Source organism: Deinococcus aetherius, from assembly GCF_025997855.1.
Taxonomy (GTDB): domain Bacteria; phylum Deinococcota; class Deinococci; order Deinococcales; family Deinococcaceae; genus Deinococcus; species Deinococcus aetherius.
The window spans coordinates 1837368-1895038 of the sequence record NZ_AP026560.1 but is presented as its reverse complement, the minus strand read 5'-3'; the positions used below and the strand labels follow the sequence as shown (position 1 = coordinate 1895038).

Sequence of the window (57671 nt, the reverse complement as noted above, 5' to 3'; positions counted from 1 at the left end):
CTCGACCTGGGGGCCAGCCACGTGCGGGTGGACCTGCTCGATCTGCGGTGCAAGACGCTCGCCAGCCGCACCGCCGTCCATGACATCGCGTGCGGCCCGGCCCCGACCTACGCGCTCGTGGCGGGGCTGACCCGCGAGGTGCTGGGCGAGTCGGGCGTGGTCCGCGAGGCGGTCGTGGGGGTGGGCGCGGGAGTCCCCGGGCCGGTGGACCACGCGACGGGCGGAGTGGTGCAGCCTCCCAACATGGGCGGCTGGGACGGCGAGAACGTGACGGCCGGGCTGGGGGCGGCGCTGGGGCTCCCCGCCCTGGTGGAGAATGACGCCAACCTCGGGGCGCTCGCAGAGGCCCGCTTCGGCGTGTACCAGGGAGAGCCCGACCTGATCTACGTGAAGGCCGCGACGGGGATCGGGGCGGGCGTGATGCTCGGCGGGAGGCTGCACCGGGGCGTGCGGGGCGGCGCGGGCGAGATCGGCCACATCAGCATCAACGAGCGGGGGCCGGTGGGCCGCAGCGGCAACCCCGGCAGCCTGGAGAGCTACGCCGCCGGGCAGGTGCTCGTGGAGGTGGCCCGTGCCCGCCGCGCCGCCGGGGCGCCGAGCACCCTGCCGGGAGGCCTGACCCTCGCGGACCTGATCGCCGGGGCGAACAGCGACTCCCTCGCCCGCGAGGTCTGGGCCGAGGCGGGTCACCACCTCGGTGTGGCGATCAGCACGGCCCTCAACCTCTTCAACCCCGGCGCGGTCGTGATCGGGGGGCGGCTCACCGGGGCGGGGGAAGTCTTTCTGACCGCCATCCGGGAAAGTGCCCTGAGCCGCACCCTGCGAGTCAACGCCGACCACACCCCCATCGAGTTCAGCTCGCTCGGCGCGGACGCGGGGGTCCTGGGCGCGGGGGCGATGCTCCTCGACCACCTCTTCACGCCCGCCGGGCTGCGCCACCTGTGCCGGATCGCCTCGGTGGGCCGCAGTCCGCCCCCGACTCCCCGACGGTCCACGCCCACCCCACCCCACCCCTTCTTCTCCCTTGGAGGAACCCTATGAAGCGTAGTTCTGTCAAGAAGGCCCTGCTCATCGCCGCCGCCCTCACCGTGACGGGCACGGCCTCCGCCGCCGGGAAGCTCGAAATCTTCTCCTGGTGGTCCGGTGACGAGGGTCCGGCCCTCGAAGCCCTCGTCAAGCTCTACAAGCAGAAGTACCCCTCGGTGACCGTGGACAACGCGACCGTCTCGGGCGGCGCGGGCACGAACGCCAAGGCGGTCCTCAAGACCCGCATGCTGGGCGGCACGCCCCCCGACTCCTTCCAGGTCCACGCCGGGCAGGAACTCATCGGCACCTGGGTCGTCGCCAACCGGATGGAGGATTTGAGCAGCCTCTTTAAGTCCGAGGGCTGGAACAAGGTGTTCCCCCAGGACGTGATCACGCTGCTCTCCGCCAAGGGCGGCATCTGGAGCGTGCCCGTCAACGTCCACCGCTCCAACGTGATGTGGTACAACCCCGCCAAGCTCAAGGCCTGGGGCGTCACCGCGCCCAAGACCTGGGCCGAGTTCCTGACGACCTGCAACACCCTTAAAGCCAAGGGCGTCGCCGCGCCGCTCGTGGTGGGTGAGAACTGGACCCAGCAGCACCTCTGGGAGAGCGTCATGATCGGCACGCTGGGGCCCCAGGGCTGGCAGAACCTGTGGTCGGGCAAGACCAAGTTCACCGACCCCAAGGTCGTGCAGGGCTTCACCACCTTCGGCAAGGTCATGGACTGCGCCAACAAGGACGCTTCCGGCCTGAGCTGGCAGCAGGCCTCCGACCGCATCGCCGACGGCACGAGTGCCTTCAACATCATGGGTGACTGGGCCGCCGGGTACTTCACCACGACCAAGAAGCTCCAGCCCAACGCGGGCTTCGGCTGGGCCGCCAGCCCCGGCACGAACGGCACCTTCGTGATGCTCGCCGATTCCTTCGGCCTGCCCAAGGGCGCCAAGGACCGCGCCGAGTCCCTGAACTGGCTGAGGCTGCTGGGCAGCAAGCAGGGCCAGGACGCCTTCAACCCGCTCAAGGGCTCCATCGCCGCCCGCACCGACTCCGACCTGAGCAAGTACAACACCTACAGCCGCTCGGCCGCCGCCGACTGGAAGCGCAACAAGATCGTGGGCAGCATGGTGCACGGCGCCGTCGCCCCCGAGAGCTTCACGAGCGCCTTCGGCGCGATCATCGACCAGTTCGTCGCCAGCAAGAACGCCCAGGGTGCGGCCGCCGCCGCCCAGCAGCTCGCCACCCGCGCGGGCATCGGCCAGTAACAGCGAGTACGCGGTACGCGGTACGCAGGGCGCGGGAGCTTTCACCGCGTACCGCGTACCGCTTCCTACGGCCCGAAAACGAGGTGAAGTTCGACGTGAAAGGCCTCTCCCGCGACCGTCTGTGGTCCATCGCCGTGCTGCTCCCGAGCGTCGTGCTGCTCGCGGTGTTCGTGTACGGCTTCATCGCGCGCACGGTGTACGTCAGCATGACCGACTGGGGCAATGACCCCGCGCAGGCGCTCGCCGTCAACCCGATCATCCGCTGGGTGGGGTTCGCCAACTACCAGGAACTGTTCACCGGCTTCCTGCAGGGCCGCTTCCGGCAGGAACTCGTCAGCACCATCTTCTTCACCCTGTTCTTCATCCTGGGCTGCCTGGCGCTGGGGCTGGGGCTCGCCTTGGTGCTGGACCGCAATCCCCGGGGCGAAGGGCTGTGGCGCACGATCTTCCTCTTCCCGATGAGCCTGAGCTTTATCGTGACGGGCACGATCTGGCGCTGGATGCTCCAGCCGCAGGGGGGCGTGAACCAGTTCCCACAGGCGCTCGGCCTGCCCGCCGGGAATTTCAGTTGGCTGAGCAGCACCGAGGGCATCTGGAAGTTCGACTGGAACGCGCTGCCGCTCATCACCGCCTCGGTGGTCGGACTGGTCCTCATTCTCCTCGCCGTCCGTGCCGCCCGCGCGGGGGACCGTACCCGGGCCATCGTCTCCGGTGTCTGCGCCGCGCTGCTCCTGGGCTGGGCGCTGCTCGTCGGGCCGAACGTGAGGCTCCTCCCCGCCCCCGAACTCCACGGCTTCAACCTCGCCCTCATCGGCATCATCATCGCCGCCGTGTGGCAGATGAGCGGGTACACGATGGCGCTCTACCTCGCCGGGCTGCGCGGCATTCCCGAGGAGCTGCGCGAGGCCGCCAAGGTGGACGGGGCGAGCGACTTCGGCATGTACCGTCACGTCATCTTCCCGCTGCTGGCCCCCATCACGCTGAGCGCCATGATCATCCTGGGGCACATCAGCCTCAAGATCTTCGACCTGGTGTATGCGATGGCGGGGCCCGACAACACCTACACCTCGGTGCCCGCGCTGAACATGTACCTCACGTCCTTCCGGCAGAACCAGTTCGCGCTGGGTGCGGCCATCGGGACGATTCTGCTTATTCTGGTGGCGTTCGTGATCGTGCCGTATTTGAGCAGTTCGTTCCGAAGTGAGGAGGGCCACGCATGACGACCACCGTTCCCGCCACGAAGGCGGCTCCCACGCCCACCTCCGGCAAGTTGGGGCTGCGCCGGGTTGGGCTCTACGTCCTGTTGGTGATCGCGGCGCTGTTCTTCCTGCTGCCGATCTACCTGCTGATCGCCACGGCGCTCAAGTCGCCCGACGCCATCAACCTCGCGACGACCTGGCAGTGGCCCCGCGCGCTGAACTGGGCCAGCTTCGCCGACGCCTGGGGCAAGATCGGCGGGAACATGCTCAACAGCCTGTTTCTCGCGGTGGTCGCCACGATCCTCTCGGCGCTGCTGGGGAGCCTGAACGGCTACGCGCTGTCGAAGTGGCGGTTCCGGGGCGCGAACACGCTCTTCGCGCTGATGCTCTTCGGCATGTTCATCCCGTACCAGGCGGTGTTGATCCCCCTCTTCCAGTTCGTGAAGTCGCTGGGCCTGTACGGGTCGATCTGGGGCCTGATCCTCGCGCACGTCGTGTACGGCCTGCCCATCACCACCCTGATCTTCCGCAACTACTACGCCGAGGTGCCTGACGCGCTGGTCGAGGCGGCCACCATCGACGGGGCGGGCTTCTGGAGCATCTACCGTCAGGTCATCTTTCCCCTCAGCGTGCCCGGCTTCGTCGTCGTGATCATCTGGGAGTTCACCCAGGTCTGGAACGAGTTCCTGTTCGCGGCGACGCTGACGAACACGAGTTCTCAGCCCGTCACCTACGCCCTCTCGCAGCTCGCGGGCGGGCAGGCGGTGAGCTGGAACCTGCCGATGGCGGGAGCGATCCTGGCCGCCCTGCCCACCCTGCTCGTGTACATCCTGCTGGGGCGCTTCTTCGTGCGCGGCCTGCTGGCTGGGAGCGTGAAGGGGTAACCCACCCGCCGTTTTCCCGTCGGCACGCCTCCTCCGCCTGGAAGGGGCGTGCCTTTCTTTGGGCCGGGTTCATCCTCCTGCGGGGAAGGGGGATTTTCCGGTGTTCGCCCCGAAGCTGACGGGGTAGACTCCCCGGTACGCCATGCCGAGTCCCGATGCCCAGGTCGCCCATTCCCAGGTGGTCTTCGTCGTTTCCCACGACCGCTCGCGGGCGGCCCGGCTCGCGACCGCGCTGGGGCAGGTCCAGATCGTCGAGGTCCCCGACGCCGAGATGCTGCTGCGGGAGGCCCACGTCCGTCCACCCGCCGTCGTGCTCCTGTACGCCGACACGCCCGGCGTGCCCCTCGCCGAGGTGCTCCCGCTGCTGCGCCAGCGGGCCGAACTGGCAGGCACCCGCTGGCTCGCGGTGGGCACACACGGCCTGGGTGCCCTGCTCGCGGCGGGGGCCGACGCCCTGATCAGCGACACGACGGCGCCCGACGCGCTCGCCCTCCAGGTTCGCACCCTGCTCGCCCGCGCCGCCCAGCACCGCGACCTGGAGGGCCGCCTCGGAAGTCTCCAGCGCCGCATCGAGACCTGGGAGCACGAGGAGCGGGTGCGCGACCAACTCGTGCACATGCTCGTCCACGACCTGAAAAATCCCATCGCCGCCGTGATGGGTCTGCTGGAGGTCGTCGAGGAAGACGACCGGGTGCCCGACGACAGCCGCGAACTCGTGAAGATCGCCCACGACGAGACCCAGCACTTGCTGCACCTCGCCGTGAACATGCTCGACGTGCGCAAGATCCAGGCAGGCAAGATGAACCTGCGCCCGGAACTGATGTTCAGCCCGATGTTCGAGGAGGTCATCGAGCAATCTCGCGGCGACGTGGGCACCGGCCTGCGCGACCGCCAGGTCCGGGTCGAGGTCGCCCCCAACCTCAGCCCCGCCCGCGCCGACCCCGAAATCCTGCGCCGGGTGCTGGCGAACCTGCTCAGCAACGCCCTGAAGCACACGGGCACGGGCGGCGTCATTCACATCAGCGTCCGTAAGGACGGCGACGAGACGCTGATCTCCGTCCGCGACGACGGCGAGGGGATTCCCGCCGAGGACCTTCCCAACCTCTTCGCCGCCTTCGAGCAGTCGCGCCTGACGCTGCACGGCCGCTTCGACACCGGCATGGGTCTGGCCTTTTGCAAGCTCGCGGTCGAGGAGCACGGCGGAAGTATCTGGGTCGAGTCCGAGCGCGGCAAAGGCTCCACCTTCACCTTCACCCTGCCCCCCGCCCAGGACGCGGAGGATGACGACTTCGTGGAACTGCTGAGCTAAGGAGTTAACCTACCAAGGCACCGGGCGGCGCGGGCAAGCTGAGCCTGCCTTTGAAGTTTCAATCCTCAGCCCACCCGAAGGCGGGCTGCAACCAGGAACGTAGTCCAGTGCGTGCTCAGCGGCTCCGGGTTTCAATCCTCAGCCCACCCGAAGGCGGGCTGCAACGAGTCCGACCATCCCGCCCCCTCGCCCCCAGACAAGTTTCAATCCTCAGCCCACCCGAAGGCAGGCTGCAACACCGGCCCAATCGGCTGATCAAGGAGCTGCTCAGGGTTTCAATCCTCAGCCCACCCGAAGGCAGGCTGCAACTCGGGCGCTGGACCGGCGAGGTGCGCGTCGAGCAGGTTTCAATCCTCAGCCCACCCGAAGGCAGGCTGCAACTACGCCCCAGCCACCCGGACGGCCATGTCCGGCGAGTTTCAATCCTCAGCCCACCCGAAGGCAGGCTGCAACGCGCGGGGGTCTTCCAGGACGGTGGTGTTGATGTTGTTTCAATCCTCAGCCCACCCGAAGGCAGGCTGCAACTCGTGATGATGAGTGATTGCCCCTCCTCCGGGGTGTTTCAATCCTCAGCCCACCCGAAGGCAGGCTGCAACCGCGCAGATCAGGCTGCCCCTCGGCCCCGTGGTGTTTCAATCCTCAGCCCACCCGAAGGCAGGCTGCAACACCTTTACCCCTGCGGGGGGTCCGCTGACCACAGCAGTTTCAATCCTCAGCCCACCCGAAGGCAGGCTGCAACCATCTCCTCAAGTGCCTCCCGCGTTTCACGTGGTTTCAATCCTCAGCCCACCCGAAGGCAGGCTGCAACAAGGCGACGCCATCGTTCAGGCTCAGCCGATCATGTTTCAATCCTCAGCCCACCCGAAGGCAGGCTGCAACCTGGGGGATCGGCTGAGGGGAGCGCACCGCGAAGTTTCAATCCTCAGCCCACCCGAAGGCAGGCTGCAACCCAGGCCTCCGACCCGCGCGTTTTTGTCTACAAGTTTCAATCCTCAGCCCACCCGAAGGCAGGCTGCAACCAGACCCCCGCGCCGGTCCCGATGCACACGGGCGGTTTCAATCCTCAGCCCACCCGAAGGCAGGCTGCAACCTCCGTGAGCCAGGTGGAGACGAGCTCACACCGGTTTCAATCCTCAGCCCACCCGAAGGCAGGCTGCAACATGACCTCGGCCCACACCCCCGCCGCGTTCTGGCGGTTTCAATCCTCAGCCCACCCGAAGGCAGGCTGCAACTTCCTGCGCTTCCTCAAGTCGGCCATTGACCGGTTTCAATCCTCAGCCCACCCGAAGGCAGGCTGCAACCCACCTCCGCCGCTAAGAGCCTCGCCGAGCAACAGTTTCAATCCTCAGCCCACCCGAAGGCAGGCTGCAACGCCTGGGGCTGTGCCGTGGTGAGAGTCGCGTTACGGTTTCAATCCTCAGCCCACCCGAAGGCAGGCTGCAACCTTGTCGCTGCCCTGCTTCCACTCGTACCCGCTGACGTTTCAATCCTCAGCCCACCCGAAGGCAGGCTGCAACCCCAGTAGGAGCGCTCGCTGGGCGCCACGGAGAGGTTTCAATCCTCAGCCCACCCGAAGGCAGGCTGCAACCACGGGCGTCATCGCCGAGCGTTACCGGACCGAGCAGGTTTCAATCCTCAGCCCACCCGAAGGCAGGCTGCAACGCCCCGACGGCACCGTGGGCTGGGTGAACGCGGCGTTTCAATCCTCAGCCCACCCGAAGGCAGGCTGCAACAGGGAGCAAGACAGTAATTGCCATCCTCTTCTGGAGGTTTCAATCCTCAGCCCACCCGAAGGCAGGCTGCAACCGCCGTCGCGCGTGATGGTGTACTGATTGCTCGGTTTCAATCCTCAGCCCACCCGAAGGCAGGCTGCAACGGGGCCTCTACCTCGACGGGGCGCGGGCGGGCATCTGGACGTTTCAATCCTCAGCCCACCCGAAGGCAGGCTGCAACACTCCGCCCTGCACGCGGAGGTTGTTGCAGCGGTTGTTTCAATCCTCAGCCCACCCGAAGGCAGGCTGCAACCCGTGTTCTGGAGTTCACGGGGCAGGACGGTGTTGAGTTTCAATCCTCAGCCCACCCGAAGGCAGGCTGCAACATGATGACCGTGCGGAGTTCTCCGCCGTCCACGACGTTTCAATCCTCAGCCCACCCGAAGGCAGGCTGCAACGGGTTCTCCTGCGTGGTGGGTGCGGTGGAAGCGTCGTTTCAATCCTCAGCCCACCCGAAGGCAGGCTGCAACATGCGGCTTCCGTGATCGTGGAGAACACCACACAGTTTCAATCCTCAGCCCACCCGAAGGCAGGCTGCAACCTTTCAGCCAGCCCACCTCGGTGATGTAAGAGGGTTTCAATCCTCAGCCCACCCGAAGGCAGGCTGCAACCTGACCGGGTATCTCCACCCCGTCCTTAGCCCGACGTTTCAATCCTCAGCCCACCCGAAGGCAGGCTGCAACACCGTCCTCACCCCCCCGCAGGCCGGGCCGCCCGTTTCAATCCTCAGCCCACCCGAAGGCAGGCTGCAACCAACCGGAGGGGCTGAGCATGGACCCCGCGCGCATGTTTCAATCCTCAGCCCACCCGAAGGCAGGCTGCAACCTCCTGGGGTGGATTGAGGGTCAGCGGAGGGCCGGGTTTCAATCCTCAGCCCACCCGAAGGCAGGCTGCAACGCGAAAACCTCCAGTTCCACGCCGGGCTCCAGATCGTTTCAATCCTCAGCCCACCCGAAGGCAGGCTGCAACAGTTTGATCTCGACGGGGCCGGGGTCGGCGGCGAGTTTCAATCCTCAGCCCACCCGAAGGCAGGCTGCAACCCCGGAAGCGACGCCGGGGCCTCTCTCTGGACGTTGTTTCAATCCTCAGCCCACCCGAAGGCAGGCTGCAACGCGACTACAGGGCGGCGGCGCGCGAGGCCCGGCGAATGTTTCAATCCTCAGCCCACCCGAAGGCAGGCTGCAACTACGAACTGTGGAGGAGCAACTTTCGTCACGCGCGGTTTCAATCCTCAGCCCACCCGAAGGCAGGCTGCAACGGAGGGCTACAGCATCCCCGTCGTGCTCATCAAGGTTTCAATCCTCAGCCCACCCGAAGGCAGGCTGCAACATCAATCAGGATGTCGGTGACTACAAGCGGCAAGTGTTTCAATCCTCAGCCCACCCGAAGGCAGGCTGCAACCTCCCCGCTCTGGACGCGCTTGAGATCGGCCTTGGGGTTTCAATCCTCAGCCCACCCGAAGGCAGGCTGCAACCTCGGCGTGCAGGTTCGGGTTGTCCTGGCCGAACAGTTTCAATCCTCAGCCCACCCGAAGGCAGGCTGCAACGCGACATGCACCACCTGGCCGGTGTGGCCTGAGGTGTTTCAATCCTCAGCCCACCCGAAGGCAGGCTGCAACGCGATCACCAACCCGCAGCCCTTCACCGGGGGCAAGGTTTCAATCCTCAGCCCACCCGAAGGCAGGCTGCAACACGAGCTCCACCCGCTCGCCGTGTTGGTGCTGCACGAGTTTCAATCCTCAGCCCACCCGAAGGCAGGCTGCAACCCAAGGCCTTCCTTGACGAGCTGGACGAGAGCGGGTTTCAATCCTCAGCCCACCCGAAGGCAGGCTGCAACGTGAGCGCGCGCCCCAGACCGTACACCTCGGGCCAGTTTCAATCCTCAGCCCACCCGAAGGCAGGCTGCAACATGACGTACCCGCGAATGTTCACCCGGTCCTGCTTGTTTCAATCCTCAGCCCACCCGAAGGCAGGCTGCAACCCGGGTGAGAACTCCTCCCACGCGCGCTCGTCCAGTTTCAATCCTCAGCCCACCCGAAGGCAGGCTGCAACTGTCGTACCCCTCGGCCTTTTCCACGTTGCCCCGGTTTCAATCCTCAGCCCACCCGAAGGCAGGCTGCAACGTGTTCAAAGGGCGAGCCGTGCCGATGCCTCAGCAGTTTCAATCCTCAGCCCACCCGAAGGCAGGCTGCAACTCAATCGCCACACCGCCTCCCACATCAGCACCAGGTTTCAATCCTCAGCCCACCCGAAGGCAGGCTGCAACTAGAGTGAGGGGAGTAGTCTTATCTCAGGCAAGGGGTTTCAATCCTCAGCCCACCCGAAGGCAGGCTGCAACGCGCGTCCGGGACGCCGTTGCCGATGTGGATGAAGTTTCAATCCTCAGCCCACCCGAAGGCAGGCTGCAACCAGACCGTTGCGCTGGAAGTGTTCGGAGGCGACCGGTTTCAATCCTCAGCCCACCCGAAGGCAGGCTGCAACGGTAGTGTCGCTTTTTTCGTTCTGGCACGCAAGTTCCACGTCCCCTTGCGCGAACCTCTCTGTGACCTGTTCCTGGGTCCAGTCTTGAGGGGACAGGCTGCGCCGTTCTCGGTGTCCTGCCGCCCTATTCCCCGACGCGCGAACCCCCCGTTGTCCAGCCGTCACAGGAGGTTCGCGCACCTTACGGGGCCCGTCGTCGTGCTAAAACTTAAGGCGTACCACAAGCCGTTCGTCGTTCAGGTTCATCAAGCCTCTCTTTTTTTCACAAAGCTCGTGCGTTTTTTCACTAGCTGGGTGCGGGAGGGAGCAGGGCAGAAGGGAGACTCCCATCGAGTACGCGAATTTCGTGATCATGCTGCTTATCGCCCTGGGGATCGGCGTGCTGGCCGTGGTGGTCAGCGCCATACTGGGGCCGAAGAAGGCCAGCCGCACCAAACTCATGGCTTACGAGAGCGGCAACGACCCGGAGCACGGCGGCGTAGGCACCGGCCAACGGTTCCCGGTGCATTTCTACCTCGTCGCCATGCTGTTCATCATCTTCGATATCGAGACGGCGTTTTTCTTCCCGCTGGCAGTAGCCTACCAGAAGCTCGTGCCCTTTGCTTTTTTCGAGGCGATCACGTTCGTGGGCCTGCTGCTCGTCGGGTACTACTACATCCTCAAGAAGGGGGTGCTGGAGTGGGCATGAGGGAATGTCGAGAAGTCGAGGGGTCGGGAGGTCGAGGGGGTCCGGTCAAGCCCCTCGACTCCTTGACCTCTCGACTCCAGACCGAGTTGCACAGCCGGAAAGCAGAGGTGTCAACATGGCCCTGAAAGAACTCTTCAACCGCGATTGGCAGGAACTCGAATCGGAGGGCGTCCTCTTTTCGAGCCTGGAAAAGCTCGTCGCCTGGGGGCGCAGCAACAGCCTGTGGCCCGCGACCTTCGGCCTGGCGTGCTGCGCCATCGAGATGATGAGCAGCACGGACGGGCGCAACGACCTCGCGCGCTTCGGCTCGGAGGTCTTCCGCGCGAGCCCACGGCAGGCGGACGTGATGATCGTCGCCGGGCGGCTGAGCAAGAAGATGGCCCCGATCATGCGCCGGGTCTACGACCAGATGCCCGATCCCAAGTGGGTGATCAGCATGGGCGCCTGTGCCTCCTCGGGCGGCATGTTCAACAACTACGCCATCGTGCAGAACGTGGACCATGTGGTGCCCGTGGACATCTACGTGCCCGGCTGCCCGCCCCGCCCCGAGGCGCTGATCTACGCCGTCATGCAACTTCAGAAGAAGGTGCGCGGCGAGGCGTTCGACGAACTCGGCACCCAGCTCCCGATGGTGGAGGCGTGGACGCGATGACGAGCCAGGAGACACACATCGTCGTCACGACCGGGGGAGTTCAGAGCAACACCCGTGACGTGACCTCCCTCATCGCCGAACTCGGGCTGACCGAGGACGAGGCCGCCGAACCCACTGCCGTCGTTCCCCACGAGCGGCTGCGGGAAGTGGCGTACGCCCTCAAGCAGCGCGGCTTCATGTTGATGGATACGGTGGGCATCGACTACAGCGCCTACCCCGAGCGCCGCCCCGCCCGCTTCGCCGTGCTGCACAACGTCTACCACCCGGAGGACCACCGCCGCCTCTTCCTGCGCGTGTGGGTGGACGAGGGGGAGCCCGTGGACAGCCTCTACCCCGTCTGGAAGGCCGCGAACTACCTGGAGCGCGAGGTCTATGACCTGATGGGCGTGGAGTTCGTGGACCACCCCGACCTGCGCAAGGTGCTCACGCCGGATGACCTCGAAGGGCATCCTCTCCGCAAGGACTTCCCCATCGGTGAGACACCCACGATGTTCCGGGAAGGCCGCTTCCTCGATCCCGGCGCCTTCCGCGCGGGCCTGACGGGGCGTGAGGCGGGGCTCAGCAAGTACCGGGGCGAGCTGCGGCGCGGCCAGGGCGAGGACCGTCTGCCGCCCGTCATGCCGGATGGAGGGCCGAAATGACCATCAAGGACCGTGACGTGAACTCCGGCACCCTCCCCCGCACCCAGATGACGCAGGGGCACCAGGAATCCACGGGCGCGGAGCGGCTGGAAGGGCAGACGGGCGCGCTGCTGCACACGCAGGTCATGAGCCTGAACGTGGGGCCGCAGCACCCCTCCACGCACGGGGTGCTGCGCCTCGTGGTGGACATGGACGGTGAGTACGTGGTCAAGGTCACGCCGCACATGGGCTACCTGCACACCGGCTTCGAGAAGACCTTCGAGCACCGCACCTACCAGCAGGGCGTGACCTACGCGCCGCGCACCGACTACCTCCACTGCTTCGGCCACGAACTTGCCTACGTGCTGAGCGCCGAGAAGCTCCTCCAGGCCGAGGTTCCCGAGCGGGCGACCACCGTGCGCGTGATCCTGCACGAGCTGGGGCGCATCCACTCGCACCTCGTCTTCGTGGGGACGGGGCTGCTCGACCTCGGCGCGCTGACGCCCTTCTTCTACGCCTTCCGCGAGAAGGAGGCGCTGGTCGATCTGTTCGAGGCCGCGACCGGCTACCGCATGAACCAGGGGTACTTCCGGGTGGGCGGCCTGAGCCGCGACATCCCCGAGGACTGGCCCGCTCAGGTCGCCAAATTCATCGACGGCTTCGAGCGCGGCGTGGACGAGTACGAGACGCTGTTCGCCCAGAACCCCATCTTCCTCGACCGGGCGAAGGGCGTGGGCGTCATCCCGCGCGACGTGGCGATTGACCTGGGGCTGACCGGGCCGAACCTGCGGGCAAGCGGCGTGGCCCTCGACCACCGCAAGGCGAACCCCTACTGCGGCTACGAGACCTATGATTTCGACGTGCCCGTCAGCCAGGCGGGGGACAGCCTCGCCCGCTTCCAACTGCGGCTGATGGAGTTCCGCGAGAGCGCGAAGATCGTGCGGCAGGCCCTGAAACGCCTTACCCCCGGCCCCGTCAAGGACCCTAACCGCAAGATCAGCCTTCCGCCCCGGCACGAGCTGGAGACGAGCATGGAGGCGGTCATCCACCACTTCAAGCTCGTGACCGAGGGTTTCCACCCCCCGGTCGGCGAGGTGTACGTGCCCACCGAGTCCGCGCGCGGCGAGGTCGGCTACTACATCGTCTCGGACGGCGGCTCGATGCCCTACCGGGTGAAGATTCGCGCGCCGAGCTTCGTGAACCTCCAGGCCCTCGAATACGCCTGCGTGGGCGGCCAGTTCGCCGACCTCATCACCATCCTGGCGACGATTGACCCGGTGCTGGGGGATGTGGACAGGTGAGCCTCTTCAATGGCGCAGGTTCAGGCGTGGTGAGTGACTTTCGGAGCGCAGCGTGATGGCCGTGGCGACTACTCAGCCCCGGCAGGAGAAACGCTTGCGCGGTCTGCTTCCTGATCTCTTCTTGGGGGGCGTGCCCGGGGTGGTGCTTCTCCTTTATTCCATTGCGGTCGTGGTCGGCAGCTTCGCGGTGCTGAAAGAAGCGTCGTTCGACGGCATGGGCCTGAGTGCGCTGATGTTCTTGCTCGGAACGCTGGGCGTATTCGCCTGCCTCTCGCTCCTCGCCGTGCTGCTGCGGTTTGCTCGGGGAACGCAGGCATCGCTCAAGCCCCGAATGGCCGCTTCCCTGCGCTGGGGTTTGGTGACGGGCATAATCCTGACCGCTGCTGTGATCTTCCTGCTCGTGTTTGACCTCTTCCAAAGGGGAACAGGTGTGGACGGCACCACGGGGCTGATCTGCGCGTTGGTTCTGGCTCCCGCCATGGTTGCGGCCAAGTACATCCGGTTACTTCAAAAGGTTGGAGGCTAGGCTTGTCCTACTTCACAGACAAACAATCCCTCGTGGCCGACATCTTCAGCCGCTACCCGGCCTCCCCACAGGGCCGACGCTCGGCGCTGATGCCGTTGCTGCGCGAGGTGCAGAACGCCTTCGGGTACGTGTCGGAGACGCACATGGCGGAGATTGCCGCGCTATGCGGCACGACGGCGACCGAGGTGCGGAGCGTGATGAGCTTCTATTCGACGTACCACACGGTGCCGACCGGCAAGTACCACCTTCAGGTCTGCTCGACGCTGATGTGCGCGCTGGCGGGAAGCGACGAGCTGTGGGACCACCTCGTCTCCACGCTGGACGTGCAGCCGGGCGAGGTCACAGGTGACGGGCGCTTTAGCGTGCAGAAGGTCGAGTGCCTGGGAAGCTGCGGCACCGCGCCCGTCGTGCAGATCGGCGACGAGGGCTACTACGAGAACGTGACCCGCTCCAAATGCGACCGCCTCATTAAAGCGATGCGCGCCGACACGCCGCCCCCGCCCGACAACCCCGTGCCCGTCACCGTGCGGGAGGACGGGCGGCAGATGACGGCGAAGGGCGAGCGCGTCGGGGCCAGCATCCACGACCTCGCCCCACTAGGAGGTGAAGCATGACGATTGCCGAACCCGCCCCCAAACCCATCACCAGCGGCAAGGACCCCCGCTTTGCCCCCACCCTCTACGCGCACGTCGGGCAACAGGGAAGCTGGACGCTCGACTACTACCGGCAGCACGGGGGGTACGAGGCGGTCAAACGCGCCTTCGCCATGGGCCCCGACGCCGTGATCGACGAGGTGAAGAAGTCCGGCCTGCGCGGGCGCGGCGGGGCAGGCTTCGCCACCGGCCTCAAGTGGTCCTTCATGCCCCTCAAGGACGGCAAGCCGCACTACATAATCTGCAACGCGGACGAGTCCGAGCCGGGGAGCTTCAAGGACCGCTACCTGCTGTCGGAGGACCCGCACCAGCTCGTAGAGGGAATGCTGATCGCCGGGTACGCCATGCGTGCTTCCATCGGCTACATCTACATTCGCGGCGAGTACGTCCACGCCGCCGAGCGCGTTCTGGCCGCTATCGAGGAAGCACGGGCAGCGGGACTCCTCGGCAAGAACGTCCTGGGCAGCGGCTTCGACTTCGACCTGCAACTGCACCGGGGGGCCGGGGCGTACATCTGCGGCGAGGAGACGGCCCTGATGAACTCGCTGGAGGGCCTGCGCGCCAACCCGCGCCTCAAGCCGCCCTTTCCCGCCGCCGCCGGGCTGTACGGTCTGCCGACGACCATCAACAACGTCGAGACCTTCTGCGCGGCCACCCAGATTCTCAAGTACGGCGCCGACTGGCACGCGGGCATGGGCACCGAGAAGTCCAAGGGCATGAAGCTCTTCCAGATCAGCGGCCCCGTCGCCCGGCCCGGCGTGTACGAGTTGCCGCTGGGGACCACCTTCCGCGAGCTGATCTACGACTGGGCGGGCGGCCCCCTGGAGGAGATGAAGGCGATCATCCCCGGCGGCTCCTCCTGCCCGATGCTGCCGTGGGACGACAAGACGCTCGACACGCCGATGGACTACGAGAGCGTGGCCGCCGCCGGGTCCATGCTCGGCACGGGCGGCGCGACCCTAATCCCGAAGGCCGACTGCATCGTCAACGTCACGTGGAACCTCGTGCGCTTCTACGCCCACGAGTCCTGCGGCAAATGCACCCCCTGCCGCGAGGGCATCTCGGGCTGGATGGTCCGCATGTACGAGAAGCAGGTGCGCGGGCGCGGCACGCCGAACGACGTGCAACTCATCCTCGACATGAGCGACAACATCGGCGGTCGGAGCTTCTGCGCCCTCGCCGACGCCTGCCTGGGTCCAGTCCTGAGTTCGATCAAGCTCTTCCGCGAGGAGTACGACGTGCTGGCGCAGACCGGGCAGCCGATGTACGCGCCCCGCAGAAGGTGGAAGGACTGATGAGGCGGAGGGCAGATTTCCGTACCCGCAGCAAGGAGCAAGCATGAAAGTCGTTGTAGACGGCCACGAACTCGACCTTCCAGCAGGCACCAGCGCCATCGACGCGGTGTTCGCCGCCGAGCGGGACGTGCCGTATTTCTGCGCGCAGCCGTACCTCTCGCCCGTGGGGGCGTGCCGGATGTGCCTGATCGAGTCGGGCTCGCCTCGCAAGAACCCGGACGGGACGTTCGTGATGGAGGGCGAGGGAGACGCGGCCAAACCCAAAATCTTCTGGTTCCCCAAGCCGATGGCTGCCTGCACGATGCAGGCCACGGAGGGAATGCACATCCGCACGGCGGCCACCTCCGAGGTGGTGGCGAAGTCGCAGGCGGGAATGATGGAGTTCACCCTGCTCAACCACCCGCTCGACTGCCCGACCTGCGACAAGGGCGGTGCCTGTGAATTGCAGGACCGCGCCTTCGAGTACGGCTACGGGGCCAGCCGCTTCGGCTTCGACCGCCGCCACGCGGACAAGCACTATCCGCTGTCGGACTTCGTGATCCTCGACCAGGAGCGGTGCATCCACTGCAAACGCTGCGTGCGCTACTTCGAGGAGGTGCCGGGCCAGGAAGTCCTCGACTTCATCGAGCGCGGCGGGCACACCTTCATCGACACGGAGGAGGGCGGGCTGCCGGTCGGCTTCCAGGGCAACATCACCGACATCTGCCCGGTGGGCGCACTCCTCGACAACGTGGCCCGCTTCCGGGGCCGTAACTGGGAGTACGACCACAACCCGACGACCTGCACCCTCTGCCCGGTGGGCTGCTCGATCACCGTGGACGCGCGCAACGGGCGGCTGGAGCGCATCGTGGCGGGCGAGAACCGCGAGGTGAACGAGGCGTGGATCTGTGACGCGGGCCGCTTCGGGCACGGCTTCGCGTCGGAGGGGAGGCTGACCCAGCCCCTCGTCCGCGTGAACGGCGAACTGCGCGAGGCGACCTGGGACGATGCCATCGCCGCCATGCGTCAGGGGTTGGCTTACACGAACCCCGCCGACCTCGGCCTGTACCTGGGCTCGGACAGCACGCTGGAAGAGGGCGTGTCGCTCGAAGCCTTTGCCGGGCTGATAGACACCCGATCCGTGGACCACTGGCCCCGCTACCCGGTGAGCGTGAACGCCCCCGCCGCGACGATGACGGACGTGGGCACCGCCGATGCCATCGTGGTGCTCGGTGCCGACCTGGGTGAGGAAGCCCCGGTACTCGAACTGCGCGTGCTGGAGGCGTTGCGCGGCGGCATCATCCCGCCCGAGTTCCCGCACGGCACCGCCATTGCAGATTTGCGGCTGGTGGAGCGCCCGACCCGCAAGCCTGAGAAATTGGCCGTGATCGGGCCGGACTCGCGCCTCGCCAAGCACGCAGGAATCCGGGTGACGGTGGAGCGGGCAAGTGGGGGAGACCTGCTGGGCGCCCTTCTGAACCCCAGGACCGACGAGGCGCGGGCGGTGTTGAAGCTCCTCACCGAGGCCAAGCAGCCCGTCGTCATCCTCGGCGCGGACGTGCTCAACAATCCCTCCGGTGCCTTCGCCACCCAGATCAGCGACCTCGCCATGCGGACGGGGGCGAAGGTGCTGGCGATTCCCGCCGGGCCGAACAGCAAGGGGCTCTCGCACCTGGGGCTCGTGCCCCGCATGGGCGGGCTCGGGTACGCGCGGCTCTCCGACGCTCCCGCCGCCTTCATCTCCCGCCTTGACCCGGGCCGGAGGGCGCGCGGCTTCACGGTCGTCCACGACACGCACCTGACCGACACGGCGCGGCTCGCCGACGTGGTGCTCCCCGCCGTCACGAACTACGAGAAGCGCGGGACGACCGTGAACCTCGAAGGCCGCCTCCTCCCCCTGCGGCAGTCGGCGCTGAACGCGGGCGAGGCTGCCGACCTGACTCGCACTCTCGCCGCATTAGCGGAGGCGCTGGGTGTCCGTACCAAGGTGCGCGGTTTGAAGTCGGCTCAAGCCCTCCTGCGTGACCGCCTCGGCGTGAACGTGGAGAACCTGCCCGAGAGCGGCGTCATCCAGTCCCTCGGCCAGCGTCACGAGGCGCCCACCAGCCTCCGTCACACGCCGAACCTGTGGACGGAGCGCATGGTCCCCAAACCTAACCCCAGCTCTGACCCGAGGCACCTGACCATCGACCCGCGCCTCGAACTCCCGATGGCCGCCCAGCCGGGAGGGGATGACTGATGCCCGACTGGCTCGTTCAACTGCTCATCACGCTTGTCAAAGGTCTGGCCCTCGCCTTTGCCCTGCTGACCACCTTCGCGTACATGACCCTCGTGGAGCGGCGTCTCCTCGCGCGGATGCAGATTCGCCTGGGGCCGAACCGGGTGGGGCCGATGGGTTTGCTCCAGCCCCTCGCCGACGCGATCAAGAGCATCTTCAAGGAGGACGTGAACGTCACGCTGGCGGACAAGCTGGTGTACACGCTCGCGCCCATCGTCGCCATCGGCATGGCGCTGACGGCCTTCGGGGGGATTCCCGGGGGCCCGCCGGGCAGCCTGTTCGGGGCGAATCCCTGGGTCTACAACCTCGACGCCGGAATCCTCGCGCTGCTGGCGATCACGAGCATGGGCGTGTACGGCATCTTCCTGGGCGGCTGGGCGTCGGGCTCCAAGTACCCGATCCTGGGCGGCCTGCGGTCGAGCGCGCAGATGATCTCCTACGAACTCGGCATGGGCCTGAGCATCCTGGGCCTGCTGATGCTCGTTGGAAGTACGTCCTTCCTCGGCATCGTGGGGTGGCAGGCGGCGAACGGGTGGATGATCCTCTTCCAGTCGCTCGCCTTCGCCCTCTTCCTGATCAGCTCCTTCGCGGAGACGAACCGCACACCCTTCGACCTGCCGGAGGCCGAGCAGGAGATCGTGGCGGGGTATCTGACCGAGTACAGCGCGATCAAGTGGGCCCTTTTCCAGATGGCCGAGTACGTCAACATGATCACGGCGTCGGCGATCATGGCGACTCTCTTCTTCGGGGGTTACCGGGGGCCGGGGTTCCTGAACGGCATTATCCCCGGCATCGCGGACTGGCCGATTCTATGGCTCGTCGTCAAGATCGCCTTTTTCCTCTTCCTCTTCATCTGGGTGCGCGCCACGCTGCCCCGCTTGCGCTACGACCAACTGATGCGCTTCGGTTGGAAGCTGCTCCTGCCCCTCGCCCTCGCCAACACGGTAATGACGGCGGCGTACCTGGCTTTCGCACGCGGCACGGGCCTGTGGCTCCTCGGCCTGCTCAGCCTCGCCGGGCTGGTGTTGCTGCTGGTGATGAGCGACCGGGTGCGGGTGCTGTGGAACACGCCGACGGTCCGGCGCGAGGGCGACGCTCTCCCCAACACCCGACCCATCGGGGGCGACTGATGCAGGTTCTCCCACACCCTCAGAAAGGAACTACATATGGGCGTTCTTGAAATCGCCAAGGGCATGGGCGTCACGCTCGGGAAGCTCTTTCAGAAGCCGGTGACGGTCAGTTACCCCGAGCAGCGCGCGACCCTCCAGCCCCGCTTTCGCGGGCGGCACGTCCTGACGCGGCACCCGGGCACAGGATTGGAGAAGTGCATCGGCTGTTCTCTCTGCGCCGCCGCCTGCCCCGCCTACGCGATCTATGTGGAGGCCGCTGAGAACGACCCTCTCGACCCCACCAGCCCCGGGGAGCGGTACGCCAAGGTCTACGAGATCAACATGCTGCGCTGCATCTTCTGCGGGATGTGCGAGGAAGCGTGTCCGACGGGCGCGGTGGTTCTGGGCAACGAATTCGAGATGGCGGATTACCGCTACCGCGACCTCGTGTACGGCAAGGAGGACATGCTCGTGGGCGTGGACGGCTCACTGCCGCAGAGGCGGGAGGCGGCGCGCACGGGCAGGCCGGTTCGCCTGGGCTTCCAGGTGCCGCAGGGCGCCCGTCCGGAACTGGAGGGGGTGGAGTACCCGCGATGAGGCCGAGATTTCTGAGGAACTTCGCTTTCTTCCACAAACCACAGGCCACGGGCCACACGCGAGGCCATCCATGATCGCCTTCATGCTTCTCGGCGCCCTGGCCCTCGTCGGCGCCATCATCACCGTGGCGGCGAGGAACGCGGTTCACGCCTCGCTGGGGCTGGTGGGCACCCTGCTCTGTGTGGCGGGGCTCTTTGCCAGCCTGAATGCGTCCTTCCTGGCGGCGACGCAGGTGATCGTGTACGCGGGCGCGGTCATGGTGCTGTTCCTGTTCGTGATCATGCTGCTCAACGCGAACCAGCCCATCACAGGGCGTGACCCGGTGCCGTTCGTGCGGGAACTCGCGGGGATCGGCGGCGTGATCCTGGCGGGGGCCCTGGCGGTGCTCGCCTTTACCTACCGTGATCCCCGGCCTCTGGCGGAGGGCGCCCAGGCACTGCGCGGCGGCGGGGCCGGGCCGGTCGGCGAGGTGCTGCTCACCCGTTTCCTGCTGCCCTTCGAGGCGGTCAGCATCCTGCTCCTCGTGGCGATTGTGGGCGCCGTGGCCCTCGTACAGCGGCCCGTGCCGCAGCCGGACGGGGTGCCGGACAAGGAGCGCGTGGTGTTGCCCGGCCCGACCGAGCCCCTGGTCGAGGCGAGGGAGCCGGTCGTCCTGTCGTCGGAGAGGGGGAGGGTCTGATGGCCCCGACCGGGTATTACGTCGCCCTCTCCGGGCTGCTCTTCGCCATCGGCATGATCGGGGTGCTGACCCGCCGCACGGCGATCATGATCTTCCTGAGCGTCGAGCTGATGCTGAACGCGGCGAACCTCGCCCTGGTGGCCTTCGCCCGGTCGTGGGGGGACCTGACCGGGCAGACGGCGGTGTTCATCGTGATGACGCTCGCCGCCGCCGAGGTCGCCATCGGGCTCGCCATCATCGTCGCCATCTTCCGCAAGCGCGAAACCACCAACGTGGACGCGCTCGCCGGTCTGAAAGGCTGAGTCGGAAGCGTGCCCCTGTATCTGCTGCCGCTGTTTCCCCTGCTGGGTTTTGCGCTGCTGATTCTGTTGCCCCGCCTCTTCCCCGGCAAGGCGGCGGGGTGGCTCGCCTCGGGCGCGGTGCTGGCGAGTTTCGTCGTGGCCGCCTTGCGGTATCTGGGTCAGGGAGACGAGCCCACCCGCGAGGTGCTGTGGACCTGGCTGCCGAACATGGCGCTGAACGCGAACCTGTCGGTCGGCTTCTGGTTCGACCAGCTCTCCGCCGTGATGGCCCTGATCATCACCGGGGTCGGCTTCCTGATCCACGTCTACTCGATCAGCTACATGGGCCACGACCGCCAGTTCACGCGCTTTTTCGCGTTCCTGAATTTCTTCGTGGCGATGATGCTGATCCTCGTCCTCGCCGATTCCTACCCCCTGATGTTCGTGGGCTGGGAGGGCGTGGGGATGGCCTCGTACCTTCTGATCGGCTTCTGGTACTCGGGCCGCGACTCGGAGGCGGAAGGCCGTGAGCTGCGCGAGGCCAGCGACCGCGAAGGGCTCGCCAACTCCAACGCCGCCCGCAAGGCGTTCATCATGAACCGCATCGGCGACGTGGGGTTCATGCTGGGGATGTTCCTGATCTATAAGCTCTACGGCACCCTCGTCATCCCCGAACTGGCCGAGAGGTCGGAGAGCGTGCGGGTGGCGGTGTCCGGCATCGAACTCGCCTGCCTGCTCCTGCTCGTCGGCGCGGTGGGCAAGAGCGGCCAGCTCCCGCTCACGACCTGGCTGCCGGACGCGATGGCGGGCCCCACGCCGGTCTCGGCGCTCATTCACGCGGCCACGATGGTCACGGCGGGCGTGTACCTGATCGCGCGCAGCCACTTCCTGTACGACCTCGCGCCCGTCGCCTCGACGTGGGTGGCCTGGGTCGGGGGACTCACGGCCCTGTACGGGGCGCTCTCGGCCCTCAACCAGCACGACATCAAGAAAATCCTCGCGTACTCCACCGTCTCGCAGCTCGGCTACATGTTCCTGGCGGTCGGCCTGCACGCCTACTCGGCGGGGGTGTTCCACCTGCTGACCCACGCTTTCTTCAAGGCGCTGCTGTTCCTCTCGGCGGGCGCAGTCATTCACGCGCTGCACGAGGAGCAGGACGTGAGGGCGATGGGCGGGCTGCACCGCTTCATGCCCTTCACGCACGTCATGTCGCTCGTCGGCGTGCTCGCCATCGCGGGTATCCCGATCTGGAGCGGCTTTTTCTCCAAGGACGCCATTCTGGCCGCCGCCTTCGAGGCCAGCCCGGGGCTGTACGTGATTGGCCTGGGCGTGGCGCTGCTGACGGCCTTCTACATGGGCCGCTGGTACTTCCTGGTGTGGCGCGGCTCGTACCGGGGCCACGTCGCGCACCCGCACGAGGCCGACGGGCTGATGAAGGTGCCGCTGGGTATTCTCGCCGCCTTCGCCACGCTCGCCGGGTTCCTGAACATCCCGACCTTCCTGGGCGGCGGGCACGCCTTCGACGACTATCTGGGCCGGGCGATTCCCGTCGAGGTGCACGAGATCCCCGCCTCGACCGAGTGGCTCCTGACCATCCTGGCCGTCGCCGCCGGGGTGGGCGGCCTGCTGTGGGCGCTCGCCGAACACCGCCGCCGCAGCCTCGCCAACGGGCCGCTCGGGCAGGTCAGCGCCAACGCCCTGTACCTCGACCGGGTGTACGACGGCCTGTTTAACGCCCCTGGCCGGGCCATCGCGGAGGGGCTGGACGTGGTGGACCGGGGGGTGGACGTGACGTTCGGTGGGATCGCCCGCAACAGCGCCGCGCCGGGCGGCCTCTTTACCCGCTGGCAGAGCGGTTTCGTGCGCGCTTACGCCGTCTCCATGCTGCTCGGGACCGCGCTGATCCTGGGGTACTGGGCGCTGAGGACGATTGGGGGCGGGGCGTGAGGAACTTGTATTTTTGCTCCTCCCTCCCTGTGGGGGAGGTTGGGACTTGTAAAGCTCCGCAGGAGAGGGGGGAAACGCAAGCGGCCGGGCAGCGCCAGTGGAGGAACGCTGGTACGAATAGCCCGTTGAGCTTCCTGGGTGGCCCCCCCTCCCCACCCCTCCCCCACAAGGGGGGAGGGAGCCTTAAGCCCGCCCTTCACCCCTTGCGAGGCTTCCAATGATCCACCTGATGATTTTTCTGCCCCTGCTGGGCAGCCTCCTGCTGTTCGCCGTGCCGCCGCGCTGGCGGGAGGAGGTCGCAGGCTTTTTCGCGGCGCTCACGCTCGGTATTGGACTGCTGATCTGGCGGGGGGGCGGCTCGGAATTGTTCAGCGTGGGGTGGGTCCCGGCGCTCGGGATCACGTACTCGGTGGCGCTCGACGGGGTGAGCCTGGCGCTCGCGCTGGTCACGGCCTTCATGTCTCTGGTGGCGGTGCTGTACGCGGCGCGGCGGGTGAGCAACCCGGGCACGATGCTCTCCCTGGTGCTGGCGATGGAGACGGGGCTGATCGGCATCTTCGCGGCCCGCGACCTCGTGCTGTTCTACGTCTTCTTCGAGGATGCGCTGCTCCCCGCCCTGCTGATGCTGGCGATCTACGGCAAGCCGAACCGGATGCGGGCGCTCGTGAAGTTCGCGGCGTACACACTCTTCGGCAGCCTGCTGATGCTCCTCTCGATCATCGGGGTGAAGTATTACGGCGGGAGCCCGACTTTCGCGCTGGCGGACCTCGTACGAAACCCGGTGACGGGAACGGCGCAGACGTGGCTCTACCTGGGCTTCCTGGCGGCGATGGCGGTGAAGCTGCCCCTGTGGCCGATGCACGCCTGGCTCCCGGACTTCCACGAGCAGAACCACGACAGCGGCGTGCCGGACGTGATGGGGACGCTGTACAAGGTGGGCGGGTACGGCATTTTCCGCTTCGGAGTGACCTTGTTCCCGGACGCCTCCGAAGCCTTGCGCCCGGTCCTGATGGGGCTCGCCGCCTTCACCGCCCTGTACGCGGCGTGGATCGCCTTCCGGCAGACCGACTGGAAGCGGCTGCTCGCCTACGCGGGCCTCTCGCACATGGGCTTCGTGGGGCTCGGCGTGTTCAGCCTGAACGAGACGGCCACCATCGGGGCGATGTACCTGCTCGCCTTTCAGAACGTGTACACCGGGGCGCTGTTTCTGTCGGTGGGAATGCTCCAGGAGCGGATCGGGAGCCTGCACACCCGCGTCGGCGGCGTGATGACGCAGGCGGGGGCGCTGGGCGGGCTCTCGATGGCGCTGTGGTTCGCCTCCATCGCGGTGCCGGGGCTGGCGGGGTTCATCGGGGAATTCAGCGTGCTCCTGGGAGCCTATCAGGTGCAGCCGTGGATCACCGCCGTGGCGACGCTCTCGGCCATCGCCGCCGCCACGTACGCGCTGACGGCCTTCCAGACGACCTTCTGGCAGGGGCGCCCGCTCGGCTCGGTGCGGGTGTGGGACGTGCGCGGGACCGAGTGGCTGGTGCTGGGGTTGCCGCTCGCGGTGGCGATCTTCTTCGGGGTGTATTCAGCGCCCGCGCTCAACCTCATTCAACCCGCCGTGCGCGGGGTGCTCGCCACCCTGGGGGGCCAGTAGATGCTGCAAGTTCCTGAGGTGGCCCTCGCGCCGATGCTGCCCATATTGATCGTGCTCGCGGGGGCGCTGGCGAGCACGGTGCTGGGCTTTTCCCTGCCGCGCCGGGCGCTGACGATCATCAACCTCGTCATGCTGGTCCTCAGCGGCGTGAGCATGGTGACCCTGTGGAACAGCGGGGCGAGGGCCTTCGGCGGCTCTCTCCAGGCCGACAACGCCGCCCTGCTGCTGGGCCTGACGATCCTGATCGGCAGCGCGATGACCCTGCTCGTGAGCCTGGACACGGCCTACCGCGCCCGGGTGAGCTTCCCCGAGTTCGACGCGATGCTGATGTACTCGGTGACGGGCACCCTGATCATCGCCTTCTCCGGCGACCTGATCACCATGCTGATCGGGCTGGAGATCATGAGCCTGAGCAGCTATGTCCTCGCCACCCTGCAAGACTCGCGCCGGGCGGAGGAGTCGGGCCTGAAGTACTTCCTGCTGGGCGCGGTGGGGAGCGCCATCCTGATCTACGGGATCGCCCTCGTGTACGGCGGGGCGGGCAGCCTGAATTACGCGGCCATCGCGGCGCAGACGGCGACCCTGACGCCGGGCAACGTCGGCATCCTCGTCGGCGGGGCGCTGCTGCTGCTCGCGGGCTTCGGGTTCAAGGTCGCGCTCGCGCCGTTCCACCAGTGGACGCCCGACGTGTACACAGGCGCCCCCACGAGCGTGAGTCTCTTCCTCAGCACGGTGGTCAAGGTCGCGGCCTTCGCGGGGATGCTGCGCGTCTTCAGCGGGGCCCTCGCCGCCGCGCCGGGCTGGGCGTCCACCCTGCAAGTCCTGATTGCCGTCACCCTGGTCGTCGGGAACGCCGCCGCGCTCTTCCAGCCCAACTTCAAGCGGATGCTCGCGTACTCGGCGGTCGCGCACACGGGCTTCCTGGCCCTGGGGCTGCTCGGCACGCCGGAGGTGGGGGGCGCCGCGCTCGGCTACTACCTCCTGATCTACACCCTGATGACCGCCGCCGCCCTCGCCGTCGTGGCCGCGCTGCAACGGAGCGAGGAGGGCATGACGATCAACGACCTGCGCGGGCTGTACTACCGCCACCCGGCGTACGCGGTCGCCCTCGCCGTGTGTCTGGCCTCGCTGGCGGGGCTGCCCCCTTTCGCGGGCTTCTTCGGCAAGTACCTCGTCTTCCAGGCGGCCTTCCAGAACGGGTACGTGTGGCTCTCGGTCCTCGCGGCCCTCGCCAGCGTCGCCGCCCTGGTGTACTACCTGCGCCCCGCGATGCTGATGTTCATGCCCGACCGCACTCCGGCCCGCGAGTACCCGCACGGCGAGCGCACGCCGACCACCCTCACCGTCGCGCTCGGCGTCGTGGGTGTGACCGTGCTCGGCATCCTGCCCAACCTGTGGTACGGGTGGGTGGCGAATCCGGGCGTATGGGGGGCTCTGGCGGGGAGGTAGGGGAGCCGTCAGCCCTCAGCGGTCAGCCGTCAGCGAGATGCTGGCGGCTTTTCTTCTGTTCTCTTGCTGACTGTTGAAAGCTGACGGCTGACCGCTTCCCTACTCCCTCTGCTCCCGCCGGTACTTCATCCGGTAGCGGCTGCGGCTGGCGGCCTCAATGAGTTCCTCGGGGGAGCGGACCTCGGAGTCGGTGGTGGCGGCGCCGAAGCTGACGCTGAGCGGCACGTCGCGGTAGGTGAGGGCGTCGAGGGCCCCGCGCATGGAGGCACTGATGCGGGCGAGGTCGTGCTTGTCGGTGTTGTCGAGGAGAACCGCGAACTCGTCCGGGCCCCAGCGGAAGATCACGTCGCCCCGGCGCTTGTGCGAGCCGATGCGGCCCGCGAGGTCGCGCAGCACCTCGTCCCCGGCGGCGCGGCCGTAGACCTCGTTCACCTTGCGAAAGCCGCTGAGGTCCACGAGGAGGAGTCCCAGCGGCCTCCCCTCGCGGCCCGGCCAGCGGTGCTCGACGGCGCGGGTAAACGCCAGGCGGTTGCCCAGCCCGGTGAGGGGATCGCGCGTGCCGAGGTTGCGCAGGTTCCACCAGCGTTCCAGGGCGACGAGGGCGCTGCCCAGGATGGCCGCGACCGACACGGTGACGCCGGGAAAGAGCACGTTCACGAGCCACAGCGGCACTGCCAGCCCCAGCGTGACGAGCGCGATCCCGAAGCCCCACAGCCCCCGCGCGAGCACGGCGCCCACGGCGGCGGCCACGCACAGCAGGGCGGTCAGCCAGATCGGCAGCCAGACGAAGGGGGGCCCGAGCAGGCTCGACACCGCCCGCGCCTGGAGAAGGACGCCGGGCACCGCCTGCCCGCTCACGTCGCTCAGGCTCGGGCCGACCAGACCGGAGGCGGTCAGGCCGATCAGGACCACCTTGCCTTGCAGGTCCGCGAAGCGCACGTTGCCGTTCACCACGTCTCGGAAGGGGAGAACCGGCAGGCCGCCGGACTCGGCCTTGACGGCGCGCAGCGGGCGGGGTCTTTCGTCGAGCGGCGCGGGCTCGCCCGCCGCCACCGCCACCTGCCGTGCGAAGCTCGGCTCCAGCCGCCCGTTCCCGGTCGCGTAGGCGGTCTGGAAGGAGCGCACCACCCCGCCCGGCCCGAGATTCAGGGCGCTCACGCCGGTGGGGGCGGTCCACCCGGGGGGCACCTCGTTCGCCTCGCCGGGCGCGGTGGCGAGCACCACGTTGGGCCGCGAGAAGGTCCCCGCGAGCACCGGGCCCGAGTTCCCCACGCCCTCCAGCAGCACGTCGAGGCCGACGGCCCGCGCCCCCGCCTCGTCGAGGGTCCGCAGCGCCTCCGCGTACAGCTCGGGCGGCCAGCCGGGGAGCCGTCCGTAGTCGCGCAGCGAGGCGTCGTCGATGCCGACCACGACCACCCGGGGGTCGGGGGGGGAGGGCAGCGCCCGGTTCACGGCGTCCCACAGCCGCTCGTTCGTGGGCAGCAGCAGGGCGAGGCTCAGCCCCAGCACGGCGGCGGCCGGAACGGTGTAGCGCGCCAGCGAACGCTCAGGGGAGGTCGGCATAGCTCTCGTTTCCCGCCTCGTCCCGCACCGTCACGCGCAGGGGCGTTCCCGGGGCCGGGGCGGGCAGCAGCAGCCGGAAGTCGCCCGAGACCTGCCGGGTGAAGGTGGAGTCTCCCCCCCGCGCCGTCAGCGTCACCCGCCCCGCGCCCCCGTCCCGGGCCGTCCCCGTCAGGGTGAGCACGTTGCCTGCCCTCACGGCGCGCAGGGCACTCAGATTGGGGGGCGTGCGGTCGATCACGACGGTCTGCCAGCGGGTCGCCGCCTGGCCCGCCCGCTCGGCGCTCACCCGCACGGTGTAGGTGCCCTCCGGCAGGGGGGGGGTGAGCCGCCCCATCCGGAAGCGGTCGCCCTGGCGGGTCAGGGTGACCCGGCGGCCCGCGACGGTGGCCGTCACCCGGGCGTCGGGCAGGCTGCGCGCCGAGAGGCTGAGTTCCCGCAGGGGCCCGGGGGGCGGGTCGAGTTGCAGGGTGAGGGAGCGGGAGGCGGGGACGGTTCCCGCCAGGCTCCCCGGCGCGGGCTCCCCGGCGGGCGCCGCCTCGTCCCCCCCCAGCATCTTGACCCGCCCGCCCGCGTCCACCCGGAACTCCGCCCCCCGGGCGGCGGTGCTCACGACCGGAGTGCGAAGCTGGAGACCCCCCGGAGCACTCGGCCCCCCCGGCACCACGTTCCAGGCGCTCCCACGCGTGAGTTGCAGGGTGACCTCGCGGCCGGGCCCCGCCCCCTCCGCCCCGATGGCGCTCAGCTCGCTGTGGGACTGAAGCCGCAGGTAGCCCCCGCCCCCCGTGAAGCCCACCTCCGCCCACGAGCCCTCCCCGGTGGCGAGGCGCTCGCCGGGGTCGAGGGTCTCGCCCCGGTCGGCGGAGCGGCTCTCGGCGCCGCGCACCACCCGCACGGTCCCCCGGGTGGCCTGCACGGTCGCGTCGCCCGTCCCGGTGAACTGGGCGGCGTACCACGGGTCGTCCTCGCGGAAGGGGGTGACCGCCCCCGAGGCCAGGTCGAGCCCCTGCCCGGCGTTCACGGTGACGACGCGCCCGGGGAGCGCCACTCGCACGCTCCCCGCGATCACGGCGACGCGGCGGGTGATGTTCCCACGCAGGTCCACCCGCGCCCGGCCGGGGCGGTCCATCACCGCGTGGAGGCCCCGCACGTGGACGGCGACCGGGCCGTCGAGCAGGAAATTCCCCTCCTGGAGGTTGGCCTCCTGCCCGATCACGCCCAGCCGCGAGGCGCTCGCCAGCAGGACGCTGCCCGTGACCTGCCCCCCGGAGCCCGTGACCCGCGCCCGCCCGGTGCCCACCCGCAGGCCGAACGGCACAGCGGGGGTGCCGCTCGCCGCCCGCCACACGTTGCCCGGCCCCAGCACCTCGGCGCGGCCCGAGAGGTACTGCACCCGCAGCGGCGCCCCCGCCGGGGAGGCGGCCTGGGCCAGTCCTCCAACCAGGAGTCCCTGGGCGAAGAGGGCGCCGAGGCCCGTCCAGGCGGCGGTTCTTCTCACGCCCCCCAGTCTAAAGGGAAACTAAACAAACGAGAAGAAGCACGTATACTGCCCCGCGTGCTCGTCGCCGCCGTGGACGCCACCAAGGAATACGGACCGCTGACCGTGCTGTCGGGGGTGAATTTCGCCGTCCAGCCGCAGAGCCGCGTGGGGCTGGTGGGCCGCAACGGGGCCGGAAAAAGCACCCTGCTGAGGCTGCTCACAGGCGAGACCCCCCCCGACGGGGGTACGGTCAGGCGGGCCCCCGGCGTACGGGTGCGCGCCCTGCGGCAAGACCCCACCTTCCCGCCAGGGGCGACGGTGGAGGCGGTGCTGGAGGCCGCCTTCCACGACCTCGACGCGCTGGAGGCCGAGCTGGAGCGGGCCGCCGGGGCGATGGCCGACGGCACGCCCGAGAGCGTCCTGCGCCACGAGGCGGTACTCGAACACTACGCCCGCCGGGGCGGCTTCGAGCGCCGCAGCCGCCGCGAGGCCGTGACCCTCGCCTTCGGCTTCCGGGGACGGGAGGGGGAACCCGTGAGCGGCCTCTCCGGCGGGGAGCGCACCCGTCTCGGCCTCGCCGCCCTCCTCGTCGAGAACCCGGATGTGCTGCTGCTGGACGAGCCCACCAATCACCTCGACATCGTGATGGTCGAGTGGCTGGAGGGCTTTCTCGCCCGCTACCCCGGGGCGGTCCTCGCCATCAGCCACGACCGCGCCTTCCTCGACGCGGTGACGCGGGAGACGGCGTACCTGCGGGGCGGGGGCCTCAAGGTCTACCCCGGCAATTACTCCACCTTCCGTGAGACCCTGGCCGCCGACCTGGAGCGGCAGGCGGCGCAGGCCGCGCAGGACGCCAAACAGATCGCCTCCCTCCAGGCGAGCGCCGACCGCATGAAGGTCTGGGGCCTGGGGATGAGCAAGCTCGCCCGCCGCGCCAAGGCGATGCAGGCCCGCGTGGACCGGATGCAGGCCCGCGCGACGAGTGCCCCGCCCCCCGAGGAGCGCACCACCCGCATCACCTTCCACGCGCCCGAGAGCGGCGACGTGGTGCTCGACGCCCGCCATGTCACCCGCCGCGTCGGGGGCCGGACCCTCTTCGCGGACGTGAATGTCCAACTGCGCCGGGGGGACCGGGTGGCGATCATCGGGCGCAACGGGGCGGGGAAGACGACCCTGCTGCGCGCCCTGCTGGGCCTGGACCCGTCCGACGACCCCCGCGCCCGGGTGATGACGGGTGCACGCGTCTCGGTCGGCTATTACGACCAGGCGCTGCGCGGCGTGGACCCCTCGCAGACCCTCTACGACGTGGCGCGCGAGTACGTCCAGAAGGACCCCGAGGCCCACGACCTCCTCGGCACCTTCATGTTCCCCTACGAACAGCACGACAAACCGGCGTCCATCCTCTCGGGTGGCGAGCGGGCCCGCCTGGCGCTGCTCAAGCTCGCGCAGGAGGACCACAACCTCCTCGTGCTCGACGAGCCCACCAACCACCTCGACATGGAGATGGTCGAGGCGCTGGAGGAGGCCCTGGACGCCTATACGGGCACCCTGGTCATGGTGAGCCACGACCGTGCCTTTATCGAGGGGCTGGCCGACCGCATCTGGCTGATCGAGGACGGGGTGTTCTACGAGTATCCCGGCTGGGCCGACTACAAGGCCAAACACCGCCCGGCGCAGACCGCAGAGGCCAAGCCCGAGCCCAGGGCTGCTCCCGCCGCCCCCAAGGGCAAGGGCCTGTGGCACCTCAAGCGCGAGGTGGAGGCCATCGAGGCCGAGATCGCCCGGCTGGAGGCCGAGTTGATGGACGCCCAGGCCGCGCTCGCCTCCGCCCCGCCGGGCGCCGACTTCGCCACGCTGGGGAGGGCCGCGCACGACCTCGAAGTGCAATTGGAGGCGAAGATGGAGGCCTGGGGCGAGAAACAGGCGGAGGTGGAGGCGCGGGGGGGATGAAGCGCAAGGGGAACGATTACGTAGCTTGGTTTGGATCGGGCTCGCAACGGTTGGTCGAGGTTCCAGGTGGGGTGATCGTGGACTATAGCCCCGGACAGGGAGCCACACCGCTGGATATTCTGCTGTTCGGGCAGACCGTCCGCGTGTTGGACAGCGGCTACCGCTGGGTGGACTTCATCCCCGCGTCGGGTCACCACGCCCTCAAGGTGCAAATGGATGCTCGGGGGACGCCCGTCCAACTGTATGTGGACATCTTTCGGGAATCCGGTTTGGACACGGCAGGTGTGCCGTGGATCAATGACCTGTACCTGGATGTGGTCGCCCTCTGTACGGTGGAGCTAGACGGGACGTGGCGGGTGCACAGGGCAGAAATCATCGATGTAGACGAGTTGGAAGAAGCTCTACACCGAGGGCTGATCACCGCCGAGGAAGCCACTCTCGCCTAGGCGCAGGCCCACTCCGCCCAATCGCAATTGACCACCCAGGCGTTTGGGCTGCTGGACGTGATTCGCCGTTACGTCACCTCTCCTCCTGCTTAGTACTACAGCCGCAGTTAAGGAGCGGTAGACTTAGCGATGCCGCGTTCCAGCGCACCTCCTCGTCCGCACCAATGGTCGGCAGACCTCGGCACGCTCCACCAACGGATCGCCCCTCGGTTTGCCCGCAGTGAACAGCGTCAGCGTGCCCTGGCCTACGTACAGGCCCTCCTGAGTCCCGTCGAACGCAAGAACGGCTGGCAAGTGGCCGAGCGGATCGGTGAACACACCCCGGATGGGGTGCAACGCTTACTGTCTACCGCGCAGTGGGACGCGCAGGTCGTGCGTGACGACCTGCGCGAGTACGTGCTGGATCATCTCCAAACGCCTGAGGCGATCCTCGTCCTCGATGAGACCGGCTTCCTCAAAAAAGGCACCAAATCCGTCGGGGTTCAACGGCAGTACAGCGGGACCGCTGGTCGAATCGAGAATTGCCAGATCGGCGTTTTCCTGGCCTACGCGACGCCGAATGGCACGGCCCTGATCGACCGGGAACTCTTTTTGCCCAAGACCTGGATCGACGACCCTGCCCGTCGGACCGCGGCCAACATTCCCGACAGCATCACTGCGGCCACCAAACCACAACTTGCGCTCGCCATGCTCCGGCGAGCGTTCGACGGCGGCGTTCACGCCGCCTGGGTGACGGGCGATGCGGTGTACTCGGCCTACAACGTTCGAGACGTTCTCGAACAGCGACAGCAGCCCTACGTCCTGGAAGTTGCTGCCAACTTCCACGTGTGGGTTTGGCAGCAGGGCGGTCCGGCACAACTTCATGTGGCCGATCTTGCTGGGCAGTTTGAGCCGCACCAGTGGCAGACCTTGAGTGCGGGCTCAGGCAGTAAGGGCGAGCGGCTGTTCGACTGGGCATGGGTGAGTGTGACCGAGTTGATGGGTCCCGCCGTGGCGGCGGGACTCGGGCCGATCCTGCCCGCCGGGTTCCAGCGTTGGGTCCTGGCTCGTCGTTCGCTCAAGGACCCGACCGACCTCGCCTACTACATCTCGTTCGCTCCGTCGAGCACGACCTTGGCAGAGGTCGTGCGAGCTGCTGGATCACGTTGGGCTATTGAGGTCGCGTTCGAGATGGCCAAGGGTGAGGTGGGCCTCGATCAGTACGAGGTCCGCTCGTGGGTGGGCTGGTATCGGCACATCACCTTGGCCATGCTGGCCCACGCCTTCCTGACCGTGGTCGCTGCCCGCGAGAAAAAGGGGGGTCGGCGACCGACCAAGACCTCATCCCGCTAACCGTGCCCGAAGTGCGCCGCCTCTTGCTCTTGGTCTTGCCGCAGAACAAGTCAAAAGCGCTGGTGTGGAGGTGGTCCTGGTGGCGCCGACTTCACCAAGCACGAGCCCGGCAAAGCCACAGGCGCCGCCAACAACGCTGGCTCTCCTCCCGCTAACTGCGGCTGTAGTATTAGAGCCTATCTGGGAAGTGTGTGGGGGTGGGCGACGGGAGCCAGTTTGCGCCAGATGATGGGGCAGGCGGCCAGTTGGACAAAGCCGAGGTAGAGGTCCTGGCGCTTCTCCCAGCGAGTCTGTAAGCGACGAAAACGGTTCAACCAAGCATGACTCACTTCCACCACCCAGCGTCGAGGAGGATGACGCGCCGGGTCTCCCGGCGCAGGAAGGGGCCGTTCTTGACTGGCTCTGGGCGGAATGTGCGCGATCAAGCCCGCTTGGACGACGAGTTCACGGCAAGCCGGCGTGTCATAGCCACGGTCGAGGACCAGATGGCGCTGTTCCTGCTCCCGTGGAGCAGGAACAGGAATGACGACCGCTTGCAACACGTCGGCGAGCTTCATGCTGTCGTGCCGATTGGCCCCGCACAGCACCACGGCCAGGGGGATGCCCTGGGCATCGGTCAGGAGCGTTCGTTTGCAGCCAGCTTTGCCTCGGTCAGTGGGGTTGCTGCCGGTCGCCTGCGGCGCTCCGGTGGCCCCCTTTTTCCCAGCGGCGCTTTGACGATGCTGCCGTCGGCGGCCTGCCACTCCCACTCGATCCCCAGTTCCTGGCCGTACTCCCCCAGGAGTACGGCCCACGCCCGCTGCAAACAGCCGTGCTCGACCCAGGCGGTGAAGCGCTCGTGCACCGTGGACTTGGGCGCGTAGTGGCGCGGAATCTGCTGCCATTGACTGCCCGTGCGGGCCAGCCAGATCAGGGCGTTAAAGATGGCCCGGTCGTCCCGTGGGGGACGACCTTGCTTCTTCCTCGGCTTGTCGATCACCAGTAAAGGCGCCAGCCGCGCCCACAGTTCGTCCGGCACTTCCCACAGGGTCTTCTGGTCGTCTATCTGCTCTTGGTGCGGTTGCGTCGTCGTCAAGACCCCACCCTACTACACTTCCCGGATAGGCTCTTAATCCTCCATCTCATAGCCCTGCCGGGTAGGTGTCGGGCACCTCGTCCTGCGCATCTCCCGTGTCCGGGTCGAGGGGCACCACCGTGCTCGTCTCGTCGAAGTGGAGGAGGGCGTCGTACATCTCGGCGGGGCGGGTGTGGACGTAGTGGCTCCAGCGTTCGGTCTCGGGGCGGTAGATCACGCCAATGAAGCGTTGCAGCCGCTCCTCGCGCAGGGCGTCCGTCGCCGCGTTCTGCCCCCGCAGGTCGAGCCAGAAGCCCGGCTCGCCGACCTCGTGGCACAGGTCCTCCAGGCTGCCTTGCAGGCCGGGGCGCACGCGTTTCGTCCGGGCGGGTTCGTCCCAGTCATCGGAAGCGGTGACCGTGCCGTGATGGGTGCTCAGGCCGACGATGTACGTCTCTTCCGGCCAGCGTTCGCGGGTGAGTTGCCCCAGGTTGAGTTCGCCCCGCCGCCAGCCCATCTCGCTCGCGCGGGCGTCTCCCAGGTGGGAGTTGTGCGCCCAGACGACGATCTTCTGGGGGCGGCTCTGCCCCTCGCCGTGCTCCACCAGCGCCTCCAGCGTCTCGGCCATGTGGCGGTCGCGGATGTTCCACGACTCGTCGCGGCCCCGGAACATCGCCCGGTAATAGTTCTCGGCGTTCTTGGCGAGGCGGGCGTTCTGCTCGGCGAAGAAGTGTTCGTCGCCGCCGAGCGGGCCCTGCGCGAGTTCGGCCTCCCGGCGCTGGAGTTCGAGGAGTTGCGCGACGGCGGCGTCCTCGCAGGGTTCCTGGCGGCCGTACTCGGTGGCGTAGCCGTAGGCCTGGGGGTTCTCGCCGAAGTGCTCGAAACACGAGTAGCGTTTGCGCGCCCGCCCCGCCGCCTCGGGGTCCACCGCCTCCAGGTAGGTGATGACCTCCCGCACCGAGCGGTGCAGGCTGTAGAGGTCGAGGCCGTAGAAGCCCGCCTCTTCCCCGGGACGGCGCCCGTTGTGGTCCCGCAACCAGTCCACGAAATGCTGCACGTCCTCGTTGCGCCACATCCACTTGGGGAACCGCCCGAAGTCGGCCAGGGCCTCCAGCGCGCTCCCGTCCTCGCCCTGACCGCGCACGAAGCGGTTCACCCGGTAGGCGTCGGGCCAGTCGGCCTCGACCGCGACCGCCGTGAAGCCGCGTTCCTCGATAAGCCGCCGGGTCAGCCGCGCCCGCTCCCGGTAGAACTCGTGGGTGCCGTGCGACGCCTCGCCGATGAGCACGAAGCGCGCCTCGCCGACGCCATCAAGCAGGGCGTCGTAGTCGTTCGAGGCGCCGGTCAGGGGTCGGATCACATCGCGGAGGGCCTGAACGAGGTTGCTCTGGGGACGGGTCATGCCTTCACTCCTGTGTGGGCGGGAGGGCGGCGAGCGTCAGCAACTCGCGCACCTCGTCGTCGGTCGTCTGGCGGAAGTCGTCGTAGAACTGGCCGACCGCCTGGAAGTGGGGCGGGGCGAGGAGGCAGACCACCTCGTCTGCCTCGGCTTCGAGCATCTGACAGACCTCGGGGGGCGCCACCGGCACGGCGACGACCACCCGGGCGGGAGCGAGGGGCCGCAGGGCGAGGAGGGCCGCCCGCATGGTCGCGCCCGTCGCTAGCCCGTCGTCCACCACGATGACGGTGCGGCCCGTGACCGGGACGGGGGGACGGCCCTCGCGGTAGGCCCGCTCGCGGCGCTCCAGCTCCGCGCGTTCCCGCCGCTCGGCCGCCTCCAGCGCCTCGGGGGACACCTGGACACGGCTTAGCAACTCCTCGTTGAGCACCCGCACGCCGCCGGACGCGATGGCGCCCATCGCCACCTCCTCGTAGCCGGGCAGGCCCAGCTTGCGGACGAGGAACACGTCGAGGGGGGCGTGCAGGGCACGGGCGACCTCGAAGGCCACGGGCACGCCGCCGCGCGGAAGGGCGAGCACGGTCGCCCCCGGCCATCCGCCCTGGGCGAGCAGGCGTTCGGCGAGGCGCCGCCCCGCGTCCCGGCGGTCGAGCAAGCGGTTCTGGGCCATGTGGACCTCGTTCCGATTCTGGGCGCCCCTCCCGCCCCGTGCCAGCGGGCTCGACTTCATGCCCCGTTGGCAGGGCGTTCATGCCCGGCGCCCCGACACCTCAAGGGCCCGACAGGCGAAAGCGCCCCGGGAGGGGCGCTTTCGTGGCTGGGTGACGGAGCCCGTGGTTACTGCGGGGGCACCGCGTCGGCCGCCGCAATCTCGAAGTGCGACACGTTGCCCTGGGCGTCGAAGCTGAACATCAGCGTCCACTCGTTGTTGGGGTCTCCCTCGAAGGTGACCGTCCGCACGTAGGAGGTCACGCCGTCGTCCTCGATGACCGCCTCGTGGAGGAGGCTCGCCTCCGGCCCGTACGTGTCGCGCCCCTCCGCCCGGAACGCCTCGAAGGCCGGGAGGTCGCCCCACGGCGCCCGGGCGGAGGGCAGGAAGGTCGACCACAGCTCGCCCAGCCGGTCCTGGTACAGCAGTGTGGTCAGCTCGCGCCCACGCGCCAGGGGCGCGGCGGGCGCCGAAGCGGGGGTCCCCGCCGCCGGAGCTTCGGGTGAGGGCCCCCGGGGCGCGGACGGCGTGGAGGGCGACGCGTCCCCCCCGAGGGTGGCAGAGACCGGGGGCACCGGGACAGCCTCGGGCGCCGCACTCCGGGCGACGGCCCCGGGCCCCTGGGGGACGGGAACGGCCGGGGCGGGGCTCGCCGGGGTCTGCCGGGGCGCGACGGCCGTGGGAACACTCGCGGGAGCCGGGCTGGCGGGCCGGGCGGCCACCTGCGGGGTGGGTCGGGTGGCCGGAGCCCGTGGCGCGGCTGTCGCGGCGTTCGGACGGGTCGCCGCCGTCTGGCCCCCCGAGCGCGCGGTGGCCTGCGGGGCAGTCCGGGGAGCCGGAGTCCGCGAGGCCGTGGAGGCGGCACCCGGGGGTCTCACGGTGGCGGGGGTCGCCGGGCGCGTGGCGGCTTGCGGGTTGGTCCGGGACGTCTGGGTGCGGGGGGCAGGGGTCGTGGCGCTCGGGCGCGTCGCCGTGCCCACGCTCCCCGGACGCGTAGCGGCCTGCGTCTGCGCAGAGGTCCGGGAAGCCGGGCGGGACGCGGGGGCGGTGGCGATCCGGGAAGCCGCCGTCGTGGGCACGGCCTCGGGGCCCGCGAGTTGCGCGGCCGTCGGGGCGGCGTTCGCCGGACGGGAGGGCGCGGGGGTTCGGGTCGTCCCCGTGGGCGCGGTGGGAAGAGCTTCCGGCCCCGCCGGGGGAGTGGAGGCCCGGGGCGCAGGCCGCGTCGCCGTGGTCTGCGTCGGGCGCGCGGCGGTGGGGGCCGTGGACTCGGCCGTCACCTTCTCCCGGGAGGGCTGGACGGACACGGGGCCGGCGGTTCGCGCGGGGGCAGACGGAGCCGCCGCCGTGGGCTTCGCCGACTCGCGGGTGATGACCACCCCGGGGGAGGCGGGCTTGGCCGTGTCGTTCGCCGCCCGGGACGCCGCCGTGCTCGCCTGGGGGCGCTCTGCAGGACTCGGGCTCACGGGGGCCGTCGGGACCGTCGCGGGCTCCTGCGGGAGGACGCTCTCTTCAGTGAGAGTCTCGTCGTCGAGCGGCGTCGCGGCGAGGGGCGCCTCGGGCACCGTCTCCTCGGGGGTGGTCACGGGATACGTGACCGGGGGCCCGGCGTTCACCGGGGTGAGGACCCACCAGGACATCCGCTGACCGAGGAGCAGGATGCCGACGGTGATCAGGGCGGCGATGAGGCAGAGGGCCACGGCCTCCTTCCAGTTCTCCTTCCAGTACATAGCGGACCTCCGCGTCGGTGGACTGACAGCCGTTATAGGCCAGACCGGGCCGGGCAAATGCGACCCGAATCCGGCCCTCGCCACGTCCGAACGAAGATGCCACCTTCGCGGCAGCCCGCAGGCATGAAGAAGGTGAGAACGTATTGGGGAAGCGGCACGCTCAGGACACGGACGACCCCTCGACGAGGAACTGAGCCTCCAGGTCGTTGTTGTCCACCACCACGCCCGCGTGCCTGCGCGGCTCCGCCTCGCGGAAGTACAGCCGGTTGCCCTCCACGTACCGGCGGTTGGACTCGGCGAGTGGGTCGGGGGAACCCCAGCCCGGCCCACGAGCGGCCCCGCGCGGCACCGAGACCGCGAAGTCCACGTGCAGGAAGACCGAGTCGTCCCACACGTCCCGCAACTCCGGACGGTGCAGGAACAGCCCGTCGAGGAGGAGGACGCTCCCGGGCGCCGCCCGAAGCTCCGGGGTGTCCACGGGGGAGTCGGTCACGTGGTCGAAGATCGCTGTCCGGTATGTCAGCGAGCCGCCCGGCCCCAGCGGGTCGAGCAGCGCCGCCCGCAGTCCCGCGAGGTCGTAGGAGTCACGGTAGAAGCCCTCGGGAGAGGTGCGGCCCAGGCGGTAACGCACGGCCCTGGGTGCGTGGAAGCCGTCCACGGAGGCGCGGATGACGGCACGGCCCCGCTCCCGCAGCACCCCGGCCAGCTCGTCCGCGAAGGTCGTCTTGCCCGCCCCGTCCACGCCGTCTATCGCCACGCGCAGCACGGGTGCGGCGGGCCGGGCGTCCAGCTGAGCGGCGAGGCGGTGCAGCAACGTCCGCCGAGTGCTCAGAGCTTCAGGTCCCCCTGCTCCGTCACGTTCAATCCCTGCGCCACCTCGCGGGACGCGCTCTGCCGCTCGCGGTCGAGGTAGGTCTGCGCCTGCCTGACCTCGCGGTCGAGGACCTGAATGGTGTCCTTGAAGCGGTCGAGGGCCTGGGTGCGGTAGGTGCTGATGGCGTCGAGCGCCCCGTACACGTCGCGGAAGGCGGCCTGAATAACTTCCGGGTTGACGGTCGCGCTGCCCGCCTGGCGCTGAATTTCGGTGGACTGTTGCCGCAGGAGGCTGGCGGTCGAGGAGATCATGTTCCCCGTCGTCTCGTTGATAGCCGTGACCTGCCCGAGCACGGCCTGCTGGGTGCCGAGCGCCTGGGCGACCATCAGGGCGGTGCGCAGGGCGCTCACCGTGGTCGTCGTCGCCCGGTCCACCCCCTTGATGAGTTCGAGGTTGTTGCGCCGCACGAGGTCGAGCGCGAGATAGCCCTGAATCCCCACCGCGAGCTGGGTCAGCAGGTCCGTCACCCGCTGGCGCACCGCGAACAGCAGCTCCTCGCGCACGACGCGGGCCTTTTCCGGGTCGGTGGCCTCCAGGGTGCTGAGCCGGACGGTGAGGGCGTCGTCCACCGCCCTGCCGACGTGGGCGTACTGCCGCAGCTTCTGCATCGTCTCCCAGAGGTGGACCTTCTCGGTCTCGATGCTCGCGTTGTCGCGCCGCAGCTCGTCCTGGCCCCGGTAGAGCGCCTCCAGAATGGCGTTGAGGTGAGCCTGCGCGCTCTGGTAGCGGTCGAGGGCGTTCTGCGCCCTGCGCCCCCCCGGCAGCTTCCCGAAAAAGCGCCGGGCGGTCGGCGCGCGGCTGGGGTCGAGGTCTTCCACCGTGCGGCGCAGGTCGGTCAGGCCCTTGAGGATGGAACTGCCCTCTGCGAGTGCCCCCGCTTTCGTCGCCCGCAGGGGACGCTCCAGCATCCGGTTCGAAACCTGGGCGGCGGCCCGCTGCTCCATGAGGCCGAGGTCATGAACGGAGTCGAGCTTGCGTTTGAAGGTCTCGCCGTGGGTGCCCGCCTTCAAGACGTCCTCGACGAAGGCCCGCGCCATCGCGTCGAGCCGCGCCCGGTCCTCGGGGGAGAGGGGCACCATCTCGGGGGCGTCACCTGCCTGCACCGGGGGCACCGCCTCGGGGGCCTTCATCAGGGACTCGGGGGGGGTGAGGGGATCGGGCTTGGAGTCGCTCATAGCCCACAGTACGCCCCGAGCGGGGACCGGGTTGCGTCCGCCCTTTGGCCGAAGGCGGGCGGATGCGCCCCGCCGCCCCTCGCTTTCCCGCTAGGGTAGGCCCACCATGAACAGGCTCGCGCCCCTCCTCCCCCTCGCCCTGACGCTCGCGGCCTGCGCCCCGGTCCCCGTCCGCACTTGGGACGCCCGCCTCACCGCCACGGCCCGCACGCCGGGCGGCGTCCTCTCCTTCGACTGCAACCCGGCCCTGGTCGCGCGGCAGGGGGGCACGACCCTCATGCTCTCCGAGCGCAACTCGTTCGCCTGCCCGGGCACGGATGGGCGGGCGACCCTGGCCCTGACGATCTTCGAGGTGACGAGTCCCCCGGCGCCGCAGCCTCCCGCCGTTCCGGGCAGACCCACACCTTCCCGCGTGCCCGACCGGACGAGCGAGACCCAGGCCCAGGTGCTCCTCGTCGTGCCGGGCGGAGCGGGAGACGCGCCCCTCACCTACACGGGGCAGGCGAGGCTGGGCCCATACGAGCATGTGGGCAACCGCCGCCTGCGCGGGGAGTTCGGTGCCGACCTGGGCGGGGGCGTGAGCGTGCGGGGGAGCTTCAACCTCGTGGGCGAGTAACCCGGGCCCGTCCCCACAGTCGCCCCTATACTCCTGTCCATGATCGACGCGGCCCAAGTCGAATACCTCGCGCAGCTCGCGCGCCTGGAACTCACCCACGAGGAGCGGGGGGCGATGCGAGAAGACCTCAACCACATCCTCGGCTACTTCGAGCAACTGAGCGAGGTGGACACCACGGGCGTCGAGGAGATGCAGCGCCCGGTGGACCTCGTGAACGTGCTGCGCGAGGACGTGCCCGGCGAGAGGTTCGCCCCCGAGGTGGTGGCCGCCCTCGCCCCCGAGATGCAAGACGGCTTCGTGCGGGTGCCGCGAACGGTGGAGCAGGACTGATGAGTGGCCTGAGACTCAGGGGCGGCCCTTCGCTTTTCTTGCTCGCGTTCGCGCGTCTCTGGAGGCGGTGATGCTCGACCTCAAGTTCATCCGCGAGAACGCCGGGGCCGTCAAACACGCCACCCTGGTCAAGGGCGTGAACCTCGACCTCGACGAGTTGCTGCGGGTGGACCGCGAACTCGTGGAACTCAAGCAGCGTGTCGAAGCCCTCCAGACCGAGCGCAACGCGAACGCGAAGCAGGTGCCGAAAGCGACCCCGCAGGACCGCCCCCTTCTCATCCAGCGGGGCAAAGACCTCGCCGAGGAGATCAAGGCGCTGGAGCCCTCCCTGCGGGCGCACGAGGACCACCTCCGGCAACTGCTCCTCCGCGTGCCCAACATCCCCCACCCCTCGGTCCCGGTGGGCAAGGACGACTCCGAGAACGTCGAGTTGCGCCGCGAAGGGCAGATTCCCGAGTTCACCTTCCCGCCCCTCGACCATGTGGAGATTCTCGAACGCCAGGGCTGGGCCGACCCCGAGCGCGTGGCGCGGGTGAGCGGCAGCCGCTCGTACCTCCTCAAGGGGGACGCGGTGCTGCTGGAGATGGCCGTGCTGATGTTCGCCATGGACTTTCTGCAAGGGCGCGGCCTCACGCCCCTGAGCACGACCTCCCTCGTGCGCCCCGACACCCTGGTTGGGTCGGGCCACTTCCCGGGGGGCGAGGATATGGTCTACAAGATCGAGGGAGACGAGCTGATGCTGGCGGGAACGGCGGAGGTTCCGGTCAACAGCCTCTACGCGGGCGAGCAACTGGCGCTGGATCAGTTGCCGATGACCTACGCCGCCCTCAGCGCCGCCTTCCGCTCGGAGGCGGGGTCGGCGGGGCGGGACGTGCGGGGCCTGATCCGGGTCCACGAGTTCCGCAAGGTCGAGCAGTACGTGATGACGCGCGCGGACGAGGCCGAGGGCCTGCGCTGGTTCGGCGTGCTGCTGGAGAACGCCGAGGCGATGCTGCGGGCCCTCGAACTGCCCTACCGGGTCGTCCAGAACTGCACGGGCGACATGGGCGCGGGCAAGGTGCTGATGTACGACATCGAGACCTGGGTGCCCAGCGAGGGCCTTTACCGCGAGACGCACTCCTGCTCGTACCTGGGGGACTGGCAGGCCCGCCGCACGGGGCTGCGCTACCGCGACGAGCACGGCAAGCTGGTGTATGCCCATACCCTGAACAACACGGGCATCGCCACCCCTCGCATCCTGGTACCCCTCCTCGAAAACCATCAGCTCTCAGACGGCACGGTGCGGGTGCCGGAGGCGCTGCGCCCCTACCTGGGCGGGCGCGAGCGGCTGGGGGTGCCGGTGCGGGAGGAGGCCACGGCATAGCCCGTCCGGGGCTGACCTCGCCGCCGAAGCGGAGGGCTGCACCTTCGCCCCGGAAACGGAAGAGGTTCTGTACCGTGAGGGGGTGAAACGCCTCCCGATGCTGCTGTTGCCCCTGGTCCTCGCCGCCTGCCAGAGCGTGGGCGTGGTGACTCCCGAGGAACTTCCTCCCCTGCGCGAGAGTGCGCTGGGCGAACCCCTGGAGTTTTCGGGCGACGTCGAGAACTGGACGGCGGGACAGACGGCGCCGGTCCTGGTCGGGCAGACGACCGTGGGTCTGGTGCGGTCGGACGGCACCTTGAGCGTTTCGGCGCAACCGGCTCCCCTCTCTCTGGCGGAAGTGGAGGACGTCTTGCTGCCCGCACCGGGTGGGGGCGAGGAACGGGCATGCTCGCTCAGAACCCTGACGTTCTCGGCTCAGGCTGCCCGGGCCTACCGGGTGAGCGGCCTGAACCTTGCCGCGAGTGAGTCCCGGGCGCTGGTGCCTCAAACGTCTCCCGTCCCCCCGAGCCCCATGTTGCTGCGCTCACGGGGCGAGACCCAGGTCGTGCTCGTCTACGTGGACCGGGACGTGCGGATCAGCGGCCAGAAGTCTTGCACCGGGAAATACTGGCCGTGGGACGCTTCTGCCTCCACCTGGGCACGCGGCTCGTCCATCAACGTCTTCCTGCGCAAGGGGTGGAACACCGTCTCCATCACCGAGAAGTACCTGGGCGAGAACAAGTGGCAGCTCGTCGTGCAGGGCGGGGACACGACGCCCGCCACTCCCTGGCGGTACAACGGCGTTCCGCTGTCCGCCGCGCCCTTTTGAACCCGCCTCCCGGCCTTTGACGTGCCCGCCTCCTCACCGCCCAGCCCTTACCCTACGCCTATGGACATTCCGCGTGAGTTGCTGGCCCAGACGCAGGCCCGGTTTACCGGCCGTGATTCCGAGCGGGCGGGCACGCGTGAGCGCCTGAGCGTGGGCGGGCCGCTCGTCGCCGACACGGAGGCCCGCGCCCTGACCCGCCTGACCCGCCTCGGCGTGCCCCTGCCCGACGCCCGCGCCCTCGTCGAGGGCCACGAGGACGTGCCCACGGTCGCCGCCCGCCTCCCCGAGGCCACCCGCCTGGGGCTGGAGCGGGTGCTGGGCACGAACGACCTGCTCGGCGTCGCCTACCTCGACCTCGCCCGGGCTGCGTCGCGGGCGGTGGGGCGGGTCGTGCTGCGGAGCGAGGGGGGCCGCACGATAGGGTACGGCACGGGCTGGCTGTGCGGCCCCCGCGCCATCCTCACCAACCACCACGTGCTGGAGGGCGCCGAGGACGCCCGCCCCTCGGTCATCGAGTTCAATTACGAGCTGCGCGCGGACGGCACCCTCACCGACCGGGTGACCCTGAGCCTCGACCCCGACACGCTCTTTCTGACCTCGGACACGCTGGACTACTCGCTCGTGGCGGTGAGGGGGGACACCTCCGCCTTCGGGTGGCTGCCCCTTTTCGGCACCGTGGGCAAGGTGCTCGTCGGCGAGGCGCTGAGCATCGTCCAGCACCCCTCGGGCGAGCCCAAGCAGGTCGCGCTGCGGGAAAACCGGCTGGTGGACCTCCTCCCCGACTTCCTGCACTACGAGACGGACACCGCGCCGGGGTCGAGCGGCAGCCCCGTTTTCAACGACACCTGGGAGGTCGTGGCCCTGCACCACAGCGGCGTGCCCCGCACGGACAGCCAGGGCCGGACACTCCGCCGCGACGGTCAGCCTGCCAAACCCGGCGACCCCGACACCGTCATCGACTGGATCGCCAACGAGGGGGTGAGGGTGAGCCGGATCGTGGAGGACCTGCGCACCCGGGCGGACGCGGCGGGGAACGTGCTGGTGGCGGAGGTGCTCGCCGCCAACCGTCCGCCCGTGGTGGGCTCACCCGTCGCCTCCTCCCCCTCGTCCCCCCTGACCGAGGCCGCCCGTGTGCTCGACCTCGGCGCCCTCAGCGTCGGCCCGGACGGCGTGGCGAGCGTGCCCGTCACCCTGCGGCTGCGGGTGGGCGGGGAGGAGCGTGGAAGGCCCCTCCCGCCCGAGCGCCCCTACCTCGACCCCGAGGACGAGGCACACGCGGCGAGCTACTACGCTGGCCTCCCGGCCGGGGGGACGCCCCAGGCCCGCTTCCTGGCCCTCGCGGAACTCGTGAGGCGGACCCACGCGCGCACGCCCGGCTACGATCCGGCGGACGAGGTGTACCCCTGGGTGGACCTCTGGCCGGACGGCAAGCTGCGGAGTCTGTACTCCGCCCGAGAACACGCGCCGGAGGAACTGATCAAAGCCGACCGCACCGCGCGGGAGCGTCGCCTCGCCCTGGCTGCCCGGGAGGGGCTGAGCGTGGACGCCCTGGAGGACGCCCTGCCCTACAACTGCGAGCACGTCGTCCCCCAGTCGTGGTTCGGGGGGCGCGAGCCCATGCGCGGCGACCTGCACCACCTCTTCGCCTGCGAACCGGGCTGCAACTCGTTCCGGGGGAACACGCCGTACTTCGACTTTCCCGACTACGGTGAGGTTCTGCGGAGCGACTGCGGCAAGCGCGAGCCCGGCGAGTTCGAGCCCGCGCACGGCAAGGGGGCCGCCGCCCGCGCGACCCTCTACTTCCTGCTGCGCTATCCCGGCGTGGTGCGCCAGTACGGGGAGCGGCACCTCCAGACCCTCCTCGCGTGGCACGGGGCCGACCCGCCCGGCGACTGGGAGCGCCACCGCAACGCGGCGATCTTCGAGAGGCAGGGCAACCGCAACCCCCTGATCGACCACCCGGAGTGGGGGGCGGAGGTGGACTTCACGGAGGGGCTGGGCAGGTAGCCACGTCCTCGCGCAAAAGGAAAAGGCCGGGTGGGAGTGCCCGGCCTGACCCTTCGAGTCTCGCTCAGGGCTGAGTGCTCGCCGCCCCCGCCCCCGCTCCCGCCGCCTGACTCGCCTCGCGCCGCTTGGCCTCCAGTTGCCGCGTCTTGACGGCTTCGGCGGCGAAGTAGCTGCCCACCACGGCGACGGCGGCGACGACCTGCGCGATGATTCCCTCCCAGGTCGGGTACACACCCAGCCACAGGCTCGCCCACGAGGGGAACTCGAAACCGAGCGGGTGGACGGGGAACCAGCCGACGAGTTGCAGCACGTGGACGGTGTTGCCCACCATCACCGCGAGCACCGCGCAGATCATCATGCCCGTCCACACCAGGAGCTTTTTCATCGGCAAGCGGGCTTGCAGCGCGAAGACGAGGACGCCGACGCCGATCACGCTCACCAGGCCCAGCCCGGTGCCCGTCAGGACCGGGGCCGCGCCCGATTGCAGCACCAGCGATTGCAGGAACAGCACCGTCTCGAAGCCCTCCCGGTAGATGGAGGTGAAACCGAGCACCGCCAGCCCGATCCATTGCCCCGTCTGCGCCACCCCGCCCACCGTCAGGCCGTGCTTGTGCTTCTGGAAGGCGGCCATGCGGTCGGTCCAGTACACCTGATGGAAAAACCAGTTCATGATCAGCAGCAGCACGGCGATGGCGATGACGCTCACGACCGCCTCCAGCTTCTCGCCGTAGCGGGCAAAGAGGCCCAGGGTGCCGCTGAGGACGAACCACGTGACGGCGGTGGCGAGGAAAGCCCCGGCGGCGCCGAGCCACATCGGGCGGCGCAGATGCTTGACCTCCGGTCGGCGCAGGCTGCCCATCAGCGCGGCGAGGATGAGGACCGCCTCCAGCCCCTCGCGGAAGACGATCACGCCCGCGTTCGTTGCCACGGCGGCGGGAGCGACCTCAGTGCCCAACATCCGGGCGGTCTCGCGCAGGCCGTCCTCCAGCGCGGCCCGGGTTTCGCGGAAGGCGGCGGGTGTCCCCCGCTCGCGGATCAAGCGGGCGAGGCCGTCGGGGCGCTGACCGTTCCAGAAGAGGTTTTCGAGCCGCAGTTTGAGGTCGGGGGCGAAGACGGCGATCCTCGCCTCGGCGCCGCTCTCCAACGTGGCGTAGGCGTCGAGCCGGGCGGTCTCGGCGGCGGCCCAGTCGCCTCCTTCAGCGGCGGAGACCACTGCGTCGAGCTGGGTGCGGATCACGCCGAGGTCGGCGCTGGCGTCGTGCGCCTGCCATGCGGCGGGGAAGGCCGTTCTGACCTGGCCGAGCAGCGCGTTCACGTCCGCCTCGATGCTGGAGGGAGCCGGGGCGCCGTCGTGCGCGGCGGCGCGGTTCAGGCCCGCCTCCAGCCCGGCGAAGCCCGCCCGCAGGCCCGCCGCGTCCGCCCCCCGGGGCAGCAGCGGCGCGAGGTCGGTGAAGGCGGCCCGCGCTCCCGTCAGGAAGGTCCTGGCCTCCGTCACCTCCAGGTCGCTCGTCACGACCGGGCTCCCGCCGCTCAGCTTCACGCCCCGCCCGTACTCCACGGGCACGAGCGCCAGGAAGCGGGTGACCTGCCCCGCCCGCGCCCGAAGCTCGACGGCGGAGAGGGGGGCGGCGCGGAAGCCCCCCAGGTCGGCCTGCACGCGGGGGAGCGAGGCGGGCAGGGCGGCGAGGTCGGCTTCCAGGCGGGCCAGTCGCTCCGCTCCGCGCTGTTCCCGGTAGGCGGGCGCAAGCAGGGCGAAGTAGCCCCGTGCCAGGGCCGCCTGCTCGGCGCTCCGGGTGCGCCAGCCTCGCGCCTGCGCCGTCTCTAGGTCACGCAGCGCCCCGCCCAGTCGCGCCTGGTAACCGTCGAGCACGTCGGCGCGCACGGCTTCGAGGGTGGCCTGCGGGGTGAGCTTCCCCGCCCCCAGCGCCTCGACCGCCCCCGTGGCGTCGGCGCTCAGCCGGGTGAAGGCGCTCGCGGTGCGGAACTCGCGGGCGGCCAGCCAGTCGCGGGCGGAGGCGGCGTCCCCGGACCGGATGCTCGCTTCGAGTCCCGTGTAGGTGCCCCCCAGGAGCGCGGTCCAGGCGCGGGCGCGGGCGGCGGCGAGTCCTGCCTCGTCGCCTGCCTTTGCCGCACGAACTGCGTCGTTCAGGGCGGCCTCCACGTCCCCGGCGGCTTTGGGATTCACGGCGGCCAGGGCGGGGCGCAACTCGGCGGCGGCCAGCCCCGCCTCCCGCACCAGACCGGCGGCCTGCGCCCGGTCGAAGGTCACCTCGATCTGCGCGTCGGCGAGGCGGGAGCGCAGCGTCTCGGCAGGACCAGCGTAGTCGGCGGCCACGGCGGGGGAGAGGGCGGCGAGGCCCAGCGCCGCGATCAGGGCCAGTCGGGACATCACTCGACCTTCACGCCGAGGAGGGCGGCGGCCTGGGTCAGGCGACCGGTGACTGCGGTCGCGCGGTTTTGCGCCTCCTCCTGCAAGGTGTCCGCCTGCTCGGGCGTGAAGCGCCGGGTGCGCTCCAGCCGCTCCAGCCGGGCCACGAAGGCGGCGAGGTCGCTCAGCCCCGAGGTGATCTGGGCGTCCAGCGCGGCGTTCTTCGCCCGCACGTCCGGCTTCAGGCCCGCGTACATCGCCTGCCAGGAGCGCACGTTGCCGCTCAGGTCGGACAGGCGCGAGATCACCACGAAGTCGGTCCGCTTGCTGCGCTCGCCGAGCACGAAGCGGCTCGTCTTCCAGTTCTCGAAGAACACGGGGCCCACCGTGGGCACGTTCCCCGCCAGCGCCCCGAACACGTCCGCCCGGGTGGGCGTCCAGGCGGCAGCGGCCTTGCGCAGGGCGAGCGTCTGCCGGTTCAGCTCGGCGGCGGCGGCCTTCAGCACGTTCGCGTCGGGAAGCCCGTCCCCGAAGTCGATCTTCCCATTGCCGTCCACGTCGAAGGGCACCCCGCTCCCGAACGTCCTCACGGTGCCCCACAGGGCCGCCTCGTTCACCCCGAAGAGGTTGCCGGGCTTGGCGAGGACCTTGCCGTCGGGCAGCTTGAGGTCGAAGGGCACCACGTCCTCTCCCCCCTCGGCGGCGCTCGTGCCCGCGTCGAGGATCAGGTCGAAGTCGCTGAGGGCCTCGACCCCCGCCACGATGCCCTCGATGTCCTCGTAGGCCGGGCTCGCCTTCGTCCAGCCAGCGCGGGCCTCCTGCAACGCGGCGCGCACGGGGCCAGGTTGCGCGGCGAGCTGCTTGTAGTCGAAGTTCGCGGCCTTTGCCAGCGCGTAGTAGCGGTCGGCACCCCGCACGAGCCCGGCGGTCCCGGCGGCCTGCACGCCCAGCTTGCCGCCCAGGTAGGTCTTGACGCCGCCCAGCGAGGCGGCCTGCGCTCCGCCCGCCAGGGTCAGCGTGAGAAGGATGGGGAACAACTTCATACCCCCAATCCTGAACATCCCGAGTAATTTAGTCAAGATTTGGTCTCCACGCCCCATTCGCCGCGCGGCGTTACCCTGCCCGCATGACCCTGCCCCCCAACCCCAGACAACCGAGCAGCCGCACCGACAAGGGGGTGCGCGGCTTCGACCTCGACCTGCACGTGACCTTCGCCCGCCCCCTGCCGCGTGAGGAGGCCCTGACGGTGCTGCGGCCCGCCGAGGGCTTCACGGTGGACCTGTATGCTCCGCACCTCGACCCCGGGGGGCCCGTGCCCTCCGCCCGGCTGACCGGCCCCCTGCGCGACCGGGAGGCTGTGCGCGCCCTGCTCGCGGCGTGGCTCCAGGGCGAGGCGCGCAGCGTCGAGGTCGGCCTGCACGGCTTCCTGCGCTCGACCACGGGCGCGACGGAGTGGATGCCGTGGCGCCGGAATGCCGTCCTGCCCCGCTCGTCGGTGGGGAGCGTGGCCTTCGAGGAGGGCGTGAAGTACGTGCTGGAGTAGCGTGAGAAAGCGCGGGGGCCGCACCTCTTCAGGAACGGCCCCGTTCACTTTCCCCCGCCCCTACGCGCTCAGCGGCAGGACGAAACCGCGCGCCTTGGCGTCCTCGTCCTCGCGGGGGCGCAGCACGAGCACGGCGAGGCTGGCGTCGGGGCGCAGCAGGTAGGGCAGCCAGGTGTGGGTGAGGGTGTGGAGGGCCCGCCGGGCGTGCTCGATGGTCTCGGCCTGCACGAGATCGCGTAGCACGAGCACGGCCTCGTCGCCCTGGGCGCTGGTCCACACGTCCACCACGCCCACCCGGTCCACGCCCCGGTGGTCTCGGTACTCGAACTGGTGGGCCCGCCTGATGAGCTGCATTCGTCTTCACCCCTTCACACGAGACAGCTTCGCCCGGTGCCACCCTGCGGCCCGGACCTCGTGAGCTGTCACGTCCGGTCCAGCCTAAGGGCCCGCCTAGTGGCCTTTGTCCCGCCTCCCCCGTCGGGCCCCCACCGGGAGCACCCCTTAAGCCCGGATGAATGGGCATCCTCTCCCGGGACCGACCGGCGGGTTGGGCCCCTGGGCTTGAGGATTTCGCCGGGCGAGGCCACTCCGGGCGACCGCTCACGGTGTCGCGCGCCCCCGCCTTCCTAGAATGCCCGGCGTGACGCCAGGCGGAGTGAACGAGATGCTGCTCGAATTCCAGGGGTACGTCCTCGCGTACCGCCTGCGCGCCGCCGTGGGGGGCCGGGTGGCGCCGCCGGGCGAACCGCTCACCCTCGCCGGGTATGCCGCCCGGCGCCTGGAGCGGCAGGACCTCGCGCGGGGTCTGGTGAGAAAGGGCCTGGACGCAGCGCGGATGCAGCGCCTCGACGCCCTCTCCGACGAGCTGATGTTCGGCTTCTGGCTCAACCCCGCCGAGGTGGCGGCCTTCCTGCGCGCGGCGATCCGCCAGGGCAGCCACCCGGCCCTCGGCGACCCGGACGCCTTCGCGGCCCTGCTCACCCCCGCCGAGAAGGGGCGGCTGGGCGACACGGGCGTGCGGCTGGTGTGCGCCCACCACCTGACCTGTCTCACCCTCGCCGCGCCCATGCTCGACCCCGACGCCCTGGCGGGCGTGTGGAGGCGGGTGGAGGCCACCACGCCGCCCCTCTTCGTGGACGAACTCGCCGCCGCCGGGCAGGTCTAGGGTGGGCGCCGTCGCGGGCCTGCTGCGCGCCCTCGTTCCCCGCCCCTGCCCCGGCTGCGACGCCCAGCTCGGGCGGGAGGCGGGGCTGTGCCCGGCGTGCCGCGCCCGGCTCGTGCCCCGGGTGGAGGTGTACTCGCCGCTGTGGCTGCGTCCCGAGGGGCACCTCGTCACCCTGGGGCCCTACCGGGGGGTGACCCGGCGGGCGGTGCGCGCCCTGAAGTTCGGCGGCGCGCGAGACCTGGCGGGTGCCCTTGGCGGGGCGCTGGCCGCTGGCGTTCCGGCGGGGTGGAACGTCCGCTCGGTCGTCCCCGTGCCCCTACACTCCGCCCGCGAGCGGGAGCGCGGGTTCAACCAGGCCGCCCTTCTCGCCGGAGCCGTCGCCGCCTCGCTGAACGTGCCCGCCGTCCCCGCCCTGCGCCGCACCCGCGCGACCGGACAGCAGGCCCGCCTCCACGCGCACGAGCGGGCGGGAAACCTCGCCGGGGCCTTCGCCGCCGACCCGCGCCGCCTGCCCTCCGGCCCGGTCCTGCTGCTCGACGACGTGATGACGACCGGGAGCACCCTGCTGGCGTGCCGGGACGCGCTGCACGCGGCGGGGGTCCGGGAAGTGCGCTTCGCGGTGGTCGCCCGCTGACTTCCGCCGCAACGGTCCCTCATGCGGGTGCGCTACGGTGCCGGGTATGAAGTCCCCGCTCCCCCTCGCCCTCGCCGCCGTCAGCCTGCTCGGAAGCGGGCTCACGGGCCGCGCGGGCGCCCAGACGCTCGTGCCCTTCACGGACCCCAAGCTGCCCTTCACGGTGAGCCTGCCCAAGGGGTGGTTCGGCGCCAACTTCAACGACGGCACGGGCGGCGTGAGCGTCGTGTCGTCCAAGACGCCGCCCGCCGCCCTGATCCGCCTGCTGTTCGTATCCAAGAACGGCAAGACCCCCGAACTCAAGCAGGAATTCCGCAACTTCGAGGCGGGGGTGGCGCAGACCGGGGGCAAGCTCAAGCTGTTCCGGGGCCGCAACGTGACTTACGGCGGCGTGAAGGGCGTCGAGCGCGAATACCTCATCACCGGCGCGCAGACCTCCGTGCGCGTGCGGATCTGGTTCGGCAACGGGGCGAAAAACCTCTACTCCTTCCAGGTGACCGACACGCCCGAGCGTTATGCGGGGAGCAGCGCCCTCTTCAGCCAGGTGCTCGCCAGCCTCCGTTTCCGGTCCTGAGGCCGCGACCCGCCGCCGCCGGACCGGGTACGGTGGAGTATGCGCCGCCTCCTGCTGCTGGCCCTGCTCGCCCTCACTCCCTTCGCCGAGGCGGGGAACCGCCAGGGCGTGCGGCGCGTCACCTTCTCGCCGGACGGCACGCGGGCCCTGGTGGTCACGGGTGGCGTGCAGGACGGCAGCGGCTTCAGCACGGCGGGCCTGACGGTGGTGGAGACCGGAACGGGCCGGACCCTGCGCGAGGTGTCGGCGACCTCCCAGACGGGAACGGTGGAGGAGGTCGTCGCGTCCCTGCTCCGCCGTGAACGTGCCCTCCTCGCCCGGAACGGTCTGACGCCCGGGCAAACGGCCCGCCCCGTGTTCACCCGCCCCTCCCCGGTTCAGGCGCCCGTGTGGACCGAGGGGCTGCGCGCCGGGACGAGCGCCACCCTCCCCGTCCGGTTGTGGACGCGCCCGGTGCCGGTGCGGCTCAGCGTGCGTTCCTTGCCCTCCCCCTGCCGCTCCACGGACCTGCTGCCCCCCGGTGAGGAGCCCGCCGGGTTCACGCTGGACGTGAAGGGGCAAACCCTTCACCTCGACCGGGGGCTGCCCGCCAGCCGGGAGTGCGCCGCCCGCTACGCCCTGGAACGGGTGTACGTGCGGGGCAACCGCGCCGTCTTCGTGCTGCGCGCCTATACCCCGGGCTTCGAGGGGCCGAACGCGGAGCCGGTGGTCGTGGCAGCCACCCTGCGGTGAGCGGCGCCCTTCCCCCTCTGCTCCGCAGCTCTGCGAGTCCGGCCCTTCGGGCCACCTCTGCTTCGCAGCTTTGCAAGTCCCCTCAAAGGGAGGCTACACCACAGGGTTCTCACGGCAGGTTCGTCTCCGGCTTCCCTCTCCTTCGGAGCTGTACCAGCCCAAGGGGAGCTGACCGACTCGTAGAGCTGCTTGCGGAGGGGTCGCCCCCGGCCTCCGACCCTCCCTGCTAGAATGCTCCGCGTGTACACGAACCGCCGCGCGCACCACGAATACGAGCTGCTTGACCGCTTCGAGGCGGGCATCAGCCTGACGGGCAGCGAGGTCAAGAGCGTGCGCGCGGGCGGGGTGGACTTCCGCGACGCCTTCGCCCGGGTGGTGAACGGCAACGTCGAGCTGGAGGGCCTCTACATCCCCCCCTACACCGAGGCCACCTACAACAACCACGAGCCCCGCCGCACCCGCCGCCTGCTGCTGCACCGCGAGGAGATCGGCAAGTTGCGCCGCGCCCTGGACCAGAAGGGCCTGACCCTGGTGCCCACCCGGCTGTACCCCAAGGGCCGGGTCTTCAAGGTGGAACTCGCCCTCGCGCGGGGCAAGCAGCTCCACGACAAGAGGCGCGCGGAGGCCGAGAAGACCCTGCGCCGGGAGCTGCGCGAGCTGTGAGGGGGCGGACGGGCGGCTTCCTGGGCCGGTTCTCCGGGCCCCTGCTGCTGTCGGCGGCGCTGCTGGGGGCGGGGCTGGCAGGCGCGCAGATCACCTTCAACCGGCTGAACCTGGTGGGCACCCAGGTCCAGAGCATCGACCTCTACGGGGCCGAGTACGCCAGCGACCTGGTGCTGAGCGGCGTGATGCGCATCTCCCGGGAGGAGGTGGAGAACGCCGGGACCATCGTCCGCGTGGAGGCCTTCGGGCACACCCTGCTCCTGCCGCTCGACGAGGACCAGCAGCGGGCCACGACCGACTTCAACACCGTGCAGCTCGATACCGAGCGGGTGCAGGCCCGCACCGCCACCCTGGTGAACGGCAACCTCTACCTGCCGCTCGACACGCTGGCGCGGGGGCTGGGCGCCACCTACGAGCAGGGCACCTTCAAGATCACGCCCGCCACCCTCCAGGGGGTGAGCAGCCGCGCGGGGGCGGACAGCGACCGCCTCGTCCTCGACCTCACCCGCGACGTGGCGGTCACCGACGAGCTGCGGGGCACGACCGTGACGGTCACCCTGCGCGGGGTGAAGGGGGAGGCGCGGCGCTACACCACCCGGGGGGCCTTCGTGCCGACCGCCGAGGTGGCGCGCAAGGGCGACGACCTCACGCTGAGTTTCACCCTGCCGCAGGGGAGCGGCTACCGGGTCTACCGGGTGGTGCGCCCCGGCGGCGCGCGGCTGGTGGTGGACGTGGGGCCGGGGGTGCCGCGCACGACGCCCGCCCTCCTCGACCGCATCACCCGGCCGCTGATCGTGCTCGACCCCGCCCGGGTGACGGGGCTGGGCCGCGACGTGACGCTGGAGGTGGCCCGCCGCGCCGCCGAACTCCTGAACGAGGCGGGCTGGCAGGTCAAGGTGACGCGCGACGCCGCGACCGCCCTGGGGCTGAACCAGAAACTCGCCCTGACCCGGCGCAGCGACGTGTACCTCGCGCTCGACCTGGGGCGCTTCCCGGGTTCGCAGCGCAGCGGCGTGACCGTGTACGAGCCGACGGGGCGCGCGGGCTCGCAGTACATCAACGCGCTGCGCGGCGGGGCGCAGATCCCCTACGGCAACCTCGCCGTGGGGGGGCCGGGCGGCACCCGGCGCCTGTCGGAACTCCTGCGGGGCGAGTTGCGCGGCGGTGGGGTGACCGCCAAGCAGGAGAACGTCAGCCGGGTCCTGATGCTGGGCGAGGCGCCCCAGGCCGCCCTCCTGCTCGAACTCGGCTGGGCGGGGGACGCCGGGGACCGGGCGAAGCTGGGGGTGGACGAGCGGCTCCAGGCGATGTCGGTCGCGGTGGCGCGTTCGGTGGCGACCTACTTGACGGCCCGGGCCTCGAATGCCGGGCGGGCCACTCCTGCGGCGAGCGGGGCGCGGCAGTGAGGCGGCTCTTTTCCCTCTTCAACGTGGTGAGCGCCGCGCTGCTCGCCGCCGCCGCCTACGCCTACCAGGAGGTGCAGCGGCCCCCCGAGACGCCGCGCGCCCCCGCCCTCGAACTCGCCGAGAAGCGGGGCGTGCGGGTGAAGGTGTACTTCACCGACCCCCAGGTCCAGAGCTTCAAGCCCGAGACGCGCACGGTGCAGGTCACCCAGGAGAACCCGGGCGCCGTCGCGCAGGCCGCCGTGAACGCCTGGGCGAGCGGCCCCACCGCCTCCGGGGGTCTGGCCGTCGTGCCCAAGGGCACCCCCGCCCCGCGCGTGTGGCTGCGCGGCGCGCACTACTACGTCAACCTGCCCGCCGCCTATCCCAAGCTCAAGTACGGCACCAGCGGCGAGCGGATGCTGTTGTGCACCCTCACCCGCACGCTGCTGGAGACGCGCGGCCAGGACGTGACCTTTCTGGTGAACGGCCAGAACGCCGACACGCTCGGCCACCTCGACCTGCGCGAGCCCTACACCCGGCAGGACTGCGCGGACTCGTGAGGAGCCCAGGCAGGGGCTGAGTTCCGGCCACATCCCACCCATGCTCCACAGCATCACCCTGCAAGGTTTCAAGAGCTTCGCCGACCGCACCCGCCTGGAGTTCGGGCCGGGCGTCTCGGCCGTCATCGGCCCGAACGGCAGCGGCAAGAGCAACGTGGTCGAGGCGCTGCGCTGGGCGACCCACGGGGCGCGGGCGCGGGAATTGCGGGCCGGGCGCGGCACCGAACTGATCTTCCACGGGAGCGGCGGAAAGGCGCCGCTGGGCCTCGCCGAGGTGCAGGTCGAGTTGCAGACCCCGGAGGGCCGCGTCAACGTCACCCGCCGGGTGTACCGCGACGGGACGGGCGAGCAGGACCTGAATGGCCGCCCCGTCCGTGCCCGCGACGTGCAGGGGGCGCTGCGCGGGACCGGACTGGGACCGGGCGGGCTCGCCGTCATCGGGCAGGGGGAGGTGAGCGGGGTGGTGCAGGCGGAGGGCCGCACCCTGCTGGGCTACGTGCAGGAGGCCGCCGGGCTGTCGCGCGCCGTGTCGGCCCGGCAGGAGACGGAGGCGCGGCTGCGCGAGGCGGACGGGCACCTGGAGGGGCTGCGGCTGGTGCAGGCGGAACGGGCGGCCCAGGTGGACCGCCTGACCCGCGCCGCCGAGACCGCCCGCCTGTGGCGCGCCCTGACCCTGCGCGTCCTGACGCTGGAGGACGCCCTGAAACGCGAGCGGCAGGCGTCCCTCGGGCGGGAGATCGCCCAGGCACGCGCGGAGGCCGCCGCCCTCGCCGCCCGCAGCGCCGCCCTCGCCGCCGGGGTGCAGGCCGCTGCCGCCCGGGTGGAGGCCGCCCGCGACGCGGTGGGGGAGGCCCGGGCGAGACAGGAGGCGTTCACAGGGGCTCTGGACACCCTGCGCGCCGCCCGGGACGCCCACGCGCAGGCCGAGCGGTACGCGGGCCACCTCCGCGCCGAGGAGGGGCGGCTGCGGGCCGAACTCGGCGCCCTGCCCCAGAGCCCGCCCGAGGAGACCGCCCCCGACCTCCCCGCGCTGGAGGTCGCCGTCACCGCCGCCCGCACCGCCGCCGAGGCCGCCGAGCGCCGCGCCCGCACGCTGGACGCCGATCTCACCCAGGCGAGAGCCGCCGCCGCCCGCGCCGCCGAGGCCGCCGCCCGGGTAGACGCCAGCCGCGTGACGCTGGGAGACGAGTTGGAACGCGCCGAGGGGAATCTGGAGGCCGCGCTGGAGTCTCTGGCCGCCGCCCAGGAGCGTCTGGAGGCGGCGACCCATGCCCGGCAGCGCGCGGAGGAGGAGTACGCGGCGCTGGCAGGTCGCCGTGCGGACGCCCAGGCCTTTGAACGCCACCTGACCGCCGAACTCGCCCGCCTGAATGCCGGGGCCCAGCCCCTGCGCCGCGAGCGCGAGCGGCTGGAGGGCAGCCTCAATTCCTACGCCCGCTACGGCGAGGGCGCCCGCAATGCCCTGCGGCAGGGGCACCCCGGCATCGTGGGTTCGGTCGCCGACCTCCTCACCGTGCCCGCCGAGTACGAGACCGCCCTGAGCGCCGCGCTGGGCCGCCGTCTGGAGCAAATTGTCGTTCACTCCGGGGAGGACGCCCGGCAGATCATCGAGGAACTCAAGCGGGTGGGCGGACGCGCGACCTTCCTCCCCCTCGACCTGATCCGCGCCCGGCCCCGCCGCGACGGGCCCCTCCTGCGCGAGCCCGGCGTGATCGGCAACCTCGCGGACCTGTGCCCGAGCGACCCGCCGCTGGTGGGGGAGGCCGCCTTGGCCGACACCCTCGTCGTGGAGGACCTGCGGGCCGCGAACCGGATCGCCCGCGCGCACCCGAACCGCCCGCGCCTCGTCACCCTCGACGGGGAGTTGCTGGAGTCGGGGGGCGCGATCACGGGGGGACGGCTGCGGGATACGGGCTTCAGCGTCCTCGCCGACCAGCGGCGTTTTCAGGAGATCGACGCGGAGCTGGAGGAGACAGACCGCCAGACCGCCCGCCTCCAGGCCGAACTGAAAAAGGTCCAGACTGCCCTCGCCGCCGATGCCGACGCGCACGACGCCCTCCTCGCCGCCCGCGAACGCGCCGCCCGGGAGGAGCGGGAGGCCGAGCGCCGGGTCACCGAGTTGGAGGCGCAGGCGCGCAGCCTGGGAACGAACCGGGACCGCCTGCTTGCCCACGTGAGCGCCCAGCCGTCCGTCACACCTTCCGCCGAGTCGCCCGCCGACCCCGCCGCACTCGAAGCGGCTCTCCTCGAAGCCCGCACCCAGGCCGAGGGGCAGCGGGCCCGCGAACGGGAGGCGCTGGAAACCCTCGCCCTCGCCCGCGAACTCGACGCGGCGTGGCGAAGTTTCCGCACCGCCCTCACCCGCGCCGCCGACCTGCGGGAGCGCCTGAACGCGAACGCCGAGGCGACCCGGGCCCAGGACGCCCACCTCTCCGCTGCCGCCGCCGAGGTGCAGAGGCGGGAGGCGGCCCTAGGCACCCTCGACGAGCACGAGCTGCCCCGCGCCGAGTGGGAACGGGACGCGGCGGCCGGGAGCTACACCTCGGTCATCGGCGAGCAGAACAAAACGCGCGCCCGCCTCGAAGACCTCCGGCTCCTGATCGCCCGCCGCGAGGGCAGTCTCGAACCCCTGCCCGACGGGTGCAGCCCCCCCGGCACGCCGCGCGAGTGGACGGCCGACCTGAACCGCACCCGCGCCGACCTCGAACGCCTGGGCCCCGTCAACGCCCGCGCCGAGGCCGACCACGCGGCAGAGAGCGCCGAACTGGACCGCCTCAGCAACGAACTGAACGATGCCGAGGGCGCCGCCGCCGAACTGCGCGCCCACCTCGCCGGGCTGGAGGAGGCCGAGGGCCTCGCCACCCGCGCCGCCTTCGGGCGGGTCAACGCCGCCTTCCGCGAGTATTCCGCCGAACTCCTCGGCGGCCAGGGCGAACTCGAACCCGAGTGGGGCGAGACCGGGCGCCTGACGGGCCTGCGCCTCGCCGTGCAGCCGAAGGGCAAGCGCACCCGCTCGATGAGCCTGCTCTCCGCCGGGGAGCGGACGATGGCGGGTCTGGGGTTCCTCTTCGCGCTGAACCACGCGGGCGGGGAAGGGAGTGCCCGTCAGGAGGGGGCGGGCGGACTTCCCCTCGCCGTTCTGGACGAGGTGGACGCCCCCCTGGACGAGGCGAACATCCGCCGCTTCACTGCCTTCCTGGAGCGCTTCTCGTCGCGCGGCGCCCAATTCCTGCTCGTCACCCACCAGAAGGCGACGATGGAGGTGGCGCACGCGCTGTGGGGCGTCACGACGGACCAGACCGGGGCGAGCCGGGTGTTGAGCATCCGGCAGGCGGAGGAACTGGTGGGCGGGAGAGCCTGAGGACTGGAAGTGCCGGTCGGCCCCTTGATCCTGACGCGGTTGATCCCGGCCCCACCCACTTCAAACCCCGGACCCGTACGGTGAGTGGAGCGCCGACCCCGGGAGGTTTCCCATGATCGAGGACACCCGCCCACTCGGAAAATCCGTCGAGGAGAGCGGGCGCGACAGCGGCAACCTCGACTTCGAGCGCAACGCGGGCGGGGAAGAGGAAGTGCAGGGCGGCGTGAT

48 protein-coding genes, 1 pseudogene and 1 CRISPR repeat array (1 of these 50 only partly in view) are annotated in these 57671 nt (G+C 69.9%); of the genes and pseudogenes, 38 read left to right on the top strand and 11 right to left on the bottom strand.

Annotated elements, in window-relative coordinates:
* The 20 genes from DAETH_RS09465 to DAETH_RS09370 form a co-directional block, all read left to right on the top strand.
* Positions 1–1041 carry the 3' portion of an ROK family protein gene (locus DAETH_RS09465; RefSeq protein WP_264774651.1) on the top strand. It extends 288 nt beyond the left edge of the window, so 1041 of the gene's 1329 nt are visible here — the last part of the coding sequence; its start codon lies off the left edge, out of view; it ends in the stop codon at positions 1039–1041.
* Complete coding sequence (locus DAETH_RS09460) at positions 1038–2288, top strand: ABC transporter substrate-binding protein (RefSeq protein ID WP_264774650.1); 1251 nt, start codon at positions 1038–1040, stop codon at positions 2286–2288. Before DAETH_RS09465 ends, DAETH_RS09460 begins: the two co-directional genes overlap by 4 nt.
* Positions 2289–2383: 95 nt before the next feature.
* Positions 2384–3508: a carbohydrate ABC transporter permease gene (locus tag DAETH_RS09455; protein WP_264774649.1), complete on the top strand. Its 1125-nt coding sequence runs from the start codon at positions 2384–2386 to the stop codon at positions 3506–3508.
* Positions 3505–4371, top strand: a complete 867-nt coding sequence (locus tag DAETH_RS09450; RefSeq protein ID WP_264774648.1) for a carbohydrate ABC transporter permease — start codon at positions 3505–3507, stop codon at positions 4369–4371. The genes DAETH_RS09455 and DAETH_RS09450 overlap by 4 nt, the downstream gene beginning before the upstream one ends.
* A 142-nt stretch (positions 4372–4513) precedes the next feature.
* Positions 4514–5680 (top strand): sensor histidine kinase, encoded by a 1167-nt coding sequence (locus DAETH_RS09445; protein ID WP_264774647.1) that lies wholly within the window; start codon positions 4514–4516, stop codon positions 5678–5680.
* 55 nt (positions 5681–5735) lie between these two features.
* A CRISPR array of direct repeats spans positions 5736–9932; the repeat unit is 37 nt; unit sequence GTTTCAATCCTCAGCCCACCCGAAGGCAGGCTGCAAC.
* A gap of 352 nt (positions 9933–10284) precedes the next feature.
* A complete protein-coding gene (locus DAETH_RS09440; protein WP_264777422.1) occupies positions 10285–10620 on the top strand; it encodes an NADH-quinone oxidoreductase subunit A in 336 nt (111 codons plus the stop codon).
* Between the two features lie 115 nt (positions 10621–10735).
* Positions 10736–11272, top strand: a complete 537-nt coding sequence (locus DAETH_RS09435) for a NuoB/complex I 20 kDa subunit family protein (protein ID WP_264774646.1) — start codon at positions 10736–10738, stop codon at positions 11270–11272.
* Positions 11269–11913 carry an NADH-quinone oxidoreductase subunit C gene (locus tag DAETH_RS09430; protein ID WP_264777421.1) on the top strand — a complete coding sequence of 215 codons (645 nt, stop codon included), beginning with the start codon at positions 11269–11271 and terminating at the stop codon, positions 11911–11913. Before DAETH_RS09435 ends, DAETH_RS09430 begins: the two co-directional genes overlap by 4 nt.
* A gap of 47 nt (positions 11914–11960) precedes the next feature.
* A complete protein-coding gene (gene nuoD / locus DAETH_RS09425) occupies positions 11961–13193 on the top strand; it encodes an NADH dehydrogenase (quinone) subunit D (protein ID WP_264777420.1) in 1233 nt (410 codons plus the stop codon).
* Positions 13194–13287: 94 nt separating this feature from the next.
* Positions 13288–13719: a hypothetical protein gene (locus DAETH_RS09420; RefSeq protein WP_264774645.1), complete on the top strand. Its 432-nt coding sequence runs from the start codon at positions 13288–13290 to the stop codon at positions 13717–13719.
* A 2-nt stretch (positions 13720–13721) separates the two neighbouring features.
* Positions 13722–14333, top strand: coding sequence for an NADH-quinone oxidoreductase subunit NuoE (gene nuoE / locus DAETH_RS09415; protein WP_264774644.1), 612 nt, complete (start codon positions 13722–13724; stop codon positions 14331–14333).
* Complete coding sequence (gene nuoF, locus DAETH_RS09410) at positions 14330–15667, top strand: NADH-quinone oxidoreductase subunit NuoF (protein WP_264774643.1); 1338 nt, start codon at positions 14330–14332, stop codon at positions 15665–15667. The genes nuoE and nuoF overlap by 4 nt, the downstream gene beginning before the upstream one ends.
* Before the next feature lie 43 nt (positions 15668–15710).
* Complete coding sequence (nuoG, locus tag DAETH_RS09405; RefSeq protein WP_264774642.1) at positions 15711–17885, top strand: NADH-quinone oxidoreductase subunit NuoG; 2175 nt, start codon at positions 15711–15713, stop codon at positions 17883–17885.
* On the top strand, positions 17885–19054 hold the full coding sequence (gene nuoH / locus DAETH_RS09400; RefSeq protein ID WP_264774641.1) for an NADH-quinone oxidoreductase subunit NuoH: 1170 nt from the start codon (positions 17885–17887) through the stop codon (positions 19052–19054). The genes nuoG and nuoH overlap by 1 nt, the downstream gene beginning before the upstream one ends.
* A 36-nt stretch (positions 19055–19090) precedes the next feature.
* A complete protein-coding gene (nuoI, locus tag DAETH_RS09395) occupies positions 19091–19630 on the top strand; it encodes an NADH-quinone oxidoreductase subunit NuoI (protein ID WP_264774640.1) in 540 nt (179 codons plus the stop codon).
* A gap of 70 nt (positions 19631–19700) precedes the next feature.
* On the top strand, positions 19701–20309 hold the full coding sequence (locus DAETH_RS09390; RefSeq protein WP_264774639.1) for an NADH-quinone oxidoreductase subunit J family protein: 609 nt from the start codon (positions 19701–19703) through the stop codon (positions 20307–20309).
* Positions 20309–20611 carry an NADH-quinone oxidoreductase subunit NuoK gene (gene nuoK / locus DAETH_RS09385; RefSeq protein ID WP_264774638.1) on the top strand — a complete coding sequence of 101 codons (303 nt, stop codon included), beginning with the start codon at positions 20309–20311 and terminating at the stop codon, positions 20609–20611. The genes DAETH_RS09390 and nuoK overlap by 1 nt, the downstream gene beginning before the upstream one ends.
* A 9-nt stretch (positions 20612–20620) precedes the next feature.
* Positions 20621–22537, top strand: a complete 1917-nt coding sequence (nuoL, locus tag DAETH_RS09380) for an NADH-quinone oxidoreductase subunit L (RefSeq protein ID WP_264774637.1) — start codon at positions 20621–20623, stop codon at positions 22535–22537.
* 217 nt (positions 22538–22754) lie between these two features.
* A complete protein-coding gene (locus DAETH_RS09375; RefSeq protein ID WP_264774636.1) occupies positions 22755–24179 on the top strand; it encodes an NADH-quinone oxidoreductase subunit M in 1425 nt (474 codons plus the stop codon).
* Positions 24180–25628 carry an NADH-quinone oxidoreductase subunit N gene (locus DAETH_RS09370; protein WP_264774635.1) on the top strand — a complete coding sequence of 483 codons (1449 nt, stop codon included), beginning with the start codon at positions 24180–24182 and terminating at the stop codon, positions 25626–25628.
* A 99-nt stretch (positions 25629–25727) separates the two neighbouring features.
* On the opposite strand, the gene DAETH_RS09365 is transcribed toward DAETH_RS09370, so the two are convergent.
* Both DAETH_RS09365 and DAETH_RS09360 read right to left on the bottom strand, forming a co-directional pair.
* A complete protein-coding gene (locus DAETH_RS09365) occupies positions 25728–27191 on the bottom strand; it encodes a sensor domain-containing diguanylate cyclase (protein ID WP_264774634.1) in 1464 nt (487 codons plus the stop codon).
* Positions 27175–28686 carry a FecR family protein gene (locus tag DAETH_RS09360; protein ID WP_264774633.1) on the bottom strand — a complete coding sequence of 504 codons (1512 nt, stop codon included), beginning with the start codon at positions 28684–28686 and terminating at the stop codon, positions 27175–27177. The genes DAETH_RS09365 and DAETH_RS09360 overlap by 17 nt, the downstream gene beginning before the upstream one ends.
* 57 nt (positions 28687–28743) lie before the next feature.
* Here DAETH_RS09360 and abc-f point away from each other — a divergent pair, with 57 nt between their 5' ends.
* The 3 genes from abc-f (at position 28744) to DAETH_RS09345 (ending at position 32396) form a co-directional block, all read left to right on the top strand.
* Positions 28744–30618 (top strand): ribosomal protection-like ABC-F family protein, encoded by a 1875-nt coding sequence (abc-f, locus tag DAETH_RS09355; RefSeq protein ID WP_264774632.1) that lies wholly within the window; start codon positions 28744–28746, stop codon positions 30616–30618.
* Positions 30619–30695: 77 nt separating this feature from the next.
* The gene (locus tag DAETH_RS09350; protein ID WP_264774631.1) at positions 30696–31064 is read left to right on the top strand and encodes a DUF402 domain-containing protein; all 369 of its coding nucleotides are present in this window, start codon (positions 30696–30698) and stop codon (positions 31062–31064) included.
* A gap of 129 nt (positions 31065–31193) precedes the next feature.
* Positions 31194–32396 carry an IS701 family transposase gene (locus DAETH_RS09345; RefSeq protein WP_264774630.1) on the top strand — a complete coding sequence of 401 codons (1203 nt, stop codon included), beginning with the start codon at positions 31194–31196 and terminating at the stop codon, positions 32394–32396.
* 176 nt (positions 32397–32572) lie between these two features.
* Here DAETH_RS09345 and DAETH_RS09340 read toward each other — a convergent pair.
* From DAETH_RS09340 to DAETH_RS09325, 4 genes and pseudogenes are all read right to left on the bottom strand, one after another.
* A pseudogene (locus DAETH_RS09340) lies at positions 32573–33441 on the bottom strand (IS5 family transposase).
* Positions 33442–33517: 76 nt separating this feature from the next.
* Positions 33518–34852 (bottom strand): erythromycin esterase family protein, encoded by a 1335-nt coding sequence (locus DAETH_RS09335; RefSeq protein WP_264774629.1) that lies wholly within the window; start codon positions 34850–34852, stop codon positions 33518–33520.
* Between the two features lie 4 nt (positions 34853–34856).
* Positions 34857–35519: a phosphoribosyltransferase gene (locus DAETH_RS09330; protein ID WP_264774628.1), complete on the bottom strand. Its 663-nt coding sequence runs from the start codon at positions 35517–35519 to the stop codon at positions 34857–34859.
* A gap of 167 nt (positions 35520–35686) precedes the next feature.
* Complete coding sequence (locus DAETH_RS09325) at positions 35687–36133, bottom strand: hypothetical protein (protein WP_264774627.1); 447 nt, start codon at positions 36131–36133, stop codon at positions 35687–35689.
* Here DAETH_RS09325 and DAETH_RS09320 point away from each other — a divergent pair.
* Positions 36114–37202: a hypothetical protein gene (locus DAETH_RS09320; protein WP_264774626.1), complete on the top strand. Its 1089-nt coding sequence runs from the start codon at positions 36114–36116 to the stop codon at positions 37200–37202. The genes DAETH_RS09325 and DAETH_RS09320 overlap by 20 nt on opposite strands.
* Before the next feature lie 243 nt (positions 37203–37445).
* Here the strand turns inward: DAETH_RS09320 and DAETH_RS09315 are convergent, their stop codons facing one another.
* The gene (locus DAETH_RS09315; protein WP_264774625.1) at positions 37446–38099 is read right to left on the bottom strand and encodes a nucleoside/nucleotide kinase family protein; all 654 of its coding nucleotides are present in this window, start codon (positions 38097–38099) and stop codon (positions 37446–37448) included.
* A gap of 14 nt (positions 38100–38113) precedes the next feature.
* Positions 38114–39334, bottom strand: coding sequence for a toxic anion resistance protein (locus DAETH_RS09310; protein WP_264774624.1), 1221 nt, complete (start codon positions 39332–39334; stop codon positions 38114–38116).
* A gap of 106 nt (positions 39335–39440) precedes the next feature.
* Between DAETH_RS09310 and DAETH_RS09305 the strand changes: the two genes are divergently transcribed.
* The 5 genes from DAETH_RS09305 (at position 39441) to DAETH_RS09285 (ending at position 44458) form a co-directional block, all read left to right on the top strand.
* Positions 39441–39950: a hypothetical protein gene (locus DAETH_RS09305; protein WP_264774623.1), complete on the top strand. Its 510-nt coding sequence runs from the start codon at positions 39441–39443 to the stop codon at positions 39948–39950.
* Between the two features lie 39 nt (positions 39951–39989).
* On the top strand, positions 39990–40280 hold the full coding sequence (gatC, locus tag DAETH_RS09300) for an Asp-tRNA(Asn)/Glu-tRNA(Gln) amidotransferase subunit GatC (protein WP_264774622.1): 291 nt from the start codon (positions 39990–39992) through the stop codon (positions 40278–40280).
* A 70-nt stretch (positions 40281–40350) separates the two neighbouring features.
* A complete protein-coding gene (gene serS, locus DAETH_RS09295) occupies positions 40351–41643 on the top strand; it encodes a serine--tRNA ligase (protein WP_264774621.1) in 1293 nt (430 codons plus the stop codon).
* A gap of 82 nt (positions 41644–41725) precedes the next feature.
* Positions 41726–42451 carry a hypothetical protein gene (locus DAETH_RS09290; RefSeq protein ID WP_264774620.1) on the top strand — a complete coding sequence of 242 codons (726 nt, stop codon included), beginning with the start codon at positions 41726–41728 and terminating at the stop codon, positions 42449–42451.
* A 60-nt stretch (positions 42452–42511) separates the two neighbouring features.
* Positions 42512–44458 carry an endonuclease gene (locus DAETH_RS09285; RefSeq protein WP_264774619.1) on the top strand — a complete coding sequence of 649 codons (1947 nt, stop codon included), beginning with the start codon at positions 42512–42514 and terminating at the stop codon, positions 44456–44458.
* Positions 44459–44522: 64 nt separating this feature from the next.
* On the opposite strand, the gene DAETH_RS09280 is transcribed toward DAETH_RS09285, so the two are convergent.
* Positions 44523–46847 carry an FTR1 family protein gene (locus tag DAETH_RS09280; protein WP_264774618.1) on the bottom strand — a complete coding sequence of 775 codons (2325 nt, stop codon included), beginning with the start codon at positions 46845–46847 and terminating at the stop codon, positions 44523–44525.
* Positions 46847–47869, bottom strand: coding sequence for an imelysin family protein (locus tag DAETH_RS09275; RefSeq protein WP_264774617.1), 1023 nt, complete (start codon positions 47867–47869; stop codon positions 46847–46849). Before DAETH_RS09275 ends, DAETH_RS09280 begins: the two co-directional genes overlap by 1 nt.
* Before the next feature lie 83 nt (positions 47870–47952).
* Here DAETH_RS09275 and DAETH_RS09270 point away from each other — a divergent pair, with 83 nt between their 5' ends.
* Positions 47953–48369 carry a hypothetical protein gene (locus DAETH_RS09270; RefSeq protein ID WP_264774616.1) on the top strand — a complete coding sequence of 139 codons (417 nt, stop codon included), beginning with the start codon at positions 47953–47955 and terminating at the stop codon, positions 48367–48369.
* 60 nt (positions 48370–48429) lie between these two features.
* Here DAETH_RS09270 and DAETH_RS09265 read toward each other — a convergent pair whose 3' ends face one another.
* Positions 48430–48723, bottom strand: a complete 294-nt coding sequence (locus DAETH_RS09265; protein ID WP_264774615.1) for a hypothetical protein — start codon at positions 48721–48723, stop codon at positions 48430–48432.
* Between the two features lie 286 nt (positions 48724–49009).
* On the opposite strand from DAETH_RS09265, the gene DAETH_RS09260 reads away from it, so the two are divergent.
* From DAETH_RS09260 to DAETH_RS09225, 8 genes are all read left to right on the top strand, one after another.
* Positions 49010–49534: a hypothetical protein gene (locus DAETH_RS09260; protein WP_264774614.1), complete on the top strand. Its 525-nt coding sequence runs from the start codon at positions 49010–49012 to the stop codon at positions 49532–49534.
* Position 49535: 1 nt separating this feature from the next.
* Positions 49536–50168 carry a ComF family protein gene (locus DAETH_RS09255; RefSeq protein ID WP_264774613.1) on the top strand — a complete coding sequence of 211 codons (633 nt, stop codon included), beginning with the start codon at positions 49536–49538 and terminating at the stop codon, positions 50166–50168.
* Positions 50169–50214: 46 nt separating this feature from the next.
* Positions 50215–50742, top strand: a complete 528-nt coding sequence (locus DAETH_RS09250; RefSeq protein WP_264774612.1) for a hypothetical protein — start codon at positions 50215–50217, stop codon at positions 50740–50742.
* Positions 50743–50781: 39 nt separating this feature from the next.
* Positions 50782–51474 (top strand): DUF2259 domain-containing protein, encoded by a 693-nt coding sequence (locus tag DAETH_RS09245; protein ID WP_264774611.1) that lies wholly within the window; start codon positions 50782–50784, stop codon positions 51472–51474.
* Positions 51475–51705: 231 nt separating this feature from the next.
* The gene (smpB, locus tag DAETH_RS09240; RefSeq protein WP_264774610.1) at positions 51706–52137 is read left to right on the top strand and encodes an SsrA-binding protein SmpB; all 432 of its coding nucleotides are present in this window, start codon (positions 51706–51708) and stop codon (positions 52135–52137) included.
* Positions 52134–53543, top strand: a complete 1410-nt coding sequence (locus tag DAETH_RS09235) for an N-acetylmuramoyl-L-alanine amidase (protein ID WP_264774609.1) — start codon at positions 52134–52136, stop codon at positions 53541–53543. The genes smpB and DAETH_RS09235 overlap by 4 nt, the downstream gene beginning before the upstream one ends.
* On the top strand, positions 53540–54082 hold the full coding sequence (locus DAETH_RS09230; RefSeq protein WP_264774608.1) for a GerMN domain-containing protein: 543 nt from the start codon (positions 53540–53542) through the stop codon (positions 54080–54082). Before DAETH_RS09235 ends, DAETH_RS09230 begins: the two co-directional genes overlap by 4 nt.
* A gap of 40 nt (positions 54083–54122) precedes the next feature.
* On the top strand, positions 54123–57443 hold the full coding sequence (locus tag DAETH_RS09225) for an AAA family ATPase (RefSeq protein WP_264774607.1): 3321 nt from the start codon (positions 54123–54125) through the stop codon (positions 57441–57443).
* Positions 57444–57671 lie beyond the last annotated feature (228 nt).

Excerpts from the sequence above, each read along its gene's own strand:
- DAETH_RS09225 (WP_264774607.1), top strand. The coding sequence starts at position 54,123 with ATGCTCCACAGCATCACCCTGCAAGGTTTCAAGAGCTTCGCCGACCGC.
- gatC (WP_264774622.1), top strand. The coding sequence starts at position 39,990 with ATGATCGACGCGGCCCAAGTCGAATACCTCGCGCAGCTCGCGCGCCTG.
- DAETH_RS09370 (WP_264774635.1), top strand. The coding sequence starts at position 24,180 with ATGCTGCAAGTTCCTGAGGTGGCCCTCGCGCCGATGCTGCCCATATTG.
- DAETH_RS09285 (WP_264774619.1), top strand. The coding sequence starts at position 42,512 with ATGGACATTCCGCGTGAGTTGCTGGCCCAGACGCAGGCCCGGTTTACC.
- DAETH_RS09305 (WP_264774623.1), top strand. The coding sequence starts at position 39,441 with ATGAACAGGCTCGCGCCCCTCCTCCCCCTCGCCCTGACGCTCGCGGCC.
- DAETH_RS09250 (WP_264774612.1), top strand. The coding sequence starts at position 50,215 with ATGAAGTCCCCGCTCCCCCTCGCCCTCGCCGCCGTCAGCCTGCTCGGA.
- nuoH (WP_264774641.1), top strand. The coding sequence starts at position 17,885 with ATGCCCGACTGGCTCGTTCAACTGCTCATCACGCTTGTCAAAGGTCTG.
- smpB (WP_264774610.1), top strand. The coding sequence starts at position 51,706 with ATGCTCCGCGTGTACACGAACCGCCGCGCGCACCACGAATACGAGCTG.
- nuoK (WP_264774638.1), top strand. The coding sequence starts at position 20,309 with ATGGCCCCGACCGGGTATTACGTCGCCCTCTCCGGGCTGCTCTTCGCC.
- DAETH_RS09280 (WP_264774618.1), bottom strand. The coding sequence starts at position 46,847 with ATGTCCCGACTGGCCCTGATCGCGGCGCTGGGCCTCGCCGCCCTCTCC.
- DAETH_RS09345 (WP_264774630.1), top strand. The coding sequence starts at position 31,194 with ATGCCGCGTTCCAGCGCACCTCCTCGTCCGCACCAATGGTCGGCAGAC.
- DAETH_RS09265 (WP_264774615.1), bottom strand. The coding sequence starts at position 48,723 with ATGCAGCTCATCAGGCGGGCCCACCAGTTCGAGTACCGAGACCACCGG.
- DAETH_RS09330 (WP_264774628.1), bottom strand. The coding sequence starts at position 35,519 with ATGGCCCAGAACCGCTTGCTCGACCGCCGGGACGCGGGGCGGCGCCTC.
- nuoI (WP_264774640.1), top strand. The coding sequence starts at position 19,091 with ATGGGCGTTCTTGAAATCGCCAAGGGCATGGGCGTCACGCTCGGGAAG.
- nuoD (WP_264777420.1), top strand. The coding sequence starts at position 11,961 with ATGACGCAGGGGCACCAGGAATCCACGGGCGCGGAGCGGCTGGAAGGG.
- DAETH_RS09245 (WP_264774611.1), top strand. The coding sequence starts at position 50,782 with ATGCGCCGCCTCCTGCTGCTGGCCCTGCTCGCCCTCACTCCCTTCGCC.
- DAETH_RS09390 (WP_264774639.1), top strand. The coding sequence starts at position 19,701 with ATGATCGCCTTCATGCTTCTCGGCGCCCTGGCCCTCGTCGGCGCCATC.
- DAETH_RS09435 (WP_264774646.1), top strand. The coding sequence starts at position 10,736 with ATGGCCCTGAAAGAACTCTTCAACCGCGATTGGCAGGAACTCGAATCG.
- nuoF (WP_264774643.1), top strand. The coding sequence starts at position 14,330 with ATGACGATTGCCGAACCCGCCCCCAAACCCATCACCAGCGGCAAGGAC.
- DAETH_RS09430 (WP_264777421.1), top strand. The coding sequence starts at position 11,269 with ATGACGAGCCAGGAGACACACATCGTCGTCACGACCGGGGGAGTTCAG.
- DAETH_RS09365 (WP_264774634.1), bottom strand. The coding sequence starts at position 27,191 with ATGCCGACCTCCCCTGAGCGTTCGCTGGCGCGCTACACCGTTCCGGCC.
- DAETH_RS09445 (WP_264774647.1), top strand. The coding sequence starts at position 4,514 with ATGCCGAGTCCCGATGCCCAGGTCGCCCATTCCCAGGTGGTCTTCGTC.
- DAETH_RS09310 (WP_264774624.1), bottom strand. The coding sequence starts at position 39,334 with ATGAGCGACTCCAAGCCCGATCCCCTCACCCCCCCCGAGTCCCTGATG.
- DAETH_RS09450 (WP_264774648.1), top strand. The coding sequence starts at position 3,505 with ATGACGACCACCGTTCCCGCCACGAAGGCGGCTCCCACGCCCACCTCC.
- serS (WP_264774621.1), top strand. The coding sequence starts at position 40,351 with ATGCTCGACCTCAAGTTCATCCGCGAGAACGCCGGGGCCGTCAAACAC.
- DAETH_RS09275 (WP_264774617.1), bottom strand. The coding sequence starts at position 47,869 with ATGAAGTTGTTCCCCATCCTTCTCACGCTGACCCTGGCGGGCGGAGCG.
- DAETH_RS09270 (WP_264774616.1), top strand. The coding sequence starts at position 47,953 with ATGACCCTGCCCCCCAACCCCAGACAACCGAGCAGCCGCACCGACAAG.
- DAETH_RS09375 (WP_264774636.1), top strand. The coding sequence starts at position 22,755 with ATGATCCACCTGATGATTTTTCTGCCCCTGCTGGGCAGCCTCCTGCTG.
- DAETH_RS09335 (WP_264774629.1), bottom strand. The coding sequence starts at position 34,852 with ATGACCCGTCCCCAGAGCAACCTCGTTCAGGCCCTCCGCGATGTGATC.
- DAETH_RS09440 (WP_264777422.1), top strand. The coding sequence starts at position 10,285 with ATGCTGCTTATCGCCCTGGGGATCGGCGTGCTGGCCGTGGTGGTCAGC.
- nuoG (WP_264774642.1), top strand. The coding sequence starts at position 15,711 with ATGAAAGTCGTTGTAGACGGCCACGAACTCGACCTTCCAGCAGGCACC.
- DAETH_RS09460 (WP_264774650.1), top strand. The coding sequence starts at position 1,038 with ATGAAGCGTAGTTCTGTCAAGAAGGCCCTGCTCATCGCCGCCGCCCTC.